General features: G+C 51.9%; 48 protein-coding genes (1 of these 48 running past the window's edge). 27 read left to right on the forward strand and 21 right to left on the reverse strand.

The window, feature by feature from the left end; genetic code table 11:
- Window positions 1–211: 211 nt before the first annotated feature.
- From PsAD37_RS22890 to PsAD37_RS22910, 5 genes are all read right to left on the reverse strand, one after another.
- Window positions 212–4,216 carry a hypothetical protein gene (locus PsAD37_RS22890; RefSeq protein ID WP_208992034.1) on the reverse strand — a complete coding sequence of 1,335 codons (4,005 nt, stop codon included), beginning with the start codon at window positions 4,214–4,216 and terminating at the stop codon, window positions 212–214.
- Window positions 4,217–4,321: 105 nt separating this feature from the next.
- On the reverse strand, window positions 4,322–5,020 hold the full coding sequence (locus tag PsAD37_RS22895; protein WP_063298059.1) for a MotE family protein: 699 nt from the start codon (window positions 5,018–5,020) through the stop codon (window positions 4,322–4,324).
- Window positions 5,017–5,583 carry a DUF6468 domain-containing protein gene (locus tag PsAD37_RS22900; RefSeq protein WP_063298060.1) on the reverse strand — a complete coding sequence of 189 codons (567 nt, stop codon included), beginning with the start codon at window positions 5,581–5,583 and terminating at the stop codon, window positions 5,017–5,019. The genes PsAD37_RS22895 and PsAD37_RS22900 overlap by 4 nt, the downstream gene beginning before the upstream one ends.
- Window positions 5,584–6,807, reverse strand: a complete 1,224-nt coding sequence (gene fliM / locus PsAD37_RS22905) for a flagellar motor switch protein FliM (RefSeq protein WP_063298061.1) — start codon at window positions 6,805–6,807, stop codon at window positions 5,584–5,586. It lies immediately after the preceding gene.
- An 11-nt stretch (window positions 6,808–6,818) separates the two neighbouring features.
- Window positions 6,819–7,316 (reverse strand): flagellar basal body-associated FliL family protein, encoded by a 498-nt coding sequence (locus PsAD37_RS22910; RefSeq protein WP_063298062.1) that lies wholly within the window; start codon window positions 7,314–7,316, stop codon window positions 6,819–6,821.
- A gap of 278 nt (window positions 7,317–7,594) precedes the next feature.
- On the opposite strand from PsAD37_RS22910, the gene flgF reads away from it, so the two are divergent.
- The 4 genes from flgF to flgH are packed head-to-tail and all read left to right on the forward strand — an operon-like array spanning window position 7,595 to window position 10,871.
- Complete coding sequence (gene flgF, locus PsAD37_RS22915) at window positions 7,595–8,335, forward strand: flagellar basal-body rod protein FlgF (RefSeq protein ID WP_063292781.1); 741 nt, start codon at window positions 7,595–7,597, stop codon at window positions 8,333–8,335.
- An 11-nt stretch (window positions 8,336–8,346) separates the two neighbouring features.
- Window positions 8,347–9,129 carry a flagellar basal-body rod protein FlgG gene (flgG, locus tag PsAD37_RS22920; RefSeq protein WP_057462621.1) on the forward strand — a complete coding sequence of 261 codons (783 nt, stop codon included), beginning with the start codon at window positions 8,347–8,349 and terminating at the stop codon, window positions 9,127–9,129.
- Window positions 9,130–9,141: 12 nt separating this feature from the next.
- Window positions 9,142–10,110: a flagellar basal body P-ring formation chaperone FlgA gene (gene flgA / locus PsAD37_RS22925; protein ID WP_057462622.1), complete on the forward strand. Its 969-nt coding sequence runs from the start codon at window positions 9,142–9,144 to the stop codon at window positions 10,108–10,110.
- The gene (flgH, locus tag PsAD37_RS22930) at window positions 10,110–10,871 is read left to right on the forward strand and encodes a flagellar basal body L-ring protein FlgH (RefSeq protein WP_063298063.1); all 762 of its coding nucleotides are present in this window, start codon (window positions 10,110–10,112) and stop codon (window positions 10,869–10,871) included. Before flgA ends, flgH begins: the two co-directional genes overlap by 1 nt.
- 359 nt (window positions 10,872–11,230) lie before the next feature.
- Here the strand turns inward: flgH and dksA are convergent, their stop codons facing one another.
- The gene (gene dksA, locus PsAD37_RS22935) at window positions 11,231–11,647 is read right to left on the reverse strand and encodes an RNA polymerase-binding protein DksA (RefSeq protein WP_057462624.1); all 417 of its coding nucleotides are present in this window, start codon (window positions 11,645–11,647) and stop codon (window positions 11,231–11,233) included.
- 158 nt (window positions 11,648–11,805) lie between these two features.
- On the reverse strand, window positions 11,806–12,243 hold the full coding sequence (locus PsAD37_RS22940) for a flagellar assembly protein FliX (protein WP_057462625.1): 438 nt from the start codon (window positions 12,241–12,243) through the stop codon (window positions 11,806–11,808).
- A gap of 249 nt (window positions 12,244–12,492) precedes the next feature.
- Between PsAD37_RS22940 and PsAD37_RS22945 the strand changes: the two genes are divergently transcribed.
- The 4 genes from PsAD37_RS22945 to PsAD37_RS22960 all read left to right on the forward strand — a co-directional run bounded on the left by PsAD37_RS22945 (window position 12,493) and on the right by PsAD37_RS22960 (window position 15,094).
- Window positions 12,493–13,611 carry a flagellar basal body P-ring protein FlgI gene (locus PsAD37_RS22945; protein ID WP_063298064.1) on the forward strand — a complete coding sequence of 373 codons (1,119 nt, stop codon included), beginning with the start codon at window positions 12,493–12,495 and terminating at the stop codon, window positions 13,609–13,611.
- Window positions 13,611–13,940, forward strand: a complete 330-nt coding sequence (locus PsAD37_RS22950; RefSeq protein WP_063298065.1) for a rod-binding protein — start codon at window positions 13,611–13,613, stop codon at window positions 13,938–13,940. Before PsAD37_RS22945 ends, PsAD37_RS22950 begins: the two co-directional genes overlap by 1 nt.
- Window positions 13,937–14,437, forward strand: coding sequence for a hypothetical protein (locus PsAD37_RS22955; RefSeq protein ID WP_063298066.1), 501 nt, complete (start codon window positions 13,937–13,939; stop codon window positions 14,435–14,437). Before PsAD37_RS22950 ends, PsAD37_RS22955 begins: the two co-directional genes overlap by 4 nt.
- 192 nt (window positions 14,438–14,629) lie before the next feature.
- Window positions 14,630–15,094: a hypothetical protein gene (locus tag PsAD37_RS22960; protein ID WP_063298067.1), complete on the forward strand. Its 465-nt coding sequence runs from the start codon at window positions 14,630–14,632 to the stop codon at window positions 15,092–15,094.
- A gap of 232 nt (window positions 15,095–15,326) precedes the next feature.
- On the opposite strand, the gene PsAD37_RS22965 is transcribed toward PsAD37_RS22960, so the two are convergent.
- The gene (locus tag PsAD37_RS22965) at window positions 15,327–16,925 is read right to left on the reverse strand and encodes a flagellin (protein ID WP_063298068.1); all 1,599 of its coding nucleotides are present in this window, start codon (window positions 16,923–16,925) and stop codon (window positions 15,327–15,329) included.
- A gap of 447 nt (window positions 16,926–17,372) precedes the next feature.
- Between PsAD37_RS22965 and PsAD37_RS22970 the strand changes: the two genes are divergently transcribed.
- Both PsAD37_RS22970 and PsAD37_RS22975 read left to right on the forward strand, forming a co-directional pair.
- Window positions 17,373–17,828: a flagellar biosynthesis repressor FlbT gene (locus PsAD37_RS22970; RefSeq protein ID WP_063289608.1), complete on the forward strand. Its 456-nt coding sequence runs from the start codon at window positions 17,373–17,375 to the stop codon at window positions 17,826–17,828.
- The gene (locus PsAD37_RS22975; protein WP_084408064.1) at window positions 17,749–18,135 is read left to right on the forward strand and encodes a flagellar biosynthesis regulator FlaF; all 387 of its coding nucleotides are present in this window, start codon (window positions 17,749–17,751) and stop codon (window positions 18,133–18,135) included. Before PsAD37_RS22970 ends, PsAD37_RS22975 begins: the two co-directional genes overlap by 80 nt.
- 34 nt (window positions 18,136–18,169) lie before the next feature.
- Here PsAD37_RS22975 and PsAD37_RS22980 read toward each other — a convergent pair whose 3' ends face one another.
- The 3 genes from PsAD37_RS22980 to PsAD37_RS22990 are packed head-to-tail and all read right to left on the reverse strand — an operon-like array spanning window position 18,170 to window position 23,343.
- Window positions 18,170–19,729 (reverse strand): hypothetical protein, encoded by a 1,560-nt coding sequence (locus tag PsAD37_RS22980; protein WP_208992035.1) that lies wholly within the window; start codon window positions 19,727–19,729, stop codon window positions 18,170–18,172.
- Between the two features lie 27 nt (window positions 19,730–19,756).
- Window positions 19,757–21,601 carry a flagellar hook-associated protein FlgK gene (gene flgK, locus PsAD37_RS22985; protein WP_084408066.1) on the reverse strand — a complete coding sequence of 615 codons (1,845 nt, stop codon included), beginning with the start codon at window positions 21,599–21,601 and terminating at the stop codon, window positions 19,757–19,759.
- A 53-nt stretch (window positions 21,602–21,654) separates the two neighbouring features.
- Entirely contained in the window at window positions 21,655–23,343 is a 1,689-nt protein-coding gene (locus PsAD37_RS22990) for a flagellar hook-basal body complex protein (RefSeq protein WP_063298071.1), read from the reverse strand.
- 325 nt (window positions 23,344–23,668) lie between these two features.
- Between PsAD37_RS22990 and PsAD37_RS22995 the strand changes: the two genes are divergently transcribed.
- From PsAD37_RS22995 to PsAD37_RS23030, 8 genes are all read left to right on the forward strand, one after another.
- Complete coding sequence (locus PsAD37_RS22995; protein WP_063298072.1) at window positions 23,669–24,505, forward strand: MoxR family ATPase; 837 nt, start codon at window positions 23,669–23,671, stop codon at window positions 24,503–24,505.
- Between the two features lie 23 nt (window positions 24,506–24,528).
- The gene (locus tag PsAD37_RS23000) at window positions 24,529–25,146 is read left to right on the forward strand and encodes a hypothetical protein (RefSeq protein WP_208992036.1); all 618 of its coding nucleotides are present in this window, start codon (window positions 24,529–24,531) and stop codon (window positions 25,144–25,146) included.
- Between the two features lie 402 nt (window positions 25,147–25,548).
- Window positions 25,549–26,079: a histidine phosphatase family protein gene (locus PsAD37_RS23005; RefSeq protein WP_063298073.1), complete on the forward strand. Its 531-nt coding sequence runs from the start codon at window positions 25,549–25,551 to the stop codon at window positions 26,077–26,079.
- A 93-nt stretch (window positions 26,080–26,172) separates the two neighbouring features.
- Window positions 26,173–27,669 carry a YcjX family protein gene (locus PsAD37_RS23010; RefSeq protein WP_063298074.1) on the forward strand — a complete coding sequence of 499 codons (1,497 nt, stop codon included), beginning with the start codon at window positions 26,173–26,175 and terminating at the stop codon, window positions 27,667–27,669.
- Window positions 27,666–28,727, forward strand: a complete 1,062-nt coding sequence (locus tag PsAD37_RS23015; RefSeq protein WP_063298075.1) for a YcjF family protein — start codon at window positions 27,666–27,668, stop codon at window positions 28,725–28,727. The genes PsAD37_RS23010 and PsAD37_RS23015 overlap by 4 nt, the downstream gene beginning before the upstream one ends.
- An 84-nt stretch (window positions 28,728–28,811) precedes the next feature.
- Window positions 28,812–29,336: a GrpB family protein gene (locus PsAD37_RS23020; protein ID WP_063298076.1), complete on the forward strand. Its 525-nt coding sequence runs from the start codon at window positions 28,812–28,814 to the stop codon at window positions 29,334–29,336.
- Between the two features lie 71 nt (window positions 29,337–29,407).
- Window positions 29,408–30,583, forward strand: a complete 1,176-nt coding sequence (locus tag PsAD37_RS23025) for a VWA domain-containing protein (protein WP_063298077.1) — start codon at window positions 29,408–29,410, stop codon at window positions 30,581–30,583.
- Between the two features lie 232 nt (window positions 30,584–30,815).
- Window positions 30,816–32,519 carry a DUF3011 domain-containing protein gene (locus PsAD37_RS23030; RefSeq protein WP_208992037.1) on the forward strand — a complete coding sequence of 568 codons (1,704 nt, stop codon included), beginning with the start codon at window positions 30,816–30,818 and terminating at the stop codon, window positions 32,517–32,519.
- 6 nt (window positions 32,520–32,525) lie between these two features.
- Here PsAD37_RS23030 and PsAD37_RS23035 read toward each other — a convergent pair whose 3' ends face one another.
- Window positions 32,526–33,311: a helix-turn-helix domain-containing protein gene (locus tag PsAD37_RS23035; protein WP_063298078.1), complete on the reverse strand. Its 786-nt coding sequence runs from the start codon at window positions 33,309–33,311 to the stop codon at window positions 32,526–32,528.
- Between the two features lie 108 nt (window positions 33,312–33,419).
- Between PsAD37_RS23035 and PsAD37_RS23040 the strand changes: the two genes are divergently transcribed.
- Window positions 33,420–34,637: an MFS transporter gene (locus PsAD37_RS23040; protein ID WP_063298079.1), complete on the forward strand. Its 1,218-nt coding sequence runs from the start codon at window positions 33,420–33,422 to the stop codon at window positions 34,635–34,637.
- A gap of 71 nt (window positions 34,638–34,708) precedes the next feature.
- On the opposite strand, the gene PsAD37_RS23045 is transcribed toward PsAD37_RS23040, so the two are convergent.
- The 3 genes from PsAD37_RS23045 to PsAD37_RS28965 all read right to left on the reverse strand — a co-directional run bounded on the left by PsAD37_RS23045 (window position 34,709) and on the right by PsAD37_RS28965 (window position 36,054).
- A complete protein-coding gene (locus PsAD37_RS23045) occupies window positions 34,709–35,029 on the reverse strand; it encodes a 2Fe-2S iron-sulfur cluster-binding protein (protein WP_008547474.1) in 321 nt (106 codons plus the stop codon).
- Between the two features lie 121 nt (window positions 35,030–35,150).
- Window positions 35,151–35,435 carry an Hpt domain-containing protein gene (locus tag PsAD37_RS23050; RefSeq protein WP_063289620.1) on the reverse strand — a complete coding sequence of 95 codons (285 nt, stop codon included), beginning with the start codon at window positions 35,433–35,435 and terminating at the stop codon, window positions 35,151–35,153.
- Window positions 35,436–35,757: 322 nt separating this feature from the next.
- Window positions 35,758–36,054, reverse strand: a complete 297-nt coding sequence (locus tag PsAD37_RS28965) for a hypothetical protein (RefSeq protein ID WP_063289621.1) — start codon at window positions 36,052–36,054, stop codon at window positions 35,758–35,760.
- A gap of 386 nt (window positions 36,055–36,440) precedes the next feature.
- Here PsAD37_RS28965 and PsAD37_RS23060 point away from each other — a divergent pair, with 386 nt between their 5' ends.
- Both PsAD37_RS23060 and PsAD37_RS23065 read left to right on the forward strand, forming a co-directional pair.
- Window positions 36,441–43,709 (forward strand): hypothetical protein, encoded by a 7,269-nt coding sequence (locus PsAD37_RS23060; RefSeq protein ID WP_063298080.1) that lies wholly within the window; start codon window positions 36,441–36,443, stop codon window positions 43,707–43,709.
- A gap of 239 nt (window positions 43,710–43,948) precedes the next feature.
- Window positions 43,949–45,253, forward strand: a complete 1,305-nt coding sequence (locus tag PsAD37_RS23065; RefSeq protein ID WP_063298081.1) for a class I SAM-dependent methyltransferase — start codon at window positions 43,949–43,951, stop codon at window positions 45,251–45,253.
- 42 nt (window positions 45,254–45,295) lie between these two features.
- Here PsAD37_RS23065 and PsAD37_RS23070 read toward each other — a convergent pair whose 3' ends face one another.
- Complete coding sequence (locus tag PsAD37_RS23070; protein WP_063298082.1) at window positions 45,296–45,901, reverse strand: LysE/ArgO family amino acid transporter; 606 nt, start codon at window positions 45,899–45,901, stop codon at window positions 45,296–45,298.
- A 102-nt stretch (window positions 45,902–46,003) separates the two neighbouring features.
- On the opposite strand from PsAD37_RS23070, the gene PsAD37_RS23075 reads away from it, so the two are divergent.
- From PsAD37_RS23075 to PsAD37_RS23085, 3 genes are all read left to right on the forward strand, one after another.
- The gene (locus PsAD37_RS23075; protein WP_063298083.1) at window positions 46,004–46,888 is read left to right on the forward strand and encodes a LysR family transcriptional regulator ArgP; all 885 of its coding nucleotides are present in this window, start codon (window positions 46,004–46,006) and stop codon (window positions 46,886–46,888) included.
- Between the two features lie 190 nt (window positions 46,889–47,078).
- On the forward strand, window positions 47,079–48,020 hold the full coding sequence (locus PsAD37_RS23080; protein ID WP_063298084.1) for a 3-hydroxyacyl-CoA dehydrogenase family protein: 942 nt from the start codon (window positions 47,079–47,081) through the stop codon (window positions 48,018–48,020).
- A gap of 92 nt (window positions 48,021–48,112) precedes the next feature.
- Window positions 48,113–48,421, forward strand: a complete 309-nt coding sequence (locus PsAD37_RS23085) for a cupin domain-containing protein (protein WP_063298085.1) — start codon at window positions 48,113–48,115, stop codon at window positions 48,419–48,421.
- Window positions 48,422–48,440: 19 nt separating this feature from the next.
- Here the strand turns inward: PsAD37_RS23085 and PsAD37_RS23090 are convergent, their stop codons facing one another.
- From PsAD37_RS23090 to PsAD37_RS23105, 4 genes are read right to left on the reverse strand one after another with little or no spacing between them, the layout of a single operon-like run.
- Window positions 48,441–49,232 (reverse strand): ABC-type transport auxiliary lipoprotein family protein, encoded by a 792-nt coding sequence (locus PsAD37_RS23090; protein ID WP_208989291.1) that lies wholly within the window; start codon window positions 49,230–49,232, stop codon window positions 48,441–48,443.
- A gap of 10 nt (window positions 49,233–49,242) precedes the next feature.
- The gene (locus PsAD37_RS23095; protein WP_057462650.1) at window positions 49,243–51,180 is read right to left on the reverse strand and encodes an MlaD family protein; all 1,938 of its coding nucleotides are present in this window, start codon (window positions 51,178–51,180) and stop codon (window positions 49,243–49,245) included.
- 9 nt (window positions 51,181–51,189) lie between these two features.
- Entirely contained in the window at window positions 51,190–52,005 is an 816-nt protein-coding gene (locus PsAD37_RS23100; protein WP_063298087.1) for an ABC transporter ATP-binding protein, read from the reverse strand.
- Between the two features lie 5 nt (window positions 52,006–52,010).
- A complete protein-coding gene (locus tag PsAD37_RS23105; protein WP_063298088.1) occupies window positions 52,011–53,159 on the reverse strand; it encodes an ABC transporter permease in 1,149 nt (382 codons plus the stop codon).
- Window positions 53,160–53,267: 108 nt separating this feature from the next.
- Here PsAD37_RS23105 and dgcN point away from each other — a divergent pair, with 108 nt between their 5' ends.
- Window positions 53,268–54,281 carry an N-acetyltransferase DgcN gene (gene dgcN, locus PsAD37_RS23110; protein ID WP_063298089.1) on the forward strand — a complete coding sequence of 338 codons (1,014 nt, stop codon included), beginning with the start codon at window positions 53,268–53,270 and terminating at the stop codon, window positions 54,279–54,281.
- The gene (gene dgcA / locus PsAD37_RS23115; protein ID WP_063298090.1) at window positions 54,278–55,261 is read left to right on the forward strand and encodes an N-acetyl-D-Glu racemase DgcA; all 984 of its coding nucleotides are present in this window, start codon (window positions 54,278–54,280) and stop codon (window positions 55,259–55,261) included. Before dgcN ends, dgcA begins: the two co-directional genes overlap by 4 nt.
- A gap of 47 nt (window positions 55,262–55,308) precedes the next feature.
- On the opposite strand, the gene PsAD37_RS23120 is transcribed toward dgcA, so the two are convergent.
- Complete coding sequence (locus PsAD37_RS23120; protein ID WP_208992038.1) at window positions 55,309–56,421, reverse strand: MFS transporter; 1,113 nt, start codon at window positions 56,419–56,421, stop codon at window positions 55,309–55,311.
- A gap of 238 nt (window positions 56,422–56,659) precedes the next feature.
- Between PsAD37_RS23120 and PsAD37_RS23130 the strand changes: the two genes are divergently transcribed.
- A protein-coding gene (locus PsAD37_RS23130) for a protein phosphatase CheZ (protein WP_208992039.1) crosses the window boundary here: on the forward strand, window positions 56,660–57,671 show its 5' portion. The gene runs 98 nt beyond the window's last position; only the first 1,012 of its 1,110 coding nucleotides appear in the window; its start codon is at window positions 56,660–56,662; its stop codon lies off the right edge, out of view.

The following is a 57,671-nucleotide window of genomic DNA, read 5'->3' on the forward strand; positions in this document are numbered from 1 at the left end:
GCAGCAAGAAGTTATCAAGCACTGTGGCAGGCCGTAGGCCAAGTCTGCGACCTCTTCACAAAGCAAGAGTGCAACAACTTCTTCAAAACAGCTGGATACATGACCGATTAAACGCGACAAGCTCTAGCCTCTTCCCCATTCAGCCAGACATCAAACAAAAACACCGCATGAAAGATCATGCGGTGTTAAAACTGCTTCACGACGAGGCTGCTTATGCAGATCCCTCTTTGGTATCTTCGGGATAGAGGAAAGCTTCCTCAGTCGGAATAATCGGTGTTGCTGAGAGATATTGACGTCTGTACTCCTCAAGGAAGGACACCAGACTATCCCCGACACCAATCGACTTGGCAACATTCAGGAACTCGACGCCGCGGTCATCAATAGGCCGCGTCACAATCTCAAATGTTTCAGCCTGCGGAGACTCGCTCATTTTCTGCGAGTATTTCTGCCGCAGCCGCTCAAGACCTAAGCTATCTTCAGCCAGCGTATAGGCAATCGCCGCGCGGATGACATCAACACGCTCATGGTCAGCAAGTGGCACTTCATCAGACCAGCGACTGCCGTTCATCTGTTCCAGCTGCTCACCAGCCTTCCGCCAGGATCGCGCCGACCAAAGCGTATCAGCCCGCAAACGATCCACGTCAGAGCCAGACATGTTACGCACCAGCTCCAGAGCAAGATCAGGACGCCCGCTCTCACTCAAGGCACGCGCCTCAACAATATTCCGCTGGCGCTGCAAAGCAGCCGGTAACTGCCCCTGACGCGTTTGCGAAAGCACCCGCAGCGCTTCTTCCGGCTTCCGGTTCAGCAGATAAACAACAGCCAGATCTGCTGCGATCTGAGCGCGTGCAGCACCCTTCAATCGCTTATCGATCTGGTGCCGCAAAACAGAGGCAGCCTGATCCAGCAAGTCCATATCAATCAGACGACTGGCCAGCATCCGCGCCATCTCATCACCTTGACGGCCAGCAGGCACCAGCTCACGGAAATCATAAAACAGCGCAAGCGCTTTCACAGGCTCCAGAGCTTGCGCTCTGCCTTCAAGGAACAGCGTCGCAAAAACAGACCCCATTTCCTGCTGAATGTTCGAGGTAATCTCTGCCCCTGCATCAGATTGCACAGCCTGAGACATCGCCTCAAAGGCCCGGCGGTAGTTGCCTTCCTGCGCATGCAACTGAGCCATCAACCGCAAAGTCTTCAGCTCAGTTTCATCTCCACGCCACGACGCAGCAAGCCCCTCCAGTTCGGAGAGAGCTTCATCCGCATCAATCAAACCATCCCGGTACCGCAGCTTCACACTTAGGAACTTGGCTTCTGCAGCCTCTGGCCCATCACTGGAGCGCACCACAAGGTCATACACATCCAGTGCTTCCTGCGAACGACCAGACGCATCCGCAATCCGTCCGCGCAGCAAGTCATACTGAATGGCCTGCTCTTCATTCACATCAGAAGGCTCAATCTGTGACAAAGCCCCCAATGCTCGCCCATAGTTCCCAAGCGCAAGATGCGTCTTGGCAGCTGCAAGATTAAAGTACACCTGCAACATGACCGGATAGTTGGCCATAACAGCCAGCCCGCGCCCAAGATTTGCATGAGCACCCTGCCAGTCCCCCAGTGAGGAATGCGCAAAGGTCCGCCACACCGCTGCATCAGGACTGCTGGCAAGTTCAGGAGCCGCAAGATACTCGAGTGCCTCACCCGGTCGCGACGCCAACATCTGCGCGGCACCCATCATCACGTTGAAGGTGGCGTCTTTCTCAATGAGAGGATCATCCTCTTCCATGATGCGCAAGGTGCCAATGGCCTCCTGCGCAAACCCGCTGGAGAGGAAAAAACGTGCCATGTCCAGCCGCGGACCACTCAACTGCTCCGGATCAGCCTTCGCAATCGCATCTTCATGCGCCCGAAGGCCCTGCATGTAATCCTCAGGCTTTTGCTGGTCTAGCTGTGCAAATTCAATCAGGCCCGGCTGTGTCGGGTCTTTAACATGAACACCAATCGTGGTGCCTTTGGAAAGACCACGGTTCGAAATCTTCAATCCGTCAGGTCTGGAGATCACGAGATCTTCGCCCGACAACTCAACATCAATGCCATCAGCACTTGGAACAACGGCAAGTCCCTGAGAACTACGCAGGATCTGAACCTGAGGGAACCGGTGCGATTTCAAAATGCCACGAACAGGCGCTGGACCACTGACCACATAAATCCGGTCACCGACACTCTTGTCAGTCAGCACATGCAATCGTCCACTCGCACCAAATGGCAGGCGCAGAACATTCGAGCCATCACCCTGCACGTTCCGCTCAACATCAACTTGTTCAGTCTTTGTCGAGATCGACGGCCCCAAAGTGATCGCCCAGGCGTCATCCTGATACTCGATGGAAATCAACGTGGTCCGCTTCAGGTCAAACCGCAGCACCTGCGCGCCATCAACTTCATCAAGTTCCACCTTGCGTGCAAGATCGCTCAAAACAGCAGGAATACCGCGACCGTCCAGATTTTCTTCGCTATCAAACACCGCCCAGACTTTTTCATCGCGGCGGAAGACAGCAGCGCCAACTTCATTCTCAAACGGAAACACCAGACGAACGGTATCACCAATGCGGTACGTTTCAACGCCAACAACACGCGCTGCTACATCATTTTCTTCCTGAATGATTGATTCAGCAGAAGCACGACGCGCAATCGGCAACTCATCGTCAGCGTCAGCAACAACAGTTGCAGTAGCCGGAACAGCGGCCGCGCTTCCTTCCTGCTCAGAAGCTAGTGTCACTGGTATTGAGGTCTGCCCGCCTGCATTCACAACCTCCGCAATGAGATCGCCTTCCGGAATGATTTCAGCAGCAGGTGCCACACTGGCTTTAGGCGCAGGTTCCGGTTTCACACGGCGAACAGGTTGCGCATTAACGACAACAGCTTCAACAGGGTCTGGCTCTTTGTTAACCTCAGCCCGCAGATCCTCTTTTGAAGGCTTTGATTGAGGAATGTCTGCTGGAGCCAACCGGTCAACCGGCTCACCTATGCGTTCCAGTTCCGGCTTTTCAACTGGCAACGGCATCGGCGGAAAATCAAGACCATCATTCACGCTGGTTTGAGCAGTCTGTACAGGTTGAGGCGTTGGAAACAGACTGCCCGGAGCAGCAACCGGAGCCTGATCAACAGCAGCAGACACGGCAGGCGCAGTTGCAGCGGGTGCTGCATCTTTATTACCAAGCGTGTTTATGACATTCGAAGCACCTCGTGGCACATCCCCATTGCCAAAAAGCTCATCGCGAACTTCGGAAACCCGTGGATCCAACTGGCCGATGTCTTCAGGTGTGACATCAACAATAAGCTGCTTCCCCTCCTGAAAAGATCGCACATCAACACTAGGATCAACAATCATGTTGAAGATCAGATCATTGTCGCGGGTTTGGGAGCCAACATCCAACACAGTACGCGGTAGACTTGCTTTGAACTGAGACAAATCCAGATCAGCTGCCTGATCAAACTTAACGCGAATATTGTTTCCGTTGCGCTCAAACGCACTGCCAACCTTCACATTCCAATCGAAGATCAGGCGCGTAAATGTTGGATGCGTCCCAATCCGCAGCTTGACCTTGATCTCCTGATCTTCAAGCGCGTTCGCTTCTTCCAGCACACGAATACGTTCAAGAGCTTCCGCAGCCCGTCGGGCAAGCTCATCGACCACATCCTGTGGTAAAGACGGGGGACGGCCTTCATAATTGGCGGGAAGCAGGTCAATAAAGAGCTTCTCTCCAGCTTCCATACTGTTGATGTTAACCGGCTGCCGCAATGCAAAACGCAGCGCAGCACCATCAGGATCAGCACGAGCAATGGAGATGTAGTCCATCAATGCTTCCGGCACATCATCAACATCCGCTGCAATGCCTTCCGGAAAGGAAATGCGCAGGACACTAGTGGAAATGGAAGCCTCATAGGGCGGCAACAACGAGTGATCTGGGAACGTGATCACCATGCGAGCAAAGTTGCCGGTGTCTTCAACTTCAAGAACAGCAGAGGCTGGCTCAGCCCAGGCACTTAAAACACTGCCCCCTAAAGCAGTTGTGGCGAGCATAAAGGAGACAAGCCAAGCCTTACCCTTTACCCTCACAATGCGTGCTCCATGCAATGCACGGCGCGGCACAAAAGGTAAAGTGGCGCGCAGAAAGGAACGCTTCTGCTTATCTTTAAGGTCGCCCCCAAAATCGCCCATGCCTGATTCTTACTCCTAAAATTAATTAGGTATCTGTAACAATTGGCTATTAACGCAAGCTTACAGACTCCTGAGCCAAGAGCGAAAAACCGCCAATTTGCTCAGTTAATTCCCCTGAATCTTTGGAAGAATTGTGGAAGTCGTCTTCACATTGCGGCTCTCGCCTGCTGCCAGTGCAATTGTCAGCTGCTCCGCCATTTCCGGATCCATCTCAGAAAGCACATCCGCCATCTTCCGTGGCTGCATCTCCTTCACAACCTTCAGCATGATGTCCAGATCCAGACGGTTGAAGATCCGAGCGGCGTTTTTAGCCTTCATGCTTTCATAGATCTTCACCAGATCCAGGATCTCTTCCGTAGCCTGCTTTTCCTTGCGCTCAACTTCAGAATCGATCTTCGCTTCAAGTGCCTTAAGCTCCTGAAAGCGCTTATTAAAACGCGCCTCAGCAGCTGCAAGAACCTGCTCGCGAAGCTCCAAATCACTTTCACGCTGGTTCAGCACATCGCGGCGATTGCCAAGACTATTGAGAACGGCAAGTTCAGAAACGGAGTTCGTTGGAACACCACTTTCCTTCACACCACTTGTATTCTGAGCGACCTGGATCTTCCGTACGCCGGATGGATTGGGAAGAACGTTTGGAGTAGCAGGTGCCTCTTCCTCAGCCTTCGCCACTTCCGACTGCTGCGCATCGGCAACACGAACAGCACCAATCGGATAAGTGTCACCTAGAAAGAAACCAAGAAGTTTCAAAACCAAAAGGGCACTACCAGCAAAAACGACAATCGGAAGGAGCCTTAGTTTCATGCTACGCGGTCCTGCGCTTGTCTGCGGAAACGCTCAAGACGCGCAGCTGATTCATTTGCAGCTTCACGAATGTCACGGGTCACAGAGCGAGTCGCAGCTTTAGGGGCTGGAGCGCTACGTGTTTCAGCCGGATGCATCGTTTCCTGTTCCGCAATGATCCCGGCAGCAAGTCCCTCCGCTGCGGTTTCATAAGTGCGGGACATTGGAGCTGCTGGTGCGGCCACACGGGTGTCACGATCAGCAAGCGCACGATCTGCAACACCGCCAATGCGGTCCAGCACATCTTCGCCGGCTCCCAACTGATTAGTCAGTTTGCGGGAAACCGCCTCAGCTTCGCCCAGACGTACACCAAGAGTACGGTCCGCATTTCCGCAAGTGGACTTGAGACCCATGATCGCACGCTCTGCAATTTCGGTCGCTGTAATCAGCTCAGAAATGGTTGCACGCAAGGACTCTTCGTCAGATCGGAGACGACTTAGGCGATGGTTGAGCGTCCAGCAATACCCAATGGTAATCACAAGAAGAACCGCAACGATGCATTCAATAATAAGACCTAGGGACATTTAGTTTGTCTCCAGTTCGCTTTGCAGGGACTTTTCAAAAGCGGCGAGCGTCATTTTCGGTTGCTTCAGCTTCTTTGAAATTTCGATGGAAATTCGGTCATCAACATGGCCCATCAGGCCTTCTGTCAAAGCCACGCCCCCGCACTTCACCTGAACAGGATCACGAGGGCCGGTATCAAACAGCAAGGTTTGACCAACTTCCAGATTCAACACCCGCTGGAGCGGGATGGTGTTTTCATAAAGGACAGCATCAACCTGTACTTCTGAGGAATAAACCTCGGTGGCAAGGTGCTCTTCCCAAATAGGATCACGCCCGAACTTCTCACCCATGAACATCTGCAGAAGCAGGTCACGGATTGGTTCAAGGGTCGCGTAAGGCAGCACAATCTCAACTTTACCGCCGCGATCTTCCATGTCGATACGCAGCTCAACCATGATGGCAGCATTCGCAGGACGGGAAATCGCGGCAAAGCGCGGGTTCGTTTCCAAACGCTCAAGCGGAAAACTCACCGGAGACAGAGGACCAAAAGCCTGCTCCGCATCCAGCAGAATAATCTCGATCATCCGGCGCACCAGATTGCTCTCAATCGTGGTATATGGCCGCCCTTCAACGCGTGTAGGTGAAGATCCACGGCCACCACCAAGCAACACATCAATGATGGAATAGATCAGAGAGCTCTCAACGGTGACAAGTCCAAACCCATCCCATTCCTTGGCCTTGAAAACACCAAGGATCGCTGGAAGTGGAATTGAGTTCAGATAATCACCAAAACGCACATTGGTCATGGAGTCCAAAGAGACTTCAACATTGTCCGATGTAAAATTACGCAGAGAAGTTGTTGTGAGACGTACGAGACGGTCAAACACGATCTCCAGCATCGGCAGGCGCTCATAAGACACCATTGCCGAATTGATCAGCGCACGAATACCGCCTTCATCACCAGCCAGAGACCCATCCAGCGTAAAGCCCAGAAGGTTGTCGATCTCTTCCTGATTCAGAATACGGTCAGCACCACGAGACGCACTCTCTACATCCGGTTCGCTGTCGTCGATCATCGCAGCCCATTGAGCTGCGGCCTCTTCACCGCCTTCTACGCCTTGCTCTTGAAGCGCAGCGCCCCACGCCGCTGCAAGATCCTCATCACTGTCACCGCCCTCAGCTTCAGAAAGAGCGGTGTCCCATGCATCATCCTGATTTTCAGTGAGAGTATCGGTATCTGACATATGCCGCTCCCTTACTGGATCAGGATCTCTTTAAAGAGAACCCCTTCAACCTTGGCTGGATAGATTGCAGAGTTGATGCGGCGCAGAAGTTGTTCCTTCAAGCGGAACAGTCCAGCAGATCCTTCCAGATCTGCAGGGCGCAACTCACGCAGATAAATCTGGAAAGCATCAAGAATGCGCGGAAGATAAGGCTCCACCTGAGAAACCATGCTGTCGCTCTCAACTTCAAGAGCGATGCGGACTTTCAGGTAGGTCGTGCGGCCTTGGGTAGAGAGGTTCACCGTCATTTCTGGCAGATCGTAAAAAACGACAGGCTTGGTTTGGATCTGTTCAACAGTGCCATCCGCCCGCTTGACAGTGGCTGTGTTGCCCAGATTGATCCAGTCCATTACATATGCACCGCTCACACCAAGGGTTAACAGCAAGACGCCAGCAATCGCTCCTATAACGATCTTGCGTTTGCCGGACTTACCGTCATCCTCAGTATTTTGCAGTTCCGCATCTGCCATTTTTGCGTCCCGGTGAATCGCAATTAAAAGTTTAGTAACTAATAATGCAACCTAGTTGGTTAACACTGATTACCGAATGGTTAATACGTCATTACTAAGCAATTTTTGCCCACTAGGAAATTAAAGTAGGCATATTTTATCAAATACTTAACAGATAATTTGCGCTTCCCTCCATCAAAACAGCAGAATTCAGCCAAAGTTTCAAACTGGCACAACTCCTGCAAGAACCTTGGCGCTGCGGGTCTGGGGAGACCTGTTGCAATGCTGGGGAGCATAAAATGGAAAACGCACAGCTGATCGGCTTATCACGCCAAAGTGCCCTTCGTCGGAACTTGGATGTGGTGGCCAACAATCTGGCTAACATCAATACGACTGGCTACAAGGCTCAAAGGCTTATCTTTGAAGAGTTCTTGATGCCAACCGCACAGGCGACTGAATTTCAGCGCCCGGACCGCCCTTTGTCCTTTACGCAGGATGTAGGGACAGCAACAGTTCTGACACAGGGCTCGATCCAACTAACAGGTAATCCGCTGGACGTCGCAATCGAAGGTGACGGCTATCTGGCTGTAACTGGCGCAGGCGGTGAGCAGCTTTACACTCGCTCAGGCAGCCTTGCCATTGATCCTGAGGGCACGCTCGTAACAGATGCAGGCCTGCCAGTTCTCGCTGACGGTGCTCCAATCCAAATCAATCCAGAAGATGGTGAAATCACCATCACCAAAGAAGGCGTGATCTCCACCCCACAGGCTCAACTTGGCCGATTGGATGTTTACACCTTCGACAACCGCCAAGAGCTTTTGCACGTTGGCACAAACCTGTTTTCCGGCTTGAACCCAATCCCAGCAAATAACCCGACTGTCGTCCAGGGCGCCCTTGAAGGCTCCAACGTGGAAGGCATTCAGGAAATCTCCCGCATGATTGAAATCACCCGTCAATACAAAAGCGTGTCCAAGATGATGTCGCAGCGCAACGAACTTCGTCAGCGCTCCATCCGCGAACTTGGATCGGTTGAAGCTTAAGGAACAGCCCAATGAAAGCCCTTCACATCGCCGCAACCGGCATGAAAGCTCAGGAACTGAACGTCGAAGTTATTTCGAACAACGTGGCCAACATGCGCACCACTGGCTACAAGCGCCAGCGCGCAGACTTTCAGGATCTGCTCTACGAAAACCAGCGCCGCATGGGCACCGAAACCTCAGACGCAGGCACAATCGTTCCAAACGGCGTGCAAATTGGCTCCGGTGTACGCACAGCAGCAACCACGCGCATCATGTCACCGGGCTCCGTGACCCAAACGGGCAACGAGTACGACATAACAATTCGCGGCGAAGGCTTCTTCCAGATCCAGCGTCCGGACGGCACAACCGGCTTCACCCGTGACGGCTCCTTCGCACGCTCCCAGACAGGCCAGCTCGTCACCAAAGACGGCTATACAGTTCAGCCTGGAATCACAATTCCGGACAACGCCCGCGATCTGACAATCAACGTACAAGGCCTCGTGCAGGCCATGGACGACAACGATCAGGTCCTGAACCTTGGACAGCTCGAAATCGCCCGCTTCACAAACAAAGCTGGCCTTGAGGCAATCGGCGACAACCTCTTCCTGGAAACACCGGCAAGCGGCCCGCCACAGACCGACAACCCGGGCAACGCAGGCTTTGGCAACATCCTTCAGCGCCATCTTGAATCATCTAACGTCGATGCTGTGACCGAGCTTTCCAATCTGATTTCAGCTCAGCGTGCTTACGAGATGAACTCCAAGATCATCAAAGCAGCCGATGAGATGTACTCCACCACAACGAATCTTCGCTAAGGAGTTGAGTTGATGAGAAAGTTGGCAACCACACTCATTGCAGGACTACTGGCCCTGACAGCCAGCAGCGCATTTGCGGCCTCAACCCTGCGCCCAACGGTCAATGTAACCGGACCAGTTGTCACCATTGGTGACTTCTACACCGAAGCGGGAGAGCTGGCCCAAACACCAATCTTTCGCAGCCCGGACCTTGGCACCACTGGCAACGTTTCTGCACTGATCATCGCACAGCAGGCACAGGCCGCTGGCTTTATTCAGGCCGACACCAACGGCCTGACCACTGTGAGTGTGCACCGCCTTTCCATCCCGGTAGATGAAACACTCATCTCAGACATCCTGCGCAATGCTTTTGCGGAGCGCGCAAGCGTGCAACCGGACGAGATTGAAATCTCCTACCACTCACCACTTCCGGTGAACATGCAGGCAGACGCCAACTCCATTTCTCCGCTAACCATCGGGCACATCAACTGGTCACCGCGCACCGCACGCTTCAAAGCCATCCTCAATGTGGTGCAGGAAGGCCAAAGCAAACCAATCTCCGTCATTGGCAACGCCTCTCAGATGGTGTCCATCACTACACTGGCTCGCAATCTGGAACGCGGCAGGGTCATCACAGCCAAGGACATTCGCGAGGAGCGCAAGCCAGCCTCTCGCTATGCCGGACGTGAGTTTCTTGCAGCTGCTGATCTTGTTGGAATGGAAGTGCGCCGTAACATGCGCTCTGGCTCAACCATCACTCCAAGGGATGTAAGCGCACCGATCCTCGTCAAGCGCGGCGCTAAAGTGACTGTGATCTACAAGATCCCCGGCATGAACATCACAACTCAGGGCAAAGCCAAGTCTGAAGGCGGCAAAAATGACCTGATTGAGATTGTGAACCCAATTTCAAAGAAAACGATCCTTGCTGAAGTCATCGGCAGAGACATCGCCATCGTGACCACCGCAAAAACGCAGGTCGCAGCCGTATTGGAGAACCGCTGATGCCGAGAATATCTTCAGCAACCAAAATCAAGCAATATGCTGCGCTCACGATTGGCCTGTTTGCACTCGTCGGCTGCGAGACAGCCGACAAACTTTCCAAGGTTGGCCAAGAACCTGTTCTGACCGCGATTCAGGACCCACGCACGCAGCCAGGCTATCGCCCGGTACAAATGCCAATGCCAATTAAGGAAGTAGAGCGCTACAACGCGAACTCTCTTTGGCGCACCGGCAACAGAGCTTTCTTTCAGGACCAGCGCGCAAAACGTGTTGGCGACATCGTAACGGTAAACGTCACCATTTCCGACAAAGCAGCGTTTGAGAACACCTCGAAGAGCTCACGCAGTGATGCTAAGAATTCCGGAACTGGTGGCGCTCTCGGCGGCGCGATCAACACACTGGCACTTCCTGCCAGCGCTTCAGCTGACGCTCTGGCATCAATCAACAGCTCCGACAACTTTCAGGGCACCGGCTCTATTGACCGCACAGAAAGCCTGAAGACCACCGTTGCAGCTGTCGTGACACAGGTACTGCCCAACTCCAACCTCGTCATCGAGGGCCGTCAGGAAGTGCGTGTGAACCACGAAGTTCGCGAGTTGATCGTAGCAGGCGTTGTTCGTCCGCAGGACATTGCATCCGACAACACAGTTGAGAGCACCAAGATCGCAGAGGCACGCATCGGCTACGGCGGCCGCGGCCAGATCTCCGTTGCCCAACAACCTAAATACGGCAGTCAGGTGCTGGACATCGTGCTTCCGTTTTAGAGCGTGTTCCGTTTGATTGGTTTCAATCAAACGGCAAGAATTCGCTCCAACAAAGATGTTAGAGCGCAATGCGTGACTGTAAATGAACGCGGCGTGCTCAAAAAGAAATCAAAGAACCCAAAACCGCTTAATAAGCTCCCCAGCTTGAGCGGCACATAAAGCGAGCTCGGCAACATGCTCCCCAGCATGCCGGGCTCGTTTTCTTTTGTGCACCAGAACATCGCCCACCGACGTCCGGCCAAAACAAAACAAGGGAAGCACAGCTAAGCCGTGCTTCCCTCGTAAAGTCATACTTCAAGTACTAGAGCCTAAAAACTTAGGACCACAGCTTGAAAGGCGATATCCTGTCTCCCTGAGGATCAGTCATCCCGATAGATTTTCTCGCGCCGCTCATGAGCCTCTTGGGCTTCAATAGAAAGCGTTGCGATAGGTCGTGCATCCAAACGACGAACAGAGATTGGCTCGCCAGTCTCTTCACAGTAGCCGTAGGACTTGTCTTCGATGCGAGCAAGAGCAGCGTCAATTTTGGAAATCAACTTTCTCTGCCGGTCACGCGCACGTAATTCAATCGACCGATCGGTTTCAGAAGAAGCACGGTCAGCCAGATCTGGATGATTAGTGCTTTCTTCTTGAAGCGCAGCAAGGGTCTCCTTGCTCTCTTTCAGAATATCTTCCTTCCACGCAAGAAGCTTTCTACGAAAGTACTCGCGCTGTTGGTCGTTCATGAATGGTTCATCCTGTGTCGGACGATAATCAATTGCGACATCAACTGCCATCTGAAACTCCGCCTATTTATATGGGCGGCTGGAATATAGCGAGAGGAACCTGAAACAACAATCTACTAAAAAGATGAAATTGTCTAAGAACACAATTATTCAGTGTATTCAGCAACTTATACGGTTGGAAACCTTTGATACTATCGTAAATGGATAGGCTATTCTACGTAGTGACCCAGCTTTGCGAGCTCGATTCTTGCACGCAATTCAATATCTTCGACCACTCGGTCGAGGCCGGGGTTACCGCTTTTGACCTGCATGGACAGGTTACCAACAAGCCGTTCAAGGCGCTCTGGCTGCACTTTGCCTTGCAGCAAATCGATCCGCAGCGCATCTAGTTGATCCAGAAGTTTATTTCCGTGCTGGACAGCGCGCTGCTTGTCATCGACCTGCACTTCCATCTGCTGGAGAGCCAGCAAAGAATCCACCCCCTGCAGCGACGGTGTAGGAACGCCAGCCTGCGACTGCGCAACGCTGGTGGTCTCTTCCTCAACAGCAAACGCGCCCGCCTGCTCGCCTTCAGAACCTTTGCGACGTTTCGTGCCCACTTTACTCGTGGAGTTCAAACCAGAAACTGGAGTGCTGCGTACAAGCAAGACCTTACCCTCAGAGCTATGGAACTGGACAAAAGCTTAAACCCGAACGCATTTGCCGAGCTGATCACGTAAAACTTTACCAAGCAGGCAACAATTGCCGCATTAAAATTTGCAGTGCTTTAACTTTTATCCACCCTCTACTAAAAATACCCAGTAAATTCAGCAAGTTAAAAATTAGCAAACGCAGCACACGAACTGGCACAAAATTCGCATATTTCCTGCAAGTGTGAATTGAACAGCCGGGTACCAATGCGCTCTTTCGCAAATTTACGTAGAATCGCCGCAGCGGCACTGATCGTCCTTATGGGCGCGACCCTTCATGGGAACGCAGCCTCACGGATCAAGGACATCACTGACTTTGAAGGCATCCGAGACAACCAGCTCATTGGCTACGGTCTCGTCGTCGGCCTTCAGGGCACAGGCGACTCTCTCAATGCCTCACCATTCACCCGACAATCTTTGCAGGCCATGTTGGAGCGCCTAGGCGTCAACACCAACGAAGCGGACCTGAACACAAAGAACACCGCCGCCGTAATGGTAACCGCCAACCTGCCAGCATTCTCCACACAAGGCACCCGCATCGACGTCACCGTAAGCGCATTGGGTGACGCAAAAAATCTTCAGGGCGGAACACTGCTGGTAACACCATTGATGGGTGCAGACGGAGAAGCCTACGCCATTGCGCAAGGTCCAGTGGCAATCGCTGGCTTTGCAGCACAAGGCGACGCCGCTTCCGTTGTGCGCGGCGTTCCAACATCTGGCCGCATTCCAAACGGCGCTCTTGTGGAGCGAGAAGTTGAGTTCAAACTCTCTTCACTCAGCACCATTCGCCTGGCCCTGCGCAACCCGGACCTGACCACATCCCGGCGCATCGCAGTTGCAATCAACGAGCTGATTGGCCTACCGACTGCAGAGCCTCTGGATCCATCCACCGTTCGCCTCACACTACCAAAACAGTTCGATGGCAACATCGTCGATCTGATCACTGATATCGAGCAGCTGATTGTAGAGCCTGATTTACCAGCCAAGATCGTGATTGACGAAAGCTCCGGCATCATCGTCATGGGTCAGCAGGTGAAAGTCTCTACCGTCGCAGTCGCACAAGGCAACCTCACAGTCACCATTGCAGAATCACCCGAAGTGGTTCAGCCGCTGCCATTCGCTCAGGGCCAAACAGCAGCAGTGCCCCGTACAGACGTGCAGGTGACCGAAGACAACAGCCAGCTCGCACTCGTCAATGAAACAATCACACTTCAGCAGCTAGTCGATGGATTGAACGCTCTGGGAATCGGCCCAAGAGACCTGATCTCCATCCTGCAGGCCATCAAAGCCGCTGGCGCCCTTCAGGCAGAAATTGAGGTCCTCTAATGCTCCAACAAGCACAACTGCCCTCACCTGCCCTGACAAGCTCAACAGACCTGATCGCAGGAGCCAACCAGTCAGGCAAACCATCAGCTGCAAAAGACCCGCTGATGGAAAAGGCCAAGGAATTTGAAACCGTATTCCTCAATGAAATGTTGCAAAACATGTTTACTGGCCTGGATGAAGGCGGAACCTACGGGAACGGCGAAGGCTCAGAAGCGTGGAAATCCATGTTGATCAATGAGTACGCCAACACAATGTCTCAATCTGGCGGCATTGGTATTGCAGCTTCAGTTCATTCGCAATTACTACAACTTCAAGAGAACGCAGTATGACCAACCAGTACGACGCTGAAACTGTTTCAAGTACAGTATCGTTTGAAGAAGAACCCATCCAGACACGAATGCAAGCTGAGGTCTTCTGCGAAAATTTTGAAACGGCAATGGACAACCTCGTAGATATCATCGAGGCGGAAACGGAACTGCTGCGCGAAGGGCAAATTTCTGAGCTTCCAACCGTTGCCCCCAAAAAACATGCCGCGATCGAGTCATATCTCTCCGGCATCCGCGTCGCCAGCGCAAATGCCATCGCACTAGGCAATCTCGCTCCGCTGTCCATTCAACGTATGCGCGAACGCCACGGTAATCTGCGGCCAATTCTTCAAACCAACCTGCAAGTGGTCTCTACGGCACGTTCAGTGACAGACAACGTCATTGAGACCGTTGCCAAAGCGGTTGGTTCTCAAATGAAGACAAGGGGTTACGGCGCAAACGGTATGATGAGTTCGCCCCAAAGATCCGCTCAGGGCATTGCCGTTAACCAAACCCTGTAAACGGCACCATATTAAGCGTGCATATTAACGAAATAGCCTGAAGACCGCCCAGAGCCTCCCTGAGAAATAAGGGTATTTGGCGGTTTTCAGTCGCATTTCTCTAAATATTTAGTAAATTTCAAGCATTAAGATTAATCTTATTTAAGAACATTCCCCATAAAGTTGTCAGAGATTGAACACGTGGGGGACATTATGGAAATAGTCACACAACGACCGACACTCTTACATCAAGCGCTGACAACACAGGCAGCTCCGGTAAAGTCAGAGACCGAACAGGTCAAAACCGAACTTTCCGGCGCCCAGGCAGTGACCGCATCCTCTGAGTCGGAGGATAACTCAACCGCCTCCGAGAAATCATACCTCTCAGACTCCCGTCTCGGCGTCATCCCTAGCAAACCTAAGGAAGACCAGAGTCGCATTGAACGCGGTTACAATTATGATGAAGAGTCAGATGAGCTCATCTATTCAATGACGCAAGAGCCAGAAGGCGATGTCATTTATGAGCTGCCATCCAAAACAGCTCGCCGCATTCGCGCATTCCTGGATGAAGTTCTTCAGGCGCAAGAAAAGCGCAGCCTGGGCGGTGAAGCTAAGGACATCGATCCTGCCATCTACGAAGCCAAGCAGGTCGAGCCAACGCAAGCAAAGCAGGCCTAAGCCACACAGGCTTTATCCTCCCTGCAAACCAGACTTATCCCCCTTGAGCTATGCCGCCCCCGCAGCATGGCTCTTTTTTTGTCTGCCCAATGGCCACCACATAACAACGTGCCCATCACCACAAAAACGCAAAGCAACGCACATACCAACGCAACCAATGGCACAGCCAAAAAGACAACGAAAAACGCGCCCCAAAGAGCGCGTTCTCCAAATTCTAAATCTGAAACAAAGCTTATCGGATAAGCTGCAGCACAGACTGACCAGCCTGAGTTGCCAGAGACAGAGTAGAAGTAGCAATCTGGTTCTGAGTGTTCAGAGCCGCAAGGTTCGCACCTTCCAGGTTGGAATCAGCCAGCGTCAACTTACCAGCACCAACTTCCAGAGTATTGATAAAATCAGCTGTAAAGTCCTGTCGGTTAGTCACGACAGAAAGATTCGTACCAAAGGTAGAAGCCTGCGCACGTAGGCCCAGCTGAGCTTCACGAACCTGATCAAGAGACGCTTCGATCAACTCATCCGACCCCCAACCTCGGCCTTCACGCGCAACCTCATCGGCCTCGATCTGCTGCTTTGAGGAAACACCGAGATCACCACCGTTACCATCGCCCTCATAGCCCACTTTAAAGAAGCTACCACCATCACCAACGGTAGTATTGTCAACAACAAGCGAGTTAGATCCAGCATCAAATGATGCAGACAAGCCATCGACACCATCAAACGCATCAATCAGGTTTTGTACTGTAGTATTCTCATCGATATCGAGGATTGTTCCGGATGTAGCCCCTTCTTTCTGCAAGGAGATTTTATCGCCCTTTGCAAACCCTTCAAGATCTGTCAGCTTTACGGCATTAGTATCTGTGTTAGCGCCAGTGCCTAGGATATCGACGTCAACTAACCCAGTCTCAAGGGCAGCAGCACTTTTAACATATTTAAGCTCTACATTAGCGGCAGCTTTATCAATTTTAATTGAACCATCAGCTTCTAGCGTAACTTCAGCGTCCTGGTTACCAGCGGTTTCTCGAATTTTGTCCTGCAACGCCGAAGTGATATCAGACAATTTTGTGATGTCTGTTATCTCGATGACTTCGTCACCACCAATAGTAAAGGAACCACCCTCAGCTAATTCTAAGGTATCTTTTGCAAAAGTACCCGCAGTAGCAGGAGCTGGACCAGCTATCTGAACTACAGCTGTTGACCCTGTCGCTGTACCTGGTGCAGCACTCAAGATATCATCTGCAGTAATACCGAGCTTGAATGCCTGCTTTCCGTCTAACTCTTTGACTTCACCAATAGTTTCGTCAATTCCACCTAGTTTAATAGAGGAGTTCTCAGAATCCAAGTCGGTGTAATCAACAGCAGAAATGTTCAACTTTGAAGAGCCATCTTCGTTAAACTTTACGAGCAAATCGTTACCGTCACCACCAAGAAGGTTCTTACCCTTATAGCCAGAGTCCTTGGCTATGTCTTCGATCTGAGTACGCAGCTCGTTGAACTCAGCAGCATATTTTGCGCGAGTATCATCATCTTTAGATTGCAGCGCCTGGTTTGCTTTACCTTTTGCGGCATCCAGCAGCTTATCAATCGCTGAAATGCCTTTATCAGCAGCTTCCAGTGTAGAAACAGATTGCCCGATATCGTCCTGAAGGTTGCTCAGGTCAGATGCGCGGGAGTTCAGAGAAGAAGCGGTAAAGAAAGAATTCGGGTTATCAAGAGCAGAGTTAACTTTCTTACCAGTAGAAAGACGCTCTTGGGTATCGCTAATCAGGTTAGCCGTACTCTGGAGGGTGCTCAGGTTCGAGCGCACCGCAGCAGTGAGTGTAATATCAGCCATTTTATATGTCCCTTCTAGGATAATGAATGACCCTTTCTGGGTCACAAACGCAGCAAATAATTACTGAGTTTTAATTGGGTACAACTACCCGTCCTGCGAGTAAAGGGGGAACGTGTTAACAAGCACTTAATAAATCAGGGATTGCAGCAACCACACTCATCAGTTCGCAAATAAATTTAATTTTATATAATTAAGTCAAAAACTTACTCAACAACGGTAGCTAGACAGCCTCGTAATATTGTCTGTGCATATTTCCGCCTATTTTTACTTTCACAGCCCACCCAATAGCTTAAGTTGCGCTGCATGAATTGACGACTCTACATATTCAATTCAGAAGAGCTCTAAACTTAAGCAAAATTAGAAATAAATCGCTGAATAACTCGTAAGATTTAACTAGATTAACCTTTTGGTTGCCATCATAGTTAAGAGTGCTTTGAAGGAGGCTGCATGGCACTGAAGGTTGAACTAAAACCCGGAGAAAAGTTGATTGTTGGTGAGACACTTATCACTAACGATAAGCAACGTGCACGATTTTTCATTCAGGGAGATGCACCTATTCTCCGAGAGAAGGATATCCTTCTGCCGGAAGACGCCAGCACCATGGCACAGCAGGTCTATCTTGCAGTGCAGGTCATGTATTTAAAGCAGGATATCACGGTTACTCAGAAAGAGTATTTCGATGTGATTGGAAAGATCCTGCAGGCCGCACCAAGCACACGCGACCTTATCAGCGAGATTAGCACTGCAATTTTGCGAGAAGAGCTCTATCGCGCCCTGAAGCTCGCCAAGAAATTGATTGAATATGAAAGGACTTTGATAAGTCATGTATCAACAAGCAACTCAGGCATATCAGCAGTCCGCAAACACCTCGGCCTCAGCGGATCCGAGGGCTCTGGAAGCTGAAGCTCTGATGAAAGCGGCGGCACGCCTTTCTGTGCTGCAACGTGAGTGGGATACAGTTTCACGAGAAGAACGGAATGAAACGCTCATATTCAATCGCACGCTCTGGACAATTTTTGTAACTGAGGCCACTGCAGAGTATAGCGAGCTGCCTCTGGAGCTCCAAAATAACATCGCAAATCTGGCCCTGTTTACGTTCAACAGAACCATGGAAATGATGGGTGGTGCGGAGCCTGAGGCGCTTGAGACGATGATCAACATCAACAAGTCTCTGGCATCTGGATTAAGAGGCCAAAAGGCAAACGTATAATAACAAAAAGCCTCCGTACTACGGAGGCTTTTTGTTATCTCAAGAAGTCAGTAATTGTTAGATTTAACAGTATAGACGTTGCCTGAAACGAGGCGTCTAAATCTGTCTTTAGCACGGCTATCTCAGTTCCAACTTCAGTCTTGTCAACGTTCTCGAGCCCGGTCAACGTATTATGATAGGTCAGAGAAGCTTGCTTTTGCCTCTCAGCAGTACGTTTCACAGTGGTGTTTACCACCGACATCTCTGAGGCAACGCTTTGGATGCCAGAATTCCGGTCTCCCGCGAAAGAGAGTGCGTCATCGCTCTTATCTGCCAACGAAGCATAGTAGGATTTTGCGACCGCCTCACTCTCAGCATCATCTGGAGTTTCTGCTGTAAAGTCTGCCGCCACAAACACAGCAAGGTTTTGCAACTGCTCGGAAAACGCTGACTCATTCGCGCGCGCGCCATACTCCACGCGCACATTGTCATCAATCTGAACAACCTTGTCTGAACGCGGATCATCAGAGTTCTCAGTACCGGTATACCAGTCGACCAGAAGGTCGGGTGCAGTCTCATAACCAGAGCCGTCCGCTTTTGGTACCTTCGGCGCTGGATCAGTCCGCCCGTGATTACCAAAAAACTCTTCACCAGCCTGCACATCAGCAACCGCACGAAGCTCAGTTTTTGCAATATCGCCTATTGCCTTATCAAAAGCCGCCTGAGCATTCTGAGCGCTCTCCAGAGCAGGATTAGCACCCGTACCAATCAGGAAGGTTCCCTCCCCTGCATCAGGATCACCGGTTGCTGTGAGCTTAACAACTGATTTGCTCCCGTCAGGAAGTTCCAACTCAACCTCAATCGTATCACCAACACTCGGAGTGTCATTGAACGCGAAGGTCCCCTTTTTGCCTTCAGGATTAAGCGGATCAGTCAGGTCTTCAGGAGTAACCGCTGTTGCAACATCAGCAGAGGACGCAGAAACGGAAGTGATCTCAAAGCCAAATCCCTCAACATTGTCCTGTTGAAGTGTCAGAGTAGGAACACCAAGCAGATTTGTCACACTGGATTCGATGCGACCATTTTCAGAGGCACCAACATGAGCATTCTCATAACGCTTCATGAGCTCCTTGAGCCCAAGCTTTCCACCTTGCCCATCCATTATGGCATCAAGCGAGGCAACGGGCGGCTCAGTCGCATCCTTACCACCGAACAGATAATACCCGTTTACTTCAGAGTTCAGCTGCGAGATCGTCTCATGCAGCATAATCTCAGTCGCTTGCTGACTGGTCGTCTGGCCATCTGTGGTCAGCGTATAGTTGTTCTCATCAATCGCACTCACACTCTCAGAGCGCATTTTCTCCATATGCTCAAGAGACTTGCCCATAAGGTCAAGCTGAATGCTGGCAATCGCGTTAGAGTCCTCATAAACCTCAATATTTGAGATCTCGCGGCGCAACTCCAATGCCATGCGAGAATCTGAACTGATGCCACCATAGGTTTGAGACTTCAGCCCGGAAGTCAGCTGAATAGACTTGTTCTCCAGCTGCGTCTTCTGCTGCATGAGGAGATCAAGCATATAGCTATGAGATTTAGAATAACCGATTGTATTCATTTGAATAACTCAATTCCTAAAGCAGCATCATGCGATTCTAAAAAGTGTATCATACATTTCGTCGATAGCCGATAAGACACGAGCGTTCGCAGCATAAGCATTCTGTAATTCAGTCAGCTTCACCAGCTCCTCGTCTACATCAACCTTATAGCTGTTTTCATAGGCATTCTTAGCAATACTAGTAACAGCCTTTGAGTTGCTCGCAGCTGATGTCGCCGCGCTGGCAATCTGACTTTGCTTGACCACAGTCTCAATGCCAAAATCAGAAATCGTCCCGACATATGGTGCATTCTTTGCTCCGATCCCCGAGCTTGGCGCATACGTATATTCGGTCTCAGTCAGGCGGCTTTTCAGGAGGTTTGCACGCTCGGAGCTCTGCTTGTCTGGCTCACCTGCTAGAAGGCTTGGATCATCAACAATAGCTTTGTTGACAGTCATCCGTTGCGCAAAGCCGGTCTTCTGGCCACCATCTTCCAGCGCCCCAGTATAAGGCCCACCGTCCCCCTTAGTGTCTACAAAGAGCGGGATCTCGGCACCATCAGCAGCGGTAACAGTCCGCGTATTTTTCGCTGTAAGACCGGTAATCTCAATAGTACCCAGACTGATCGGAGACAGAACTTTCAACTCACCAGCAGCATCAACGGAAACATCAAACCCAGAACCCAGTGCACTGGAAATCTGACTTTCTAGCGAGGTCGAAGTCGCTGGAATTACAATACCATGCACGATATCATTGGAGTCAGCAGTTACATCCGAAGAAAGCGGCAGCAAACTTGGGTCGGTCACTGCAACAAATGTAACCTTACGGCTTTCTCCGTTAACATCAAACTCAAGCTCAATTGTATCGCCAGAAGATTGCAGTTTGGACGTATCAACACTGAAGCCCGTTGCCGCAGGTGGCGCTCCACCATCATCAGCCGCAACACCTTCAGACGTTTGCTGAGACAAAGACAGTGCCATCTGACTTGCAAGCTCATCCAGGCGCGCCTGCGTCTCTGGAAGGGTATTATCTCGCAATTCCACGAGCGCACCCATACTACCACTCTTCAGGTCAAATGATGAAAGCCCTACCACAGCACCAGACCACGATTTCACTTCAATCGGATTACCTTCAACACCAACACCGAGTGTAGGTTGCGGGGTAAACTGCAACTCCGACGCACGATCATTGTATAACGTGGTTCCAGATTTAGTTGATATCCTTAGCAAGCCATCGTTGTCCTGCTTGATTTCAACATCCATCTTCTCGGTCAAAGCTTCCAGCTGACGGTCCATCTGGTCCTGCAAATGAGCCGTTTCCCGGCCAGCAGAACGCTCAACAACAATACTGTCTTCCAGGTTCTCAATTTCTTTGAGGATGGAATTCACTTGCGTTACTTCATCAGCAATCCCAGCATCTGCATCACGGCGCATTTCCTGCGTTTTCTCTGCGGAGCTATTAATGCTTCTGGAAAGCTCTTCAGCAGCATTTACAGCCACTTCCTGTGCACTTTGAGAACTGGGATCTGTAGCTAAAGACGTCAGCGCATTTGTGAAATTGTTCATCAAACTCGGAATAGAGCTTGGGTCCCCAACCTTCCCAAACATCTGATCAAGCTGCGTAATGTATTCATTATATTGAGTTGCATAAGCCGTATCACTCAGACTTTCCCAATAAGCAGACTGGAGCTGGGTGTTGACTTGCCGTTGGATTTGATTGGTCAGAACAGAGGAAGACGACGTCGAGGTATTGTGAACTTCAGTGCCTACAATCGTCTTGAGCGTATAACCATCAACATCCGCATTGGCGACATTTCTCGCTGCTACCGCAAGCTGCGCCTTCGTAAGCGACAATCCCGACATCGCCGCATTCAGAGCTGCTCCGAGACCCATACCCTGTACTCCCTAAGGCAACGAGGTAGGCTGCCACCTACCCCAACAACAGTTTATCGAACGATATTAAGGACAGAATCCAGCATCTGGTTTGCTGTCGACAAGACTTTCGAGTTTGCCGAATACGCCTGCTGAGTGATAATCAACTTCGAAAACTCCTTTGCAATATCAGCATTTGAACTTTCAAGCGCCTTTGCGCGAATGCTTCCACCACCCTGAAAATTCGGCTCACCAGAGGTTGAAGTCGCAGAAAATGCAGCACCATCAATACGTTGTAATTCATGTTCTGCGGAGAAAGTAGCAACCGGAACCTTATAAAGCTTCTGGGTTTTATCGTTAGAATACCGGGCTATGACATTGCCTTCGTTATCGATGGCAACATCAAGAAACTTGCCGACGGGATGTCCATCTTGAGAGGTTGCATCATCCGATATACCGCCAACCCTGTCTTCAAACTGCGTGAGCGTGTCCTGACTAAAATTAAAGGATATGTCACCCAGACCAACACCGTTAACTTCAAGATCAGGAATATCAACAGTCCCGGTAACAGGCGAAGTCAACCGCCCAGCCGCATCAAAGCTCATATTCGCAACAGATTTCCAGGCCACATCATCTCCCGTAGCCTTGGTATTCGTATTATAATAGAGCGTCCAGTCATTCTCAGCATTCAGTGCCCAGCGCAACTCTACGTTTACAGGGGTGCCATTTTTATCATAAAGAGTTTCTTGCCCCCCAGTAATTGATGACTTAACAAATTCATCAGACTTATCTCCAGTCACCACATCACGATTGACCGTAGCACCCGGTGTCGTTGACAAAGGTTTCGCTTCCAAGTCCAAATCCATAACAGTCACACCAGTAGGTGCACCAACCTGGTCAATCTTCAAATCTTGTAGGGCTGAAATACTGATTGCTCCACTCCCCAGCAGCTCAGCGGTAACCCCATGCATCCCATTCAATTTATCGAGTAAATCCTGAACCGTGGTTTCTGCATCGATTGTAAACTCTTCCTGTGCAGAACCATTCAGATTGAACGTCAGTTTATTGGTGTCCTCAAACTGTGTCGCGTCAACGAGTTTGCTCTCTGCAGTCAGCGCTGCCGAAGATGTTCCTCCAGTTACTAATGCTGGCATTGGCAGAGTATGAGAATTGGCAAATATGCTTAAATCAACGTACTGAGAGTTTGCAATATCGTTCTGATAGTTTCCTGTAGCTGGCGTCGAAGGCAGGTTCGCCTCATATTCAATCTGTGTCGAGGGTTGCGCTGGCATGGATGCATCTGAAACCTCAATCGGCACAGCCCGGTCACCGACTGCACCGGTTGCAGGATTAATCGGATAGCCCTGCAGGAAGTAACCGGCAGAATTTACTAGGTTACGATCTGTATCCAGAGTAAAGTCACCAGCACGAGTATAATAATTCTCAGGTGGTTGTTGTGTTAAACCATCTCGGTTCGTAACCAAAAAATACCCTGGCCCATTGATCGCCATATAGGTGTTACGATCAGCAGAAGTGATGTCACCAGACAGGTAATTCGTCGCCCTAGAGGTCGCGAGAACAGTACCGGAAACCTGTTCAGCCTGTCGACTACCTGTACTGGAGACAAGATCGGAGAAGCTTGTATCAAGGCGTTTATAGCCAGTGGTCGAAGAGTTCGCCACGTTACCGGAAATGTTCTCCAACGCCTTGGACTGTGCGTCCAAACCGGTCGTTGCAGCGTTGATAGCACCATAAATACTCATCGAGCCCACCTAGAATTCAAATTCGCTCATGCTTGCGCAGATCTTTGAACACTGAACGCAACTTACGTGCCAAACTAAAAAATGCAATTTATTCAGTCATTTCAATAATTTACAATTTTAACCTATTGTTAAACATAAGAATTACCGCCTAAACCCGGCAAATAGCTCGCCCTACCCGGCACATAATTCCCAGAGAGCTAAAAGAAACCGAGCAAAGATCGAAACCACTAGATAAGCCCAATGGCGCAACCCTGCAGGGATTGCCCATTGTCTAACGAGAGATTACTGTTTTCGCCAAATCACGATACTCATGCAGGATTTAGCGATGAAATTTCAAGGGACCTCCCAATACGTTGCCACAGAAGATCTCCGGATCGCAGTCAACGCAGCTATTACCCTTGAGCGTCCCCTGCTTGTAAAAGGCGAGCCTGGAACCGGCAAAACTGTCCTAGCTCAGGAAATCGCCCAGAGCCTAGGCGTCCCCTTCCTTGAGTGGAACGTCAAATCGACCACAAAGGCTCAGCAAGGCCTTTACGAATATGACGCGGTTTCCCGTCTCCGCGACAGCCAGCTTGGCGATGAGCGCGTAAAAGACATTCGCAATTACATTCGCAAAGGCAAACTTTGGACTGCTTTTGAAATGAATGAACGCCCGGTTCTTCTGATTGATGAGATTGATAAGGCCGACATCGAGTTCCCGAACGATCTGCTTCAGGAACTGGATCGTATGGAGTTCTTTGTTTATGAGACTGGTGAAACGATCAAAGCAAAACAGCGTCCAATCGTGATCATCACCTCAAACAATGAGAAAGATCTTCCAGACGCATTTTTGCGCCGTTGCTTCTTCCACTTCATCAAGTTCCCAGACGCAGAAACAATGACTGAGATCGTCAATGTGCATTTCGGTGAAATCAAAGATCGACTGCTTAAAGAAGCACTCAACGCGTTCTATAACCTCAGAGATTTGCCGGGCCTGAAGAAAAAACCATCAACTTCAGAGCTTCTGGATTGGATTAAGCTGCTTCTGAACGAAGACATTGATCCGGAAACACTCCGCGAAACCGAAAACCGGAAAATCATCCCGCCATTGCACGGTGCACTTCTCAAGAACGAGCAGGACGTTCATTTGTTCGAGCGCCTCGCCTTTATGAACCGCCGTTGATGCCTGCATTGCCTGGCTTGAAAATGAAACAAAACAATAAAACCAGTTTTTTGAGTCAGCACATACTTTCCAGTGCATCAAAAGCAATTCTCTCAAGCTGCCTGCTTCTTACTGCCAGCTTACTCGCACAAGCGAACAGCACCATCTCGGAGAGTCTCCTCTACCAGCCACATACACTGCACAACGGCTGGCGCAAAGATGTGGAGGCACTAACGCACTTCACCGGCATGTTTTGCCCAGACTATATCAGCAAACTTTCCCGATCAGCTCTCGTTCCCGATCTGAAAGAACTCGGTATCGGATGCATTTACGAAACCGAAAACGGCGAGATCAAAGTCATCTTCCGCCGGCACAAAAAAGACACGGCGACAACTCTCATAAACAACTTCAAAAGCGGATACAGTCAAAGCCACTTCAAACCACTGGCTCTGAAGACACCGCAAAACGAAGTTGCGTTTCGAACCGAAACAACAATGCGAATGGGTCGTGTCGAGAGTTTCACTGCCTACACAGCTCCAAGCGCTGACTATACGGTCTGGGCATCCATTTCAGATGATCTCCCCGTCAGCGAACTTGAGAAGATCCGAGCGCTATTCAAAAAGCTCACTCTTCGCGTCGAGCAGGAACAGCGCCGTAACTAACGCAGCGCGGCTAGATTGGCGGATCACTCAGCACGCCTACATCAGTGCAACACTCATATTATAACACACCGCATCGTAAGCGACCAGTACAGTTGCCTAAACCATTCTGCCAACTAAATATCTTGTAGGCACGACTGAAAAGAACTCAGTTACGAATGCATGCATCACTTATAAATATTTCAGTAATTACGAGATAAAAACCCCATACTATTAGGGTAATACTATCACCTTCCAAATTCAATCGAAAACATGTAGGTTTCAAACAGAGACAAAGCAAGTAATAAACAAACAAGTCCATCCAATTATGCTGCATTGCAATATAGCACAGCAGCACAAATACAACTTAGAATGTTTCTACCTCTTAGGAACATAAAGTAATAAAGTATATCTGGAGGATAACATATGCTTCGCCTGATGCTGTTACGTCATGCAAAATCTGACTGGAGTGATGAGGGTGCTCACGATCATGATCGCTCCCTTAACACCAGCGGTTGGAAAGCCGCAGCAAGGGTTGGAGCCCACATCCACCAACATCATATGCATCCAAAACTGATCTTATGTTCGACTGCCTTGCGGACACGGCAAACACTCATGGAAGTGATGCCATACCTACGAAATGATACACGCATTCAACTACTCAGGGATCTCTATAATTCCAGCGAAGGCGACTACATTGATGCGATCCGCGCCTATGGCGGCGGTTTTGACACAATTCTTATCGTCGGGCACAACACAGCCATTCAGGACACTGCCCTTGAACTCACAGGAAAAGGCAACCCTGAGTACATACACCAGATGCAATCCAAGTACCCAACCGGAGCACTCGCCGTAATCGATTTTGAGGAGCACCGTTGGTCAGAAATTGACTGCAAGAAAGGAAGGATCGTCTCATTCTTCCAACCACGGCACCTACAGGCTGTTTCAGGTTCCTGACTAGGAAAATTTTGCACAATTCAACATTTATTGGCGCATTTGCGATTGCATTCCTCCAAAGAACGCACCACATCGTTCCTTGGAGGATGATCTGTGAGCCCACTGAATTCATTATTTAAAAACGCCAAGCTTGCCCTGACTGATGCACAAACAGCATTGGACAATCTAACGGGATCAGCGATTGACCTAACGGTCCCCACAGTCCGCCTGGGTGTAACCGGATTGGCACGTTCCGGGAAGACTGTCTTTATCTCAGCCCTCGTTCACAATCTCATTGCCGGAGGCCGTCTGCCCTTGCTGGATGCTGCCGGCACAGGACGGCTTGCACGCGCATATCTTCAGCCCCAGCCCGATGACAACGTCCCGCGCTTCAACTATGAGCAGCATGTCGAGACACTGACAAAAGATCGCCTTTGGCCTGAGTCCACACATCAAATCTCCGAACTTCGCCTGACCATTGAATACGAGTCAGCCACATTCCTGAACCGTCAATTAGGCGGCGGCAAACTACACCTCGACATCGTGGATTACCCCGGCGAGTGGCTTCTCGACCTTGTTCTGCTACGACAGGATTTCCGGCAATTCTCCGAGGAAGCCCTGAAACGCGCTAAAGCAAGGCCAGATTTGTCTGAAGAGTTCCTGTCAACACTCGCGCGCTATCAAGATAAGCTGCACGATGAGTTTTCAGAGGACATTGCAAAGGATCTGGCAAGTACCTTCACCACATATTTGAGCCGATGCCGGGATGATGAGAACGCGCTTTCCATGCTGCCACCTGGTCGCTTCCTTATGCCCGGCGATATGAAGGGCACACCAGCCCTCACCTTCGCCCCGCTCAATCTGGGTGACACGCAGGTCAAATCCAAAGCAGGCACGCTCCTCGCCATCATGGAGCGCCGCTATGAAGCCTATCGCAAGCATGTGGTGAGACCGTTCTTTAAAAACCACTTTGCCAAACTGGATAGACAGATTGTGCTCGTGGACGCACTCACAGCAATCAACGCTGGCCCCGAGGCCCTGGATGATTTGAGCGGTGCCCTCACTGAGATTATGGGTGCATTCAGACCGGGCAAAGCAAGCTGGCTATTCTCAATAGTCTCTCGCAAGATTGACCGGATTCTGTTTGCAGCCACAAAGGCAGACCATCTGCGACGCGAGGATCATGATCATTTGGAGTTGCTCCTCAAACAGCTGGTTGAACGCGCAATCAATCGCGCAGAATTCTCTGGAGCTTCAGTTGAAACACTCGCCCTTGCATCCGTAAGGGCCACTCGTCAGGCAACCGTCCACCACGATGGCGCAGAAACCCCTGCGCTCCTCGGCACGCCAATGCCAGAAGAAACCATCGGTGAGATGAAGTTTGACGGCGAAGAAGAAGCCGCCATTTTCCCCGGAGACCTTCCTGACGATCTTGGTGATCTGTTCTCCACCGAGCAAAACCATGACACACCGGAAGACCAGACCGCATTGAAGTATGTACGCTTCCGCCCTCCAAAGCTGGAACGGACAGCAGAGGGACTGACCCTATCCCTTCCCCACATCCGCCTGGACAGTGCAATGGAGTTCTTGCTGGGAGACAAACTCGCATGACCATCAAGAAGACACAGCAACATAAGCCTCAGGCACGCCGTGCACCGAAAGCATTCAAACTGGATGACAACTCCGTCCGGTTGGAGGGAGAGTTTGCGCAGGAACCGCTTTCTTCTGAAGCCGTTGTGTCAGAAGAAGACGAAAACGCGTTGGCCCTGCCGCAAAACAATGTGGCCCCAGAGCCCAAACCAGCGAAGAGTCGCTGGAGCAAGATCATCGCCATTGGCGGTGGCGGCCTCGTCTCGCTTGCCGTTGGTCTGGCAGTAGATAGCCTGATCAGAGATCTCTTTGCCCGCTATGACTGGTTGGGCTGGACAGCTGTTGGCCTCACCGCTCTCGGCTTTCTCGGACTGATCGGTTTGTTCTTCAAAGAATGGCGAGCACTCTCTCGACTGGAGCAAATAGACCATATACGCGATGATCTGCAGACCGCAGCAGACAATGATAGCGATAAAGAAGCCCGTGCGGCTCTACAAAAGCTAATGGCACTCTACGCAGACCGTCCGGAAACAGCTCATGGCCGTGCTCAACTCAAAGGTCATATGCAGGAAATCATTGATGGGAGAGATCTCGTCAAGCTGGCAGAACGTGAGCTGATGGCCCCGATGGATGCCCGCGCGCGCTTAATCGTCATGGAAAGCGCAAAGCGTGTTTCTGTAGTTACCGCACTATCACCCCGTGCACTCGTTGATATCCTGATCGTTCTTTACGAGAACCTGCGCATTGTCCGCCGCATCTCTCGCCTCTACGGGGCTCGTCCCGGCGCACTCGGTTTCTGGCGTTTATCACGAGATGTCGCAGCTCACCTGGCCGTCACAGGTGGCATGGCAGCAGGAGATAGCCTGCTGGAACAGTTCATTGGTCAGGGATTAGCGGCAAAACTTTCCGCCCGCCTTGGCGAAGGATTGGTCAACGGCTTCCTCACAGCACGCATTGGCGTTGCAGCAATTCAAACCTGCCGCCCCGCACCATTCATCGCCACAAAAGGCCCGTCGCTAACAGAGCTCATGAGCGAGATCACGAAATCTGCCCCAGATGAAATTGTCGACCAAGATTAACGAATATCTCACGCCAGCCCTGTGCTTCCCCCAATCTCTTGGTATGTTCAAAGGACTGGCGAAACAAAGGCGGCAGACACAGCTATGATCACACGCAAAGTCAAAGTGGTAGATGCACAAGACAACTGGGCCGAAGAGTTCCGGCTGGAGCAAGAAATTTTGCGTGAGCTGCTCGGAGATATTGTCGAAGACATTCACCACATTGGCAGCACCTCCGTGCCAGCCCTCGCTGCCAAACCAATTATCGACATCCTGCTGGAAGTCTCCAGCATCCCAGTACTCGATGCTCAATCTGCAAAGCTAATCAATCTCGGCTATGTGGCCAAAGGCGAGAACGGTATTGAAGGCCGCCGCTACTTCGAAAAAGGCGGAGACAACCGAACCCACCACCTCCATGCGTTCAAATCAGGAGATCCACACGTCTACCGGCATCTGACCTTTCGTGATTACCTGAAAGCACACCCTGACGTTCGCGAGAAATACGCCCACCTGAAGAAGAAAACGGCACAGGAGGTCAACGGAGACGTCGAAGCCTATCGTGAAGGCAAAAATGATTTCGTTGAACTACATCTAGCCAAAGCAATTGACTGGGCAAGAGGCTCCTATTGATCCCTATGCTTTTGCCTAAGGTGTCAATTGCACTCTCGACACTGCACCGCTCAATCGCATAATGTGACCCCATGTTTATTCAGTTTTTCGAAGAGCTAAAATCCGCTGGTTTACCCGTATCCGTACGCGAATATCTTACGCTTATGGAAGCGCTGGACGTTGATCTGGCCGGCAAACGGGTGGAGGATTTTTACTTCCTCGCCCGTGCAACGCTGGTCAAAGACGAATCCAATCTGGACAAGTTTGATCGCGTCTTTGGTCACACGTTCAACGGATTGGACCTGATGAGCGAAGTGGCAACCACAGACATTCCAGAGGAGTGGCTGCGCAAGCTCACAGAAAAGCACCTTTCTGAAGAAGAGAAGAAACTTATCGAATCCATGGGCGGCTTTGAAAAGCTCATGGAAACGCTACAAAAGCGACTGGAAGAGCAAAAAGAACGCCATCAGGGCGGCAACAAATGGATCGGAACAGGTGGCACATCCCCGTTCGGCGCGTATGGCTACAACCCTGAAGGTATTCGGATTGGACAGGACGGCAGCCGCCATCGCCGCGCCGTCAAGGTTTGGGACAAGCGTGAGTTCAAGGATCTGGATGACACGGTTGAACTGGGCACCCGCAACATCAAGGTTGCCCTGAAGCGCCTGCGTAAATTCGCCAGAACCGGAGCAGCTGATGAGCTGGATCTGGACAACACCATCAAATCCACCGCCCACAAAGGCCTGCTCGACATCCAAATGCGCCCGGAACGGCGCAACTCGGTCAAAGTGCTTTTATTCTTCGACATCGGCGGCTCAATGGATGACCACATTCGCGTCTGCGAAGAACTTTTCTCTGCTGCCAAAACCGAATTCAAGGTGATGGAATACTTCTACTTCCACAATTGCCTCTATGAGTTCGTCTGGAAAAACAATCACCGCCGCCACACAGAGCGCATCAATACGATGGACGTGCTCCATAAATATCCAAGCGATTACAAAGTGATCTTCATTGGCGACGCTTCAATGAGCCCCTATGAGATCACTTACCCCGGCGGTTCAGTCGAACATAGGAACGAAGAAGCAGGTAACGTCTGGTTAAAACGCGTGACAGACCTTTATCAAAAAGCAGTCTGGCTCAATCCGGTACGGGAAAAGCATTGGGATTACACCCATTCCATCGGCATGATGAAAGAGTTGTTTGACCAGCGCATGTACCCTCTCACTCTGGAAGGTATGGATTCCGCCATGAAGGAACTTGTGCGCTAGAGCGTGTTCCACTTGATTGGTTTCAATCAAACGACACAGTGCATTTAACCTCCCCTTTTTGTAATTTTACAACTAGACTGCAAGTAGCATTGAGATCTAGACAGCAACCGCGCTTGGCAAAAAGCATGCTTCACACCTGTTTTGGAGAAGAAGCTGCAACACGCTTTCAGCTGGGCGCAAGCTGATTGCGTTAGGCAACAAGTGCACCAGAAGGGCTAAGAGAGGCTATGCTGTGAGCAAATCTATTTTGTGGCAACTGTTTACAAGGACATCGGCAGGCACCATCGCCTTCATTGCACCGTTCCTTGCTACCAATGCCAACGCGACAACAATTCCGCCCATTAACTCGCTTATTCCAGCGCTCATAATTGAAAGCTGTCTCGACAAAACCGATGCAGCTTTGGACAGCCCGGAATTCATCGATTGCCTGACCAACACCCTCACCAGACAACCTGAGGGCGATAACATACATAGCAGCGATCCGACGCATAGGCCCTCAACAGCGAACCATATCGCCAACTCACCAGATCGTCTGGATGGCACCAACGTGGTTGTTTGCGCCTCTGAGAACGCTGGCTACACCAAGTGCAAGATCTCGAACGCCAACCGCAATTACGTCCAGCTGCTGCGTCAGACCTCCTCAGCGCTCTGCAAACTCAATGAAAGCTGGGGCGTCGTCCCATCACATCTTTGGACGGATAAAGGCTGTTCTGGCATCTTCTATGTTGGCAACAAACCGTACGCTCGCAAAACCGTAAACACGGTAAGCGCCAGTTCGTCTTCACTAAAGAAGCAGATCAAGTCAACCAGCTCAGGTGGTTTAATCACCCCCATTCCGCAGCTTCCTGAATTTACGAAGGACGGATGGCGTAAATGTGCTCTCGAATTTCAGGTTTGCGAGCTGCCCTACGCAACAACCGTTCGCTTCGGCAGGCCCGGCGCATTTTACGAGAAGTCTGCGAAAGGTGATGTACATTGCCGGACCGATTTCTTCGGAGACCCAGATCCTGCCTCGAAAAAAGCATGCTATTACAAGCTGAAGCGGGATAGCACATCTCCACAGGCTGCGCCTCCAACGCAGGTTGTGACACAAGACTTGCCACCATTGGAAAACAGCCAGATCGCACCGGAAGATGATCTGGCAATCAATGTGGCCGAACCACTCTGGAAGGCCCGCCGCGCCTGCTCCACACTGGGCAGCAAGATCATCGCAACCAAGAATTCCCTGTCAGAATTGCCGCCTGTCTATTTGGGCCTCGGCACATTCACCAATCAGCAGATGAACCAGAAACCGGTACTGGTACGGACAGGGGACAAACTCGCTGGTCGCGGTGTCTACCAAAGTCAGGGCATGTACGTGCCCTTCAACTTTTCCTGCGCGCTCAACAGCAACGGAAGAGCCGCCCAACATTTTGTTTTCCATGAGCAAAACACAGATCTCATAACGCAGGACCTTCTGCCAAACCCTGACAAATTCCTTCAGGAAAAGGCTCCACTGAATGGATTTGATGGTCCTTATGTCTGGGTGTCTGGCCTCCCAACAGGTGCAGGCGACAAGAGCGCTGTTTTGGTCCATGGCGTACCAGAAACAGACGATACCGACTTTTACGCCCGTTGCCTGGCTGGAAGCGGTGATATCGAGATCATGTTTCAGTCAACCATCCCTGCTTTGCAGGAAGGCGATAGTATCCTGATTTCGCTAAGCACAAGGCCGTTCAAGGAAAGCTATGTTGGCGTCGGCAGTTCGTTGAATCAGGAAGCCGGTGTTTCCCTGCCACTCCTTACTTTGAGCAATGGCTCTTCACTTTGGAACCGAATGGTGCGAGACAACGAACTGAAGATCAATCTGGGCGGCTATGCTATCTACAACGTAAGCCTCAAAGGCAGCGCCAAGCACGTACGCAACTTCATCCGCGCATGCAGCGCCAGCAAATAACCTAGGCTACGCAGTCTTGAAGTATTTGCCCGGCGTCGTGCCAAACGCTTTGCGGAACTGAGAAATGAACGGACTTGGCCCTTCATAGCCAAGTTTGAAAGCCACATCACCCACACTTCGGCCTGCTGAGAGCAGCTCCAAAGCACGAAACAGCTTGGCCTGCCCACACCATTTGCGATAACTCCAGCCCGTCTCATCAAAGAATCGCCGCTCAAACGTGCGCTGGGACATAAGCGTCCGCTCCGCAGCATCCGCAAGGCTCGGCAGGTGCGCAGGGCATGACAGGATAGACTGGCAAAGCTCTTTCAAAAGCGCGTGGTTGACTGGCATCGGCAACTGCAGCGGCGCATCTGGTAAACTCTTCAATTGATCAACAATCACCTGCGCAATCCGCGCTGTCGCCCCATCAAGCGCATAGTCCCGGGGCGCTGCCATAATCTCCTGTATCAGCTCGCGTAAGAGCGGCGTCACCTGCACCACAACAGGCTTATCAGAAAGTCGCTCAGACCAGTCCTCTCGCAGATACAGGCTCCGAAATTGTGTTTTGATCGGATAGACAGTCCGATGCATCATACCTCCGGGAACCCAGACTGCACGCTCTGGCGGTACAACAAATGTCCCCTCCTCAGTAAACACAGTCGTGGACCCTTGCATGATATGAACCAGCTGCCCGCGTGAATGCGCATGCGGCTCCCCCTGCCCGCCAATGGGCATATCTACCGCATAAGCAACAATGGGTTGCGGACGATCCACCTCATGTGGGTCTGCAAAAACATCAGCATGAATGGGCATCAAACACCTCTTGGCGACTTCAAGATATTTTTTGGCAAACTAGTGCTATCACGTAAACAAACTTTTCGCTTACTTAATTGCAAAACTCATTTCTAAGAACGAAGCACCATGTTGAATATCATTAAAGACATCAGAGCCGACTGGCGCTCACCCTTTGTATTTTTGTTGGTCCTCACCGTCGCCTCACAACTCTCATTCTCTGTGTGGTGGAACCTCATCAATAACTTTGCAGTCAACTCGCTCGATTTCACCGGGCAGGAAATCGGCATTCAGCAGTCCATCCGCGAAATCCCCGGCCTGCTGGCATTCACAGTCATTTTCATGCTGCTGATCTTCAAAGAACAAACGTTCACGTTGATCTCGTTGGGACTAATGGGCTTCGGCATTGCAATCACCGGATACTTCCCATCCGCGATCGGCTTTTACGCCACCACCCTCATCATGTCTTTCGGCTTCCACTACTACGAGACGCTCAAGCAGTCTCTATCCCTGCAGTGGTTACCTAAGAAAGACGCCCCGGCACTGCTCGGGCAAATTATTGCGGTCTCGTCACTGGTCTCACTGTGCATCTACGGCTCGATCATGATCGGTTGGAAGACGTTTGACCTATCCTATGAGCAAGTGTTCCTGTGGGCAGGAATTGCAGGCATGGCTCTAACTATCTTTGCAGCCTTTGCCTTCCCAAAGTACAAAGCACACGTGGAACAGCACAAAAAGCTGATCCTGCGCAAACGCTATTGGCTCTACTATGCGCTCACCTTCATGAGTGGTGCCCGCCGTCAAATCTTTACAGTTTTCGCAGGCTTCCTGATGGTCGAACGCTTTGGCTATGAAGTGCATGAAGTTGCAGCGCTGTTTCTGCTGAATGGCGCAATCAACATGTTCCTCGCTCCAAAAATTGGCGCTTTCATTGGCCGAGTTGGCGAGCGAACCGCACTGACTTGCGAGTATGTCGGCTTGATCATCGTTTTCCTGTCCTACGCCTTCGTCACCAACGTGTACGTGGCTGGCACCCTTTACGTAATCGACCATGCTTTCTTCGCCATGGCCATCGCAATGAAGACCTACTTCCAGAAGATCGCAGATCCGGCAGACATTGCACCAACCTCCGCTGTCGACTTCACCATCAACCACATCGCAGCTGTGGTGATTCCGGTGGTATTTGGCACAATCTGGCTTTTCTCCCCTGCACTGGTGTTCATCGCAGGCGCATCCATGGCTGCTGTTAGCCTGATCCTGAGCCGCATGATCCCGCGCAATCCGGAGCCAGGTATGGAAACCGTTTGGGTCCCGGCTCGTCAGCCACAAGCCGTCGGCGCTGAGTAGGCATCCCATAACCCAACAAAAAAGGCTGGCCCAATCGGACCAGCCTTTTTTCATTCAAGCTCTGCAGCTGCTTAGCTCTGGCTCTCTGGAATGTGAACCACGAGACCATCCATTTCGTCAGTCACACGGATCTGACAGGAAAGGCGAGACGTATCCCGAACATCCTGAGCAAAGTCGAGCATATCTTCTTCCATAGGCTCTGGTTCACCAGTTTTGTCATTCCACGCTGGGTCCACGTACACGTGACAGGTCGCGCAAGCGCAGGCGCCACCACATTCCGCTTCAATTCCAGGAACCATGTTCTTAATCGCGTTCTCCATAACGGTAGAACCGGCAGCAGCATCCACCTCATGGCTTTCACCTGATGAGGTGATGAAAGTAATCTTTGGCATATTTAAAGTCGTCCCGACCCTGATTGGCTTATTCTGTTGTCTTCAGATACATGCAGGCGCCCAGCTATTCAAGAACTTCTGAACCAGACCTTATGGTCAAACCCGCGCAGCCAATCTCGCATTACAAATTCCGCAGCTTTGAAAGATCCGCAGACACCTCCGTAAGGCAAGTCTCAACAGTCACCAGCAATGGCACGACTCCACTCGCAGCTTCCTGCTCAGCTTGCTCCAGCGCCTCCCCAAGCGCAAACGCACCAACACCGCGCGCAGAGCCTTTAAAGCGATGCAGCAAGGCACGAAGGGCTTCTGTTCCCATTGTCTCGCACAATCCCCGACGGAACTCTTCTATCTGATGAGCAAACATCTCCAGGATCTGACCTTGCAAATCCGGGTCATCAAACGTCACAGAAGAGAAGTGATCCCTACATATAGCACTTGTAGTTTTATGTAGTTCCATAGCCAAGTTTACGTTAGGCCTCCAAACACAGCCAAGTGACTCAAAGTTATCGCGATATTCGGAAAGTTGATTCGCTTGAGTGACTCAAACCCTGCCACCACCAAGACTCTACCCCTCATTTCCCATAGGCAACGGAATCTAGTCCCCAAAAGAAAACACAGGTTTTTATTTCATGGTTAACAAGATCCTACCGCCCAGATTCAAATCTAGACTCGTGACCCCGTCACCGGCTCTCACTGCCATTACACGTTAAAATTGACAAGACGCTCTGTTAAAGATGGTTAACAAGATTTTTCGAATTACCATCACGCTCCAGCATCGCACGTCCCGTATCGGTCAGCTTACAAACGAGCCAATCCGGCTTCAACGGGTTGGAAAACCAAGGCTCCGCCCACCCTGCTGCAATACACGCCCGCACAGTTGCAGCTGGCACTTGTCGACCGCTCTCATCGAACAGCGGTAACTTTCCACCTGCTTCGTTAAGACCTCGCCTTAACCATTTGAGTTGTGTGGGACTCGGACGATTGGAACCTTTAGAACTGACTGGAGAATTTTCGCGATTAGCCATAGTGAGTTCCCCCCAAAATTGCTGCCTGTGACTTATCGTAGGGCACCTAAAAATCCCGGCAACTTCTGTTGTACAGTCCACCGGATTGTGCCATTAGGTTAAGGGTAGCTGCAAGGTGGGGAAATCTAAATCTTAAGGTACCGTTAACATTAACGGTCCGCTTTGATTCTGAAAACTCCTTGTTTTTGGCCCTAGAAGTTCGACGGTGCTCTCAATTCAGAGCTGTTGGATTGCATGGGGCCAAACCTATTGTTGTCTGAAATGCGTTCTTGTTTGGGAGGAATGTATTTCGCGTAGGACGGACACCTTGTGGTAACGGCGCCGGCACAAAAGGCGAAAAATGTGCTGACGACCGGCAAGTAGAGAGTACGGACGCGAGGCGAGATATGGCGAACACCCCGAAGGCGAAAGCTCCATCGGAAGTGGCTCTGTCAGCGGTAGAAGAAGCCCTTCAGGCTGATTTTGGCGCTCCACAAGAGTCTATTTTATCCAGTGAACAGGAGAGCACCACTGCGGCCCCCCCGCAAATGTCTGCTAGCCCTGCAACGGAGTCTGTAACAACAGCTCCTTCCTCTGATAAAAAACTGGCTCAGCTTGTAGAAGAAAATCAAGCTCCGAGACAGGTTCGCAAACGTGGCCGTGGTGGCCGCCCGCCCACAGCAAGCAACGATGATCGCCAGTCCATTGGCTCACTGATGTTTGCTCTGCAGCGTAAGCCGTCTGCAGCTCCATTCTGGTTCGCATTTGCAGTCTCCGTTGTCTGGGCCAGCCTTGGCTTGGCAATGTCCTGGGGCTCATTCGCTGCTCAGCTTGAAAAATCATCCTCCTTCTCAGGCGTATTTGAAAACCCGACGCTGGTTCTCATTTCCGTCTTTATTGTTGTTCCAATCGCATTTGTCTGGGTGATGGCTCTCCTGTTCTGGCGAGCACAGGAAATGCGCAACGTCGCACGGGGCATGACGGAAGTTGCTCTTCGTCTTGCTGAGCCTGAAGATGTTGCAAAAGAAAGCATCCTGAACGTTGGTCAGGCAATCCGCCGCGAAGCTGCCGCCATGGGCGACGGCATTGAACGCGCGATTGCACGTGCCAGCGAGTTGGAAGTTCTCATTCATAAGGAAGTCTCGTCCCTTGAGAACTCCTATAATGACAACGAACTGAAAATTCGCCGTCTGGTGGAAGAACTTGTCAGCCAGCGTGAAGCCATTCAGGCAAACGCAGAGCTGGTTCGTGAAACCATCTCCGGCTCCCACGAAAATCTTGCATCACAGCTCGCGAACACATCAGAGGAATTCGCCTCCTCTGTTGATCGTGCCCGGGAACGCCTAACCGGTTCGATCGACGCTACGCTTGAGCAGATGACAAGCAAGATCGAAAATCGCGTCACAGAAGCAACCGACAGCTTCACTGAAGCTGGCAGCGAAATGGTCTCCTCGCTGACCGTTCGCTCCGATGATTATGTCGAGCGCCTCACTTCTACCGGCTCTGAGCTGGTTGAAACACTCTCCGACACCGGCTCCAAGCTCTCTGAAACACTTCACGAGCGCGGATCTTCTATCAATGAAGAGTTCTCCTCTACTGCAAACTCCTTCATTGATAACCTGACCGAGCGCGGTACAGACCTCAACACCCGTCTTTCTGAAACTTCAGAAGCACTCGTTGACAATCTGGCAAGCCGCAGCGATGAAATCACTGCATCCCTGTCCTCCACCGGAACTGAAATTGTTGAGGGTCTTTCCACTCGCGGCAATGAAATCAGCGACCTGTTGGCAGAACGCGGCGACGCTCTGAACGCAACACTCGGCGCTGCTGGCGCAGAACTGTCTGCAACCATCACAGACCAGACAGAAGCCATGAAAGGCGTTCTGCAGGCGCAGGGTACTGAGCTGACGGCCTCTATCGAAGAGACGGTCTCTTCTGTAACGGCACAGTTTGTTGGAGCAAGCTCTGACCTGACACAAACTCTGGTAACCACATCCGGTGAGGTTGTTGGCCAGATCAGTGCAGCAAACACAGAACTCAACTCCACACTGACCAACGGTCTGTCCGAGTTTACATCCAGCGTTTCGCAAACCAGCGGCGAGCTGGCACAGACACTGGTGATCACCACATCAACCGTCACCGAGCAGCTGACCGAAGCAAATGCGTCCCTCACCGATACGCTCAATGTTTCCGTTCAGTCCATCAGCTCTGCTGCTGAGGGTGCAAGCTCGCAGATTGGTGCTGTTATTTCAAACGGCGTTACAGAGTTGAGCACAAGCGTCACAAGCGCAAGCTCCGAACTCTCACAAGCTCTGGCAACAACAACCTCCACTGTGACCGATCAGATCAACAGTGCGAACGACACCCTGACAGAAACAATGAACCTTGGCGTTGTTTCCATTAACCAGAGTGTCGAGACCGCAGGTTCCGAGCTGACAACGACACTTCTCACCGCTTCCAGCGAAGTCACTGAGAAGATCACCACAGCAAACGACAACCTGACTGAGACCCTGAAGGGTGGCATCGATACCATCACCCGTACAGTGGATGGCGTCAGCGGCGAACTCTCCCAGTCTCTGGACAGCGGCGTTGAGCTTCTGTCTCAAACGGTTAGCAACACAACCTCTGTTATGGCAGAGACAATGGAAAGCGGCGTAGCTAATCTCAACGAGAGTGTTTACGGCGTATCCGCACAGCTGACAGAAACACTGGACACCAGCGCATCCAACTTCACAGCATCTGTATCCGGCGCGACCGCCAATATCACAGAAGCTCTGGAAGATGGCGTCTCGAACCTCAGCACCACTGTTTCTGGTGCAAAAGAGCATATCTCCGAGGCTTTGGAAGGCGGCGTTGTCACACTCAGCGAAACCGTCAATGCTGCAGGTTCCCAGATCTCCACGATCATGGACAGCGGTGTGGGTAGCCTGACCGACACAGTCAAAACTGCAGACACAATCATTTCCGAAACGCTGAATACAGGCGTCGGCAGCCTTAGCGAAACCGTCAATGCTGCAAGCTCCCAGATCTCAACGATCATGGACAGCGGTGTGGGCAGCCTGACCGACACAGTCAAAACTGCAAACACAATCATTTCCGAGACGCTGGATACAAGCGTCGGCAGCCTCAACGAAACCGTCAACTCCGCAAGCGAGCAGATCTCGACGCTTATGGAGACCGGCGTTGGCAGCTTGAACGAGACCGTAAACACGGCCAATACTCAGCTGACAGATACGCTGAACCTGACAGTCACAACAGTTTCCGATCAGTTCGGCAGTGCAAACGCACAGCTGCATGAAACGCTCGAAACCTCTATCTCTGGCGTCACCGATCACTTCACCTCCGCAAGCACACGTCTTTCCGACGAGATCCTTACCCGCAGTGAAGAAATCAACGCCAACCTGTCTCTTACAAGTGGCCGCCTGATCGACACGATCACAGGCCGCACCGAAGAGATGATGGGTGTTGTTGATGAGCGTGTGACCAACCTGGACACTGCCCTGCGCTCAACCGGCGAACAGGCAGCAGAAGGCATTGCAAACCGTGGTCGCGAGATCAACGAAGCAATAGCTGTTCAGTGCACCGACTTCATCGACACACTGTCCCACCGCTCCACTGAGGTTTCCGAAGTGTTGCGCGGCGCTGGTGAAAGCATCATTGCGGATCTGTCTCTGCGTGGCGGCGACATTGCGACCCGTCTGGATGACACGGCAAACACACTCGGCACCACCATCACAGTTAGCGGCGGCGAGCTGGCTGACCGTCTTGGCAACGTCAGCACTCAGATCTATGAGAGCATCACCATCAACGGTGCTGAGCTTGATCAACGTCTGGCAGAGCGCGGCGCAGAAGTTGCTGACACCATCAGCAAACAGACATCCGCCTTCAAGACTGCTCTTGAAAGCACAACAACCGACATCACCGGCGCACTTGGCCTGCGCACTGAGGAACTGGCTGACAAACTGGCTGACACCGGTACACAGCTGGCATACCTCATCGGCTCTCGTGGTGAGCGCGTAACAGCTGATCTGACCGAAATCGGCGATCGCATTACCGAAACCCTCGACATCCGTGGCCGTGCTTTGAACGATGGCCTGGCAAGCAAACTGGCAGAACTGGAACAGGTTGTTACCGAAAGCGGTTCCGATCTTGTTCAGTCCCTCGATTTGCGCAGTCAGAACATCGGCGAATCCTTTGACAACCGCATCGAGACACTCGACGCGAGACTCGAAGAACGAACCAGCACCTTCGAGCAGAGCTTCGATACACGCGCAGCAGCCCTCACCGAGACCATCGAAAGCCGCACCACAAAGCTGGCAGACGCGGTCGAACAGGGCACTGGCATCATCGCAAGCACTCTGGAAGAGAAAACCCAGTCCATCTCCAGGATCCTCGAAGATCGTACCGACATCATTGCGGTCAATCTCTCCGAGCGTGTGGAACAGGTTGGCGTCTCTCTTTCCAACCGTGCAGAGAAGATCGGCGAAATCCTCGCTCAGCGTTCAGAAGCCATCGAAGAGACAATCTCCACAAGCCTGTCCACTTTCGATCAGGCAGTTGGCGACAAAGTCGAGGCAGCTGCAACTGTCATCTCCGACCGTGCAGAACACCTTGCTGACTCTCTGTCCACCGGCACAGAGCGCATCGATCAGGCTCTGGACGCACGCGCCAAACAGATCTCTGAAACTCTGGTCAGCCGCACCCGCGAGATTGCCAAGGCATTCCACGACGGTCAGACCGAGATCAACGAAGCGCTCGACAGTCGTCTGGAAGAAGCTGGCAGCATCATCGTCAAGCAGTCCAAGAACCTCACCGACGCTCTGTCCGAGCAGGTCGCAGAGATCAACGTTTCTCTCGGCTCCAAGGTGTTCGAAGTTGCAGAAACGCTCGACAGCCGTTCCAAGGCTCTCGAAACGATCCTCACAGACCGCCTCGAAGCAATCTCCTCCACCATGGGAGACGAGAGCGAGAAGGCAGCAACCACGCTTACAAGCGCAATGGCAGAGGCAACCTCTTCCCTTGGCTCCGAAAGCACCCGTGTTCGCGATCTTATCCTCGAAGTCGTTGGTCAGGCGTCCGATCGCCTTGCTCAGGAACGTGACCTCACAACCGAGAAGGTTGTCAGCAGCGTAGAGCAGCTGTCCGGCACACTGAGCAAAGAAGGCGAGCGTCTGCAGGAAATCGTTTCCAACTCCATCGGCGAAGCCCGTAACTCTCTGGAAGGCGAAGGCGAGAAAGCAGCAGCAGCTGTTTCCGATGCCATGGCAACCGTACGCGGTACGCTCACCAAGGAAGGTGACGAAGTCGCACAGCGCGTTCTCTGCACTGTGGCTCAGGCAGCTAACGCTCTGGCCGTGGAAAGCGAAAACGCCCGCGCCATGTACACCGCAACCCTGGCTGAAATGTCTGGCGCCCTCACCGGCGAAAGCGACAAGGTCCGTGGTGATCTGTCCCAGACTATCGAGCTGGTAACTGGCCGCCTCTCCGCAGAAAGCGAACGCTCCAAGACGATCCTCGCAGATTCTGCAGAAGACGTCCGCAAGCTTCTGGCTGGCGAAACCGACGAAGTTCGTGCTCGCGTCTTCACCACCATCGAAGAAGCAGCAGGCACCTTGTCTACCCGCGTCAAGTCCGTGGCAGACGAGCTGCTGGTTAAAGCCGAGAACCTCAACGATGCCTTCGGCAGCCGCTCTGCTGAGCTTTCCGAGATCATCGGCAAGGACGGCAGCGAGCTGATCACTGCCATCGAAAACCGTGCTCATGACCTCACCACACGCGTCAACGAAGTCCAGAACGCAATTCTGGATGCAGTGGCCGTGAAGGGCCGTGAAGTCTCTGACCGCTTTGCACAGAACGGTCTGCAGGCAACACGCGATTTGGTTGAAGCTGGCGACAAGATCGTGACTGCAATCGACGAGCGCAGCAACATCGCAACCACCCGTCTGGACGACAGCCGCGAGCGTATGCAGGCCGACATGAACGTCCTGCTCAACGCAGTCTCCACAAAGGGTCAGGAAGTTGCAGAGACCGTCACCCGTCAGGGTGCAGTCGCAACCGATGCTCTGACACAAACCATCGACGGCATCGGCAACACCATCGAAGATCGCACCCGGATGGCTGTGAACGTGATGACAGGCACCAAAGAGCGTCTGGAAACAGATGTCTCCGAAATCCTGACACGTCTCAATGCCTCCAACGGAAGTCTTCGTCAGATCCTTGCATCCGCAAGCGAGAACCTGTCTGAAGTTGAAACCAACCTCGCAAACCGTGCAGGTGAGTTCAGGACCGCGATCGACCGTGCTGTTACCGAGACTGAAGCAGCAAACGCCACTATCGAAAACCAGGTCGGTCAGCTCCGCAACACAACACATACCGTGCTTGCAGACGCGGCGAAAATCGCAGGCCGCATGGAAGACCAGAACCAGCTTCTCGGTCAGGCCATTGCAGATCTGGAAGCAACCAACACCCATGTTGACAGTCGCTTCACAGACCGCCGCATGGCAATTGAAATGGTTGCAGACACGCTGATCAAGAAAACATCTGATGTTGAAGTGCTCATGGCGAACTACACCAACACCCTTGGTGACACGCTTGAAGTTGCGGACGACAAGGCTCGCGAAGTTTCTGGCATGCTCCGTGCTGCTGCTGAAGCTGCGACCAAGTCTGTGACTGAGCAGTTCGAAAGCATGCGCATGACCGCTGGTATGGAAGGTCAGAAGGCACGTGATGCAGTTAAAGCTGCCCACGATGATATCCTTCATGACATGAAGTCCACCGTCACTGAAGCATCCGAGCGCTTTACCGATGCAACATCTCGCATGCGTGAAGTTGCCCGTTCAGTACACCATGAGCTGGAAGCAACCCGCTCTGAACTGAATGCAGGTATTCTGGCTCTGCCGGATGAAGCAGAAGCATCTACCTCTGCACTGCGTCGCATCGTGAGCGAACAGGTGAAGGCACTGGAGGAACTCTCCACCATCGTGTCCCGCCAGTCTTCTCAGTTCGATGTGTCCACGCCAGCAGAACCAGCACGTGCAGTCAACGCTGCTCCGGCAGCAGTGGCAGCGACCAGCCAATACGCAGCAGCTGAAGCACCAACACTGCAGCAAGTTGCAGCCACCGGCGCAAAGCCTGCCCGTATGGCTCCGTCCCCTCGTCGCATGGAAGCTCCTGCTCCACGCGCAAAGCGTCCGCAGCCAGCACCAGCAGCTGCACCGCAGGGAAACGGCACATCCAAGGGCTGGATCAGCGACCTGCTCCGCCGCGCTTCAGATGATGAAGACACAATGGGCGGACATCCGCGCGACACAGCAAACGCACGCACCCCGCAGCACATGGTTGAATCCCTCAACTCCCTGAGCATGGACATTGCTCGTGCAGTTGATCATGAAACCTTCGTCGATCTGTGGGAGCGCTACAAGCGCGGCGAACGTGATGTCTTCACCCGTCGCCTGTACACCCTGCAAGGTCAGCAGACCTTCGACGAGATCCGCCAGAAGTACGGTCGCGATCCTGAATTCCGCAGCGCAGTTGAGCGTTACATTCAGGACTTCGAACAACTCCTGTCTCAGGTCTCCAGAAGCGACAGCGACAATCAGCTCGGTCAGACCTACCTGACCTCTGATACCGGCAAGGTCTACACCATGCTTGCTCACGCAAGTGGCCGCTTCGACTAAGCGCGACAAACAATCAAACTCAAAAAGGCTCCTGAGATTGTCAGGAGCCTTTTTTATTGGGCCGACACAATAACACCGGTCTCTGTACTCGCTGCCCTTGCCTCCTGCCCCTCATATCTCTCAGATCCTATGGTCTCCGACCCTAAAACTCTCTCAATCGCATCCTACAACTCGGGGATGTTTGATCCTCAGAGGAAGCGATAGGGTGTGCTTCACAAGAGCAAAGGCGGAAAAGAGCGATGCAGGCAACGTGGCGGCGAAATTCCTTAAAAAACGCACTGGAACACATCCACTCAACAATGCAGCTGAAGTTCGGGTTCCGGTTGTGGGATGGCACACATGTTCCCGCCAATCCGCCCACCGCGATTATTGCAATCAATGACCCTGGTGTGATCTCGGCCCTTATGCGCCGCCCTAAGATTGAGACACTCGTCGATGCATGGGTGCAAAAGCGGATCGATATCGAAGGGGTAAACCTCTTTGAGATGGCAGAATTGCGCCCACCCGGAAAAGCAAGCAAGCTGGCCAAAAACCTAAACCGCCTCTTACTCGCAAAAGCAGTCCTGCCCTTTCTGTTCTCCCCCTCAAAACGGCGCGCTAGCTCAGAGGTAAAAAGAGAAGGTGCCCGTGATGGCAGCGAGGCCTCTAACAAACGCAATATCGCCCACCACTATGATGTCTCAAATGAGTTCTACGCGTTATTCCTTGATGAACAAATGCTCTACACCTGCGCTTATTTCACGAAGGCCGAAAACACACTGGATCAGGCACAGCGCGACAAGCTGGATATGATCTGCCGGAAATTGCGGTTGGAACCGGGAGACCGCCTGTTGGACATCGGGTGTGGTTGGGGCGCTCTCATTTGCCATGCAGCAGAACACTACGGCGTCACCGCCAAAGGCGTGACACTCTCTGAGCAGCAAGTCCTGCTGGGTCGCAAAACCATTGCGGAACGAGGCTTGGAAGACCGTGTCTCAATCGAACTGCAGGACTTCTCCAAGCTCTCTGGCACTTTCACGAAAGTCTCGTCCGTCGGTATGTTTGAGCATGTCGGCCTTGCCAATCATGAAGGATACTTCCAAGCTGTCAAGCGTCTGCTGGAGCCACGTGGGATTTACCTACACCATGCCATAACAAGGCCGGGTAAGCGCACAGAAAAGAAGTTCAGAAAAAAGCCTGCCGAATACAAAGCACTGATCCGCTACATTTTCCCCGGTGGAGAGCTCGACCACATCGGCATGAGCCTCCGCAACCTCGAGGCCACAGGCTTTGAAGTGCACGATGTGGAAGGCTGGAGGGAACATTACGCTTACACCACGTCCCACTGGGCAACACGGCTTATGTCACGCAAGGAGGAAGCAATCGCTCTGGTGGGAGAAGAAACCTTCAGAATGTGGGCGCTGTATCTGGCAGGAGTCTCACTGGCATTTGAACGCGGTTCCGCACAAATCTTCCAGACGGTCGCAACCCGAAAAACAAAGAGTTTCTCCGGAATGCCTCTGACACGAGCCTCCCTGTACAAACGAGAGAATGAGACCTGTTAGCGATCAGATGCCCTATGAACTCGTCAAAAGCTATTGCGGCAATCAGCTCACCAGAGCAAATGCAATGGCCCACATGACAACAGCGATGACACCATCAAGAACCCGCCAGGAGGTGGGATTTGCAAATATTGGTCGCAGCAAACGGGCGCCATATCCCAGGGAGAAGAAGAACACGAAGGACGCCACGACAGCACCCATGCCAAAAATGTATTCAGCACCTTCATGGCGACTGGCAACAGACCCGACAAGCAGCACCGTATCCAGATAGACATGTGGGTTCAAAAACGTAAGCGACAACACCACAATAAGTGTACCGACAATCCCTGCCGTTTTGCCCTCATCCGGACTGAGAGCCGCCCCTCCTCTGATCGCGGACAATGCACTGCGAGCACCGTAAAGAGCCAGAAACCCAGCCCCGCCATACCGTAGAAATGGCTCTAACTCGGGAATTGTTGCGGATATTGCCGCGAGACTGGATATTCCAACCGTAATCAGGAAAGCATCACTGACTGCGCATGTGATGCAAGTCAGGAAAACATGCTCTCCTCGCAAGCCCTGCCTCAACACGAAAGCGTTTTGTGAGCCAATTGCGAAGATCAAACTAAGGCCAAGAGAAAAGCCGGAAAAGGCAACTGATAAGACTGACATTGGGTTTCCTAAGAGGGAAATTGAGAACTCATTGCCAACTTGACTACATCGCTCTTCACCATTAGTGAAATTCAAATACCTTCTTCTACATTAGAGATTCTGATGAATTTTGACCGAGCACAACTGGCTGCATTCGCTTCAATCCTGACCACTGGTACATTTGAGAGAGCCGCACAACACCTCGGCATCACGCAATCCGCAGTATCTCAGCGCCTGAAGACCCTTGAAGAGAAGCTTGGTTGCGTCCTCGTAATACGAGGTACACCATGTGTCACCACCACTCAGGGAGAAGTGCTGCTTCGACACGCTAACGAAGTTGCTTTGCTGGAGAAACAGGTCAAAGAGGAAATTGGCTTTTCGAGCGAAGCCAGCAACCTGACCAGCCTCCAGATAGCAGTCAACGCAGACAGCCTTGCCACGTGGTTCATAGATGCACTCGCACAGGTGGATGGTTTTCTGTTCGACCTGAAGATTGACGATCAAGACCACAGCGCAAACTGGTTGCGACGCGGGGAAGTTCAGGCCGCTGTCAGCGCGGAACCAACACCCATACGCGGATGCGATTGTTTTCCTTTGGGCGCTCTGCGTTACCGGGCGACAGCAAGTCCGGCTTTCGTCAAACAATGGTTCCCGAAAGGCGTCACCCTTGATGCACTGAAGCTCGCACCTGCGCTCACCTACAACATCAAAGATACGCTACAGACAGAATGGTTGCGCGCAGTCTTTGGAGAGAGCATTTTTCCAAACACCCATTGGCTCCCAAGCCCTCAGGCGTTTATCGACGCCACAGTCAATCACATCGGTTGGGGCATGAACCCGAGCATTCTGGTCGATCCACTCATTGAGCAAGGGAAGCTAGTTGAGCTGATCCCAGACACGCCATACGACACAAAACTTTTCTGGCATACAAGCCGGGCAACAGCCCACACAATAGCTCCCCTCACAACAGCCATACGCCAGGCAGCAAGATCAGCACTGGCAGACTAAGGCAGATGTGAATAGCCTGAACAAGCATCTCTGTTTTCCAGAGCACGATACATACGCCTTGGTACAAATTGTTAAATTGACCCAGAAATCAACATCATAGTAGTTCTCCTTACCTGCGCCAGTATATCGGGTACACCTCCGCATCGAACTGAGCAGTTCCTTCTCATCGGTCAACGCAAGGAATGCTGACATGAACTACCCAAACATCGCTATTCTCGGGGCCGGAACAATCGGCATGAGTTGGACAGCGCTGTTTGCAGCTACAGGGCGGCAGGTCACAGTTTATGATCCCTCACCGGAAACAGAAGACCGGGTGACCGCTCTGGTAAAAAATGCCGCAGAAACGCTTGCTGCACTTGGATGGCAACATGCCGGTGACACATCAAAATTACGGTTTACAAACGACCCTGTGGCAGCAGTATCAGACGCCGACTTCATTCAGGAGAGCGTGCCGGAGCGGCTGGAGATCAAACACGGGCTCTACCAGCAGATCGAACCACACCTGAAACCAGAAGTCATCATCGGCAGCTCAACCTCCGGCTTGAAACTCTCGGAGATGCAGGCAGGATTTAACAATCCAAGTCGCTTCATTCTGGCTCACCCGTTCAATCCACCACACCTCATCCCATTGGTAGAGCTGATGGACAATGAGAAAACGGATGCAAGCGTACTCCAATCAGCAAAAGACTTCTATGAGAGCATTGGCAAAGTTTGCGTACGCCTCAACAAAGAAGTTCCCGGGCACATTGCAAACCGGCTACAGGCAGCAATCTGGCGCGAGACCATTCATCTTACGATGGAAGGTGTCGCAAGCGTCGAGGATATCGACAAAGCCGTTGCTTATGGCCCCGGCCTCCGTTGGGCCGCTATGGGTCCAAACACACTCTTGCATCTGGGCGGCGGTGAAGGTGGCATCCGTTCGTTTTGTGATCACCTTGGCGGTCCTTTCCAAAGCTGGTGGGACGATCTAGGCACCCCAAGGATCACACCAGAGGTGGTGGATATACTCGAAGACGGCGTGAAAGCCTCATTGGAAAACACATCCATGCAGGAGCTGGCAAAGCGCAGGGATGATCTCGTTCTGCAATATGTCTTGTCGGGGCAAACCAAGAAAGAGAAAAGCCCAGCCTAAACGAAGCTGACATCCAAGCTACCAAGCGCTGGTCCTATGTTCTTTTCCAACCCGTCCCTACCATGAGCACATGCACAACAAAGGAGAGTGTCATGTGCTCATCAACGGGCTCCGCAAAACCAACAGTTCTGATCGAGAATGACCGCGTAAAAGTCACCGAATGGCGGTTCAAACAACGCGGAGACAACACCGGCTGGCATCGCCATGCCTACGACTACATCGTAGTCCCGCTCTTTGATGGCGCTCTGGAAATCAATTTAGGCAATGGGGAAACAGTGGAAGCCGCTATGCAAAACGGAGTTCCATACTTCAAAGAGATTGGCGTAGAGCACGATGTCATCAACGCCAACAACTTCGAATGCGCATTCGTCGAAATTGAACTCCTTGAAGCCCGTCGATAAACACCGGATTTGAACCCGCCTACTTCGCCGTCCCTGCGACCTCGATCGCAGCCGGTGCAACAGCAGCAACCTGTCGTTTGCCTGCATCCTGCTGGCTGTTCAGTGCAGCGCGTTTGGCAGCGGCCTTTGCACGAGGGATGCGACCGACAGTATTGATAGACCAGCTGGTGATCTGGGCGAGCACATTGTCTGAGGCAGCATTAAGTGCCGGAATTGCATCAGTGACCGTATCGCCAGTTGTCGGCACACTCGCCGCAAACACACGCATGCCGATGGAGCGGCCATCCCGGTCATCCACGATACGTGCAGCCACTTCCACATAGGCTTTGTCACCACCATCCACCTGCAGCTCAAAAGCCCGCAAAGTGGTTTGCAGTTGGTAGTCGATTAACAATCCCTGCCCCGGTTGCGAAACGCCGCGCAGCTTGCCGGTGTTCTCCAGCGTCTCAACAAGCTTCGCCTGGAACACTCGTGGCAGCGTGTCTGTCCATGCCACCTTCGGGAAGTAGGAGTAAATTGGGCCGCCACCCTGTGTCACAGCAATATTGCTCGTATCCAACGCCTGAAGAGCAACAGGTGTCGCCACAAGCATTTGATAATCAGAGGCACGGACTTTAACAGGAACATCGCGCGGCGCAGTCAAGCCATATAGAGCTTCAGGACCACTTGCCCCACACCCTGCAAGACCACCCAGCAGAACGGCACCAACAACGATTTTTTTAAGTGTCGAACCGAACACGCCGAGCTCCAGCCTACTGCCATTAGCCACTCGCACGTTTTCGAGTCGCTTATCTACATTTTTGTCAAACATTCCAAAAAACTCAACGCCGCTGCGCACCATTAAAGACAGGTGTGTCCGATCCGCCGAAAATCACACGATTTGGGTTACGGTCAAAATTGTTCACAGCACGTCGAATTTCAATAAGTGTCTGGTTTAATTGCTGCATTGCTGCAGTAAAGTCCTGTCCGCCTTGCTGACTCAGTTTCAACAGGGCAGCAGAGATTGGCTCTGCCCGCAAAGCAAACGCATCCGCAACCTTGCGGATGGAGGCCGCAGCCTCAGTCGCTTCCTTGATAAAGCCCTGCCCATCAGCTGAAACCATACCGTCTACTTTCTCCAAAATCGTGTTCACACGAACGGAGGCAGCATTTAGATTGGTTGCAATGCTCTTCGCCTGATCAATCACTTTGTCGACATCCGGCACCTTCTTCTTCAGTTCCATAGTCATGTCATTGACGGACTTTGCAGCATTCTGGATTTCATCAATCGCCTTGGCAAGATCTGGAGTTTTCTCAGCAAGAGTGGTCGCCACCTTGTCAGCCGAAGCAACAATATTGGAAACCTTCGCAGGGTCGATGGCTTCCACAATACCATTGGTGTTGGAGATCAAAGAATTCGCATTGTCCATGGTCTCGCTCAGCTGATCAGAGGCAGCGCTCAGGTTCGTTCCAACTTCACGGGCCGAAACGATCACACTGTCGATCTCTTTATTGCGCCCGGCAATGGTATTGCTTACTTCACGAATATTCGCTGTGGCAGCACCTGCATCATCAATAACTTTTGCGATCACCTGATTTTTGTCAGAAAGCGTTTTGGTCACCGTCTCAACCGAGGTCACGATATTACCGACCTGCTCGGACTTTACCATACTCAGGATACGATTTGCATTCTTCGTGGTCAGCACAATCTCGTTGGAGGCCGTCTCAGCATTCTTCACGATACGGTCGATGGCGTCTTTATTCTTGGTCAGTTCAACAGTCAGCTGTCGCGCATTTTCAGCAACGACGGAAGCAGAGGAAAGCATGGTGTTGATATCGCCGCGACGCTCAGTCAGCACACCACCAAGATCAGACGCACCTTTCAAAATGCGCTCAACCTCTTCAGGCTTGACGGCTCCAATCACAGCTTCAATCTGATCAAGTTCATCGGAAAGCTCTGTCGTAAAGTTCACCAGCTGATCAGAGGCCAGCTTACCGTTGGCAATGATGTCACCAACACCATCCGCGGAGGCAGACAGTTTCTTGGTCATGGCCTCAACATTGGTGACGATCTCACCCAGTTTGTCCGGCGGTACATTCGCCAGCAGGTCTTCACCGCGATCAACCAGTTTGCCAATCCGGCCCGAGAGCCCCGTCAGCGCTTTACTTGTCTCCGTCACACCAGCAAGAAAATCATCAACGCCCTTGGCATTGTTTGCCAGCGCTTGGGTAAAGACCTCGACATTCTTTATGGTCTTTTCCACTTCGGGCCGCGCAGTCATCACCAGCTCATCAATATGCGCCAGCGTGGAATCTGCCTTGCGCATGATGTCTTTGGCACCCTCCAGCAAATCCTCAAACTGGGACCTGCGTGCATACATGACCGGAATAGTATCAGCTGCTTTGGAGAACAACGCCGGACTGTCAGAAGAACCGCCGGACAGATCCACATAAGCCACGCCTGTCAATCCCGTAAACCCAAGAGACGCAACAGTGTCACGGCGCAGCGGAGCATTGGCATCAACGCGCACAATCGCAACAACAAGCTTAGGATTTTCAGGATCGTACGTCAGCGCACTCACATCACCGATCTTGATGCCGTTAAACAGCACCTGACCACCAATCGGCAGACCCGTGACTGCACCGGGGAAAATGATTTTGATATCACGCCGGCTTGAGCGGTCACCCGCACTCAACAGCCAGAACGTAAACAGGAAGGCAATGCCAACAACAGTTAGAACGAATGCACCAATAGCGATATTATTTGCGCGGGTTTCCATGCATCCTCCTCACACCCGTTTGAGGGCACGTGCCCCGCGGAAATAGGACTTAACCCAAGGGTGCTCCACCTGCATCATTTCCTCAATGGTTCCTTCAACCAGAACCCTGCGTTCACCCAAAACGGCAATACGGTCACAAATACTATGCAGACTATCCAGATCATGGGTCACCATGTAAACCGTAAGCCCCAGAGTTTCTTTCAGTTTTACAATAAGATCATCAAAATCAGCCGCTCCGATCGGATCAAGACCGGAAGTGGGCTCATCCAGGAACAATAAGTCAGGGTCTAGCGACAATGACCGGGCCAGAGCAGCCCTTTTGATCATACCGCCAGAAAGCTCAGAGGGCAGCTTATCAGCCGCATCCAATGGCAGCCCGACCATCTCGATCTTCAGCAAAGCCAGTTCATCCCGCAAACGCGGCGACAGCTTCAAGTGCTCACGCATCGGCACCTGAATATTCTGCTTCACAGTGAGAGAGGAGAACAATGCTCCCTGCTGAAACAGCACCCCCCAACGCTGCTCAATCTCACGGCGTATGGCATCCGTTGCTTCGTCAAAATCCTGACCGAACACCTCAATGGAACCGGACTGTCGCGGCGTCAGCCCCAGCACAGCACGCATGAGCACGGACTTGCCCATGCCAGACGCGCCAACAAAGCCAAGCACTTCACCGCGGTAAACGTCCATGTTCAGGTTCTCAAGAACCAGTTTATTTCCAAAGCCGACGGTAACATCCCGCACCCGAAGCAAAACCTCCCGATCATCAGCCGCACGATGACCTGAGCCCAATCCATTCACCGGTCCAGATTGTCCTTGTCCCATACTGGTTAAAACCCGATAGACGCGAAGAACACAGCAAAAACTCCATCCACCACGATGACCATAAATATAGCTTTCACAACAGAAACAGTCGTATGACGCCCAAGTGACTCTGAGGAGCCCTCAACTTTCATACCTTCCATACACGCGATAAGCCCGATGATCAGGGCCATGAACGGCGCTTTCACAATGCCAACCATCAATGTGTCGATAGTAACAGCAGCCTGCAGCTGTGCAATGAAGGAATGAGGCACGATGCCCAGATACCACCAGCAGGTCAGCCCTGCCCCAAATAACGCCGCGATGTTCGCCAGAAAAACGAGGATCGGAAGCGCAATCATCAGTGCCACCAGACGCGGCAGGATCAACACTTCAGTCACCCGCAAGCCGGTCACCTGAAGCGCATCAATCTCTTCCTGCATCTTCATGGAACCAAGCTCTGCCGTATACGCAGAACCGGATCGGCCAGCCACCATAATGGCAGTCAGAATAACACCAATCTCACGCAGAACCAGAATGCCGGAGAGGTCCACCACAAAGATCTCAGCACCAAACTGCTTCAGATAAAACCCGCCCTGCTGCGCAATAATTCCGCCGATCAGAAAGCTCATCAGACACACAATCGGAACCGCACCCATGCAGGAGCGCTGAAACTGAACGCCAATTGAAATTGGCCGTAGCCGGCTTGGATGCGTCGCTGCCGCTGTGATAATCGCGGTCAGGCTACCCAGCATTGCCAGAACGTCACGCGTATCACGACCCAGCTGGCGCGTCGCCTCCCCCACGTCCTCCAGATAATTGACGAAAGAGTTACCAGAGTGTTCTTCGGCAGGATTATCGACGTCTTCCCGGTCAACTTCCTTCAGCAAGATGTCAAAACGCTCATCCTCATAGATGAACTTGACCTCTCGCCCCTGTTCGGCTTGCTCCATCTGGAACCGCTGCAGCAACCAGGCACCAGCCGTATCGAGAAAACTAACCGCTTTTAAATCCACACAAATTACGGAATGACTGAGTCCGGACGCGGTCTGATTGATGAGTTTTTCGCAAGTAGAACCCTGCCGGATGCCCCAGGCACCGGAAGCCGTGAGCAAAAGTAACGTACCGTCTTCGGCAGTTACCAGGTCCGGCGCATCCATTTTATCAGTCAGCTTCATCACGGGACCCTGCGCCCTATAATCCAAAAATCCTATTGATCCTATACAGCTTTCTGTAGTGTGTCGTCTAGTAATCCTCATTCAGCCACAAGTACAACGGATAAAATTATGTCTATTTCTAAGCCATATCTATTATTTCTTGGGGACGTAAAAGACGAGCTGGCAGCAAAAACTGCACATGGCGTACTTGATTGGCGACCAGAGTGGTGCCTTGGCCAAATTACACTCCCGGGCTGTAAAGCCCACACGACCCTGTCAGAGATGAGTCTTACCGACGCCACAGAGGCAGGCGCAAAGACCATGGTCATCGGCTGCGTCAATGCAGGTGGCATCCTGCCTGATCACTGGATTGAAACCATCGTCGATGCACTCAACCATGGGCTCGATATCGCAGCAGGCCTGCATATCGAGCTTGGCAGCATTCCCGCCATCGCCGAAGCGGCTGCAAAAAACAATCGTAAACTCCATGACCTGCGCTTTACAGACCTCACCTTTCCAACAGGCAAAGGCGACAAGCGCTCAGGCAAACGCCTTCTGACAGTTGGCACTGATTGCTCCGTCGGCAAGAAATACAGCGCACTCGCTCTACAAAAAGGCCTAGCAGACCGCAACATCAGCTCAGATTTCTGCGCAACCGGCCAGACCGGCATCCTCATTGCTGAACGCGGTGTTGCCATTGACTCTGTCGTCTCAGACTTCATCTCCGGCGCTGCTGAGCACATCAGTCCAGCCACCAAAGACGACCACTGGGATGTGATCGAAGGTCAAGGCGCATTGCATCACCCATCCTTCGCCGGTGTCTCCCTCGGCCTGCTCCATGGCTCACAACCAGACGCTTTTGTAGTCTGTCATGAGCCAACCCGTTCCACCATGCGCGGTGTGCCTGCACCCATTCCATCTACTCAGGACGTCATTGACCTGACAATACAACTGGGCCGTCTTACCAATCCGGACATCCGCTGTGTCGGCTTAGCCATCAACACCATGATGCTTTCTGAAAATCATGCAAAAAACCTGATTGAAGAGCTGGGGGAAGCGCATAAACTGCCCGCAACTGACCCTGTCCGCTTCGGGACCGATCCAATCATTGATCATATTTGCGCGGAGTTTAAACTGGTTTGACCTGTCGCCTGTCTATTGAAGCTGAAACATTCCCAATTGCGGGAAGCTTTACCATTGCCCGCGGTTCCCGCACAGAAGTAAACGTCCTCACCGCCACACTCACACAGGACGGTCACACAGGCCGCGGTGAGTGTGTCCCTTACCCACGTTATGGCGAAAGCGTTGAGAGCGTCACCGCTCAAATCGAAGCGGTGCGTGGAGCTATTGAAGCTGGTGTCTCTATCGAAGAGCTGCAAAGCCTCATGCCCGCAGGTGCAGCCCGCAACGCAGTGGACTGCGCTCTGTGGGACCTGTCAGCCAAACGCCAGAGCTCCACTGTAGCCGAGTTGGTGGGCATCAAGTCCCAGCGCATTTTGGAAACCGCCTACACCATCTCTGTCGGCACACCGGAGAAGATGGCGACCGACGCTTCAAAAGCAGCAAGCCGCCCTCTCCTCAAAGTCAAACTCGCAGGTGATGGCGATGTTGAACGCATCGCAGCTGTCAGACAGGCCGCACCAAACAGCAAGCTAATCGTCGATGCCAACGAAGGCTGGTCAGAAGATAATCTGGAAGCCAACATCAAAGCCTGTCAGCAGGCAGGTGTTGGGCTGGTGGAACAGCCTTTGCCAGCGGGCAAAGATGGTGTTCTGGCAGAAGTGGAACACCTTATCCCGATCTGCGCAGATGAAAGCCTGCACACCTCAGCAGACCTGGAGAGCCTCCGCAATCGCTACTCAGCCATCAACATCAAGATCGACAAGACCGGCGGTCTCACTGAAGGCCTGAAGCTGCTGCGCAAGGCGGAAGAGATGGACTACGTCATCATGGTCGGCTGCATGCTCGCCACATCTCTCGCCATGGCGCCTGCCATGCTGCTGGCGCAAAATGCAGAGTTTGTTGATTTGGACGGGCCTCTATTACTTGCCAAGGACCGCGAGCACGCAATCCAGTTTGACGGCAGCCTGATGCATCCGCCTTCCCCGCAACTTTGGGGCTAATCACAAGCATGAAAAAGGCGGCTCTCAAATCGAGGCCGCCTTGTTTTTTAAACGCGCTTGGTAACCAGCATAAGCGTCAGCACACCGACACAGCAGATCCCCGCCATCAGATAGAAGGCATAGGCTTGTTCAACCGCATAGAGCCAGCCGCTGGCAATACCACTCACGCCCATCACCACACCAAAGGCTGTTTGTGTCAGCCCCTGAGCCGTGCCAAGGCGTTTGCTTGATACCAGTTTGGACGTGTAGGCAACCATGCCCAGAAACACCATGCCAAAGCTACCAGCATGCAAAAGCTGAAGCAAAACAGCGGACCACGTCTCTGTTGCATAAGGGAACAGCAACCAGCGGATGATGCTCGCAACACCGCCCGTGACCATCAATCCCCAGGCTCCCAGGTGGCGCATGAAGAAGGAGCCCCAAACAAAAATCCCAATCTCTGCCAGAGTACCGATCGCCCATAATCCACCGACCATCGCATCGCTGATGCCCACAGACAGCCAGAAGATGCTGGCGAAGGCATAAAGCGCAGAGAAGCTGCCAAGCAACAAACCACCAGATAACACCACAAGCAGGAACTGCGGATCGCGCAATTCCTCGGCGGCCCAAACGCTTTCTTTGCTTGAGCTTCGGCTTTCGGACGGCATGCCGGGCAACAAAACAGACGTCAGCGCCAACACACCAAGGCTGCCAACAGTCAGAAACAGCAGTTCAGCGGGCTCTCCGAATGTCAGATACCAACCACCGATCAGTGTTGCCACCACAAACGCAATAGAACCCCATGATCGCATAGGTCCGTAATTCAGGCCAAGAGTGCTCACAGTTTCATAGGCATATGCATCCTGCAGCGGCTGGATAGGCGTGTAGAAAATGGAGAGGAAAACAACCAGTCCAATGACAGTCCAATAGTCACTGGAGTAGATCAGCGCCCAAAAGGAGATCAGCGCAATAACACTGAACAGCGCCATGGAATGACGCCTGCGCCCTGCACGATCCGAGATGCTCGTCATTAACGGAGTTGCAAAGATGCGGACGATATTAGGCAAGGCAATCACCAATGCGATCTGCACAGGGGTGAAGTTAATATCCTTTAGAAAAAGCGGAAAGTACGCAAGAAAGAAGGCGTTCGCAAAATTAAACGCTGCAAACAAACCACTCACGCCTGTTGCAATCCAGAATAGGTTACTGGCTTTCCCTAATGAGGAAGTTCTTCTGGGCATAGTCATTGGAAAACACTACAAATGGGGGTGGAGAGTACCCGGGGAAGTGGATGGGAAGGGATACTCCTATCACTTGTGCTAATAGGGACTATCCAAATCAATGTAAACCAATTATTAGCCGTAGAATCTGTTATATAAACTTGTAGTATTATCTTAGTTAGTTATGAAGGAGCCACTTATGGCTGGCAACAACCGAAAGGTCCTTTTGAGCCCCGAGGAATTTGATGCCATCAAAAGCGCACTCTCTGAGACTGATAGAGGCCGCGCTTTCCTTCATGATCACCTCACACTAAACAGATCCGCCGAAACAGCAGACCTTCTGGAAGCTGTGCGACGACTTGAAAAAACATTGGTTGAGCGCGAACTGCCATCTGAGATGGAAACATATCGCCTGCACACCTATGAAATGTATGAGGCAATTGAGCGAACGAAGGACGAAATCTCAAAGATCAAGCTGGAAAATGCCGACAATAATCGCTTTTCAGCTGCCTCTGACGAGTTAGATGCAATCGTCACATCTACAGAAAGTGCAACACAGGTCATTCTGGAGTCCTCCGAAGCTATTCAGGATTTGGTGGACAAGCTCCGTGCGTCCGGCGCAGAAGATGCCCCATGCGACGCCATTGAAGAAATGGCCATGGAAATTCTGATGGCATGTTCCTTCCAGGATCTGACAGGACAGCGCATCAACAAAGTGGTGAAGGCCCTTCATTACCTTGAAGGCCGCATCTCCAAGATGATCCGCATCTGGGGTGTAAACCTGGCTGATGAAGATCGCCCGGAAATCAATTTGGATGAGCCGCGTGATGAAGATGATCGTCATATAGACAAGCGCCCGGATGCCCACTTGCTCAACGGCCCGCAAATGGATGGTGCAGGCGTTGATCAAGCGGACATTGACGCCATGTTTGATGCAACACCTGCCTTGATCGAAGAAGCGCTGAACGAAAACGTCGTTCAGTTTGCTGCTGAAACACGAGCAGAAGCAGTCCAGCAGGAAGAGGACAAAGCAGAAGAGCCCGCCGAGGAACCTGCTGAAGTCTTTGAACTTGATGATGTAGAAGAAGAGCTGAACGCTGTCGAAACGCCTCAAGTCGCGTTGATCGAGGACGACGACCTCATCGTCACCAACGACGATACGCCAGTCGAGACGGACACCGCGACAAAGCAGGACGACGCGCTGATCGAGA

Origin of the sequence: Pseudovibrio sp. Ad37 (genome assembly GCF_001623075.1) — a bacterium.
GTDB lineage: Bacteria > Pseudomonadota > Alphaproteobacteria > Rhizobiales > Stappiaceae > Pseudovibrio.

What these genes read in the sequence shown, in the direction of transcription:
- PsAD37_RS23100 (WP_063298087.1), bottom strand. Translation starts at nt 52,005, where the DNA reads ATGGGACAAGGACAATCTGGACCGGTGAATGGATTGGGCTCAGGTCAT.
- PsAD37_RS22960 (WP_063298067.1), top strand. Translation starts at nt 14,630, where the DNA reads ATGGAAATAGTCACACAACGACCGACACTCTTACATCAAGCGCTGACA.
- PsAD37_RS23000 (WP_208992036.1), top strand. Translation starts at nt 24,529, where the DNA reads ATGAAACAAAACAATAAAACCAGTTTTTTGAGTCAGCACATACTTTCC.
- PsAD37_RS23045 (WP_008547474.1), bottom strand. Translation starts at nt 35,029, where the DNA reads ATGCCAAAGATTACTTTCATCACCTCATCAGGTGAAAGCCATGAGGTG.
- PsAD37_RS23035 (WP_063298078.1), bottom strand. Translation starts at nt 33,311, where the DNA reads ATGCCCATTCATGCTGATGTTTTTGCAGACCCACATGAGGTGGATCGT.
- dksA (WP_057462624.1), bottom strand. Translation starts at nt 11,647, where the DNA reads ATGGCAGTTGATGTCGCAATTGATTATCGTCCGACACAGGATGAACCA.
- PsAD37_RS22955 (WP_063298066.1), top strand. Translation starts at nt 13,937, where the DNA reads ATGACCAACCAGTACGACGCTGAAACTGTTTCAAGTACAGTATCGTTT.
- PsAD37_RS23025 (WP_063298077.1), top strand. Translation starts at nt 29,408, where the DNA reads ATGTTTATTCAGTTTTTCGAAGAGCTAAAATCCGCTGGTTTACCCGTA.
- PsAD37_RS23095 (WP_057462650.1), bottom strand. Translation starts at nt 51,180, where the DNA reads ATGGAAACCCGCGCAAATAATATCGCTATTGGTGCATTCGTTCTAACT.
- fliM (WP_063298061.1), bottom strand. Translation starts at nt 6,807, where the DNA reads ATGTCAGATACCGATACTCTCACTGAAAATCAGGATGATGCATGGGAC.
- PsAD37_RS22965 (WP_063298068.1), bottom strand. Translation starts at nt 16,925, where the DNA reads ATGGCTGATATTACACTCACTGCTGCGGTGCGCTCGAACCTGAGCACC.
- PsAD37_RS22950 (WP_063298065.1), top strand. Translation starts at nt 13,611, where the DNA reads ATGCTCCAACAAGCACAACTGCCCTCACCTGCCCTGACAAGCTCAACA.
- PsAD37_RS23085 (WP_063298085.1), top strand. Translation starts at nt 48,113, where the DNA reads ATGTGCTCATCAACGGGCTCCGCAAAACCAACAGTTCTGATCGAGAAT.
- flgA (WP_057462622.1), top strand. Translation starts at nt 9,142, where the DNA reads ATGAGAAAGTTGGCAACCACACTCATTGCAGGACTACTGGCCCTGACA.
- flgK (WP_084408066.1), bottom strand. Translation starts at nt 21,601, where the DNA reads ATGGGTCTCGGAGCAGCTCTGAATGCGGCGATGTCGGGATTGTCGCTT.
- PsAD37_RS23020 (WP_063298076.1), top strand. Translation starts at nt 28,812, where the DNA reads ATGATCACACGCAAAGTCAAAGTGGTAGATGCACAAGACAACTGGGCC.
- PsAD37_RS22890 (WP_208992034.1), bottom strand. Translation starts at nt 4,216, where the DNA reads ATGGGCGATTTTGGGGGCGACCTTAAAGATAAGCAGAAGCGTTCCTTT.
- PsAD37_RS23070 (WP_063298082.1), bottom strand. Translation starts at nt 45,901, where the DNA reads ATGTCAGTCTTATCAGTTGCCTTTTCCGGCTTTTCTCTTGGCCTTAGT.
- PsAD37_RS22910 (WP_063298062.1), bottom strand. Translation starts at nt 7,316, where the DNA reads ATGGCAGATGCGGAACTGCAAAATACTGAGGATGACGGTAAGTCCGGC.
- PsAD37_RS23065 (WP_063298081.1), top strand. Translation starts at nt 43,949, where the DNA reads ATGCAGGCAACGTGGCGGCGAAATTCCTTAAAAAACGCACTGGAACAC.
- PsAD37_RS23060 (WP_063298080.1), top strand. Translation starts at nt 36,441, where the DNA reads ATGGCGAACACCCCGAAGGCGAAAGCTCCATCGGAAGTGGCTCTGTCA.
- PsAD37_RS23005 (WP_063298073.1), top strand. Translation starts at nt 25,549, where the DNA reads ATGCTTCGCCTGATGCTGTTACGTCATGCAAAATCTGACTGGAGTGAT.
- PsAD37_RS22990 (WP_063298071.1), bottom strand. Translation starts at nt 23,343, where the DNA reads ATGAGTATTTATGGTGCTATCAACGCTGCAACGACCGGTTTGGACGCA.
- PsAD37_RS22900 (WP_063298060.1), bottom strand. Translation starts at nt 5,583, where the DNA reads ATGTCCCTAGGTCTTATTATTGAATGCATCGTTGCGGTTCTTCTTGTG.
- flgG (WP_057462621.1), top strand. Translation starts at nt 8,347, where the DNA reads ATGAAAGCCCTTCACATCGCCGCAACCGGCATGAAAGCTCAGGAACTG.
- PsAD37_RS22995 (WP_063298072.1), top strand. Translation starts at nt 23,669, where the DNA reads ATGAAATTTCAAGGGACCTCCCAATACGTTGCCACAGAAGATCTCCGG.
- PsAD37_RS23075 (WP_063298083.1), top strand. Translation starts at nt 46,004, where the DNA reads ATGAATTTTGACCGAGCACAACTGGCTGCATTCGCTTCAATCCTGACC.
- PsAD37_RS22945 (WP_063298064.1), top strand. Translation starts at nt 12,493, where the DNA reads ATGCGCTCTTTCGCAAATTTACGTAGAATCGCCGCAGCGGCACTGATC.
- PsAD37_RS23080 (WP_063298084.1), top strand. Translation starts at nt 47,079, where the DNA reads ATGAACTACCCAAACATCGCTATTCTCGGGGCCGGAACAATCGGCATG.
- dgcN (WP_063298089.1), top strand. Translation starts at nt 53,268, where the DNA reads ATGTCTATTTCTAAGCCATATCTATTATTTCTTGGGGACGTAAAAGAC.
- PsAD37_RS23105 (WP_063298088.1), bottom strand. Translation starts at nt 53,159, where the DNA reads ATGAAGCTGACTGATAAAATGGATGCGCCGGACCTGGTAACTGCCGAA.
- flgH (WP_063298063.1), top strand. Translation starts at nt 10,110, where the DNA reads ATGCCGAGAATATCTTCAGCAACCAAAATCAAGCAATATGCTGCGCTC.
- PsAD37_RS22975 (WP_084408064.1), top strand. Translation starts at nt 17,749, where the DNA reads ATGTATCAACAAGCAACTCAGGCATATCAGCAGTCCGCAAACACCTCG.
- PsAD37_RS28965 (WP_063289621.1), bottom strand. Translation starts at nt 36,054, where the DNA reads ATGGCTAATCGCGAAAATTCTCCAGTCAGTTCTAAAGGTTCCAATCGT.
- PsAD37_RS22970 (WP_063289608.1), top strand. Translation starts at nt 17,373, where the DNA reads ATGGCACTGAAGGTTGAACTAAAACCCGGAGAAAAGTTGATTGTTGGT.
- PsAD37_RS22980 (WP_208992035.1), bottom strand. Translation starts at nt 19,729, where the DNA reads ATGAATACAATCGGTTATTCTAAATCTCATAGCTATATGCTTGATCTC.
- PsAD37_RS23040 (WP_063298079.1), top strand. Translation starts at nt 33,420, where the DNA reads ATGTTGAATATCATTAAAGACATCAGAGCCGACTGGCGCTCACCCTTT.
- PsAD37_RS23015 (WP_063298075.1), top strand. Translation starts at nt 27,666, where the DNA reads ATGACCATCAAGAAGACACAGCAACATAAGCCTCAGGCACGCCGTGCA.
- PsAD37_RS22895 (WP_063298059.1), bottom strand. Translation starts at nt 5,020, where the DNA reads ATGAAACTAAGGCTCCTTCCGATTGTCGTTTTTGCTGGTAGTGCCCTT.
- flgF (WP_063292781.1), top strand. Translation starts at nt 7,595, where the DNA reads ATGGAAAACGCACAGCTGATCGGCTTATCACGCCAAAGTGCCCTTCGT.
- PsAD37_RS23090 (WP_208989291.1), bottom strand. Translation starts at nt 49,232, where the DNA reads ATGTTTGACAAAAATGTAGATAAGCGACTCGAAAACGTGCGAGTGGCT.